General features: G+C 64.5%; 69 protein-coding genes (1 of these 69 running past the window's edge). 51 read left to right on the top strand and 18 right to left on the bottom strand.

The window, feature by feature from the left end; genetic code table 11:
* The 3 genes in view from ACG04R_RS16545 to ACG04R_RS16535 are tightly spaced (at most 21 nt apart) and all read right to left on the bottom strand, a layout consistent with a single transcriptional unit that may run on beyond the window.
* Window positions 1-303: the 5' end (the start) of a hypothetical protein gene (locus tag ACG04R_RS16545; protein WP_394412922.1), read on the bottom strand. Its footprint begins 657 nt before the window's first position; only the first 303 of its 960 coding nucleotides appear in the window; it begins with the start codon at window positions 301-303; its stop codon lies beyond the left edge, outside the window.
* Window positions 304-324: 21 nt separating this feature from the next.
* The gene (locus ACG04R_RS16540) at window positions 325-1,884 is read right to left on the bottom strand and encodes a replicative DNA helicase (protein ID WP_394412919.1); all 1,560 of its coding nucleotides are present in this window, start codon (window positions 1,882-1,884) and stop codon (window positions 325-327) included.
* A gap of 8 nt (window positions 1,885-1,892) precedes the next feature.
* Entirely contained in the window at window positions 1,893-2,096 is a 204-nt protein-coding gene (locus ACG04R_RS16535) for a hypothetical protein (RefSeq protein ID WP_394412916.1), read from the bottom strand.
* 793 nt (window positions 2,097-2,889) lie between these two features.
* Between ACG04R_RS16535 and ACG04R_RS16530 the strand changes: the two genes are divergently transcribed.
* From ACG04R_RS16530 to ACG04R_RS16505, 6 genes are read left to right on the top strand one after another with little or no spacing between them, the layout of a single operon-like run.
* Window positions 2,890-3,591, top strand: a complete 702-nt coding sequence (locus ACG04R_RS16530) for a hypothetical protein (RefSeq protein ID WP_394412913.1) — start codon at window positions 2,890-2,892, stop codon at window positions 3,589-3,591.
* Window positions 3,591-3,803 carry a hypothetical protein gene (locus ACG04R_RS16525; protein ID WP_394412910.1) on the top strand — a complete coding sequence of 71 codons (213 nt, stop codon included), beginning with the start codon at window positions 3,591-3,593 and terminating at the stop codon, window positions 3,801-3,803. The genes ACG04R_RS16530 and ACG04R_RS16525 overlap by 1 nt, the downstream gene beginning before the upstream one ends.
* Before the next feature lie 53 nt (window positions 3,804-3,856).
* On the top strand, window positions 3,857-4,180 hold the full coding sequence (locus tag ACG04R_RS16520) for a hypothetical protein (RefSeq protein ID WP_394412907.1): 324 nt from the start codon (window positions 3,857-3,859) through the stop codon (window positions 4,178-4,180).
* A complete protein-coding gene (locus ACG04R_RS16515) occupies window positions 4,180-4,560 on the top strand; it encodes a hypothetical protein (RefSeq protein ID WP_394412904.1) in 381 nt (126 codons plus the stop codon). Before ACG04R_RS16520 ends, ACG04R_RS16515 begins: the two co-directional genes overlap by 1 nt.
* A gap of 21 nt (window positions 4,561-4,581) precedes the next feature.
* Window positions 4,582-5,541 (top strand): hypothetical protein, encoded by a 960-nt coding sequence (locus ACG04R_RS16510; RefSeq protein ID WP_394412901.1) that lies wholly within the window; start codon window positions 4,582-4,584, stop codon window positions 5,539-5,541.
* A gap of 10 nt (window positions 5,542-5,551) precedes the next feature.
* Window positions 5,552-6,232, top strand: a complete 681-nt coding sequence (locus ACG04R_RS16505; RefSeq protein ID WP_394412897.1) for a hypothetical protein — start codon at window positions 5,552-5,554, stop codon at window positions 6,230-6,232.
* A 133-nt stretch (window positions 6,233-6,365) separates the two neighbouring features.
* Here the strand turns inward: ACG04R_RS16505 and ACG04R_RS16500 are convergent, their stop codons facing one another.
* Window positions 6,366-6,842: a hypothetical protein gene (locus tag ACG04R_RS16500; protein WP_394412894.1), complete on the bottom strand. Its 477-nt coding sequence runs from the start codon at window positions 6,840-6,842 to the stop codon at window positions 6,366-6,368.
* Window positions 6,839-7,474, bottom strand: a complete 636-nt coding sequence (locus tag ACG04R_RS16495) for a hypothetical protein (protein ID WP_394412891.1) — start codon at window positions 7,472-7,474, stop codon at window positions 6,839-6,841. The genes ACG04R_RS16500 and ACG04R_RS16495 overlap by 4 nt, the downstream gene beginning before the upstream one ends.
* A gap of 568 nt (window positions 7,475-8,042) precedes the next feature.
* Here ACG04R_RS16495 and ACG04R_RS16490 point away from each other — a divergent pair.
* The 42 genes from ACG04R_RS16490 (at window position 8,043) to ACG04R_RS16285 (ending at window position 41,144) form a co-directional block, all read left to right on the top strand.
* Window positions 8,043-8,180: a hypothetical protein gene (locus ACG04R_RS16490; RefSeq protein ID WP_394412888.1), complete on the top strand. Its 138-nt coding sequence runs from the start codon at window positions 8,043-8,045 to the stop codon at window positions 8,178-8,180.
* Between the two features lie 19 nt (window positions 8,181-8,199).
* The gene (locus ACG04R_RS16485) at window positions 8,200-8,835 is read left to right on the top strand and encodes a ribbon-helix-helix domain-containing protein (protein WP_394412885.1); all 636 of its coding nucleotides are present in this window, start codon (window positions 8,200-8,202) and stop codon (window positions 8,833-8,835) included.
* Window positions 8,832-9,338 (top strand): hypothetical protein, encoded by a 507-nt coding sequence (locus tag ACG04R_RS16480; RefSeq protein ID WP_394412882.1) that lies wholly within the window; start codon window positions 8,832-8,834, stop codon window positions 9,336-9,338. Before ACG04R_RS16485 ends, ACG04R_RS16480 begins: the two co-directional genes overlap by 4 nt.
* Window positions 9,335-10,084, top strand: coding sequence for a hypothetical protein (locus tag ACG04R_RS16475; RefSeq protein WP_394412879.1), 750 nt, complete (start codon window positions 9,335-9,337; stop codon window positions 10,082-10,084). Before ACG04R_RS16480 ends, ACG04R_RS16475 begins: the two co-directional genes overlap by 4 nt.
* Before the next feature lie 13 nt (window positions 10,085-10,097).
* Window positions 10,098-10,940 (top strand): hypothetical protein, encoded by an 843-nt coding sequence (locus ACG04R_RS16470; protein ID WP_394412876.1) that lies wholly within the window; start codon window positions 10,098-10,100, stop codon window positions 10,938-10,940.
* Between the two features lie 521 nt (window positions 10,941-11,461).
* A complete protein-coding gene (locus tag ACG04R_RS16465) occupies window positions 11,462-11,977 on the top strand; it encodes a hypothetical protein (RefSeq protein ID WP_394412873.1) in 516 nt (171 codons plus the stop codon).
* Between the two features lie 26 nt (window positions 11,978-12,003).
* Window positions 12,004-13,008, top strand: a complete 1,005-nt coding sequence (locus ACG04R_RS16460) for a hypothetical protein (RefSeq protein WP_394412870.1) — start codon at window positions 12,004-12,006, stop codon at window positions 13,006-13,008.
* A 190-nt stretch (window positions 13,009-13,198) separates the two neighbouring features.
* Window positions 13,199-14,140 carry a hypothetical protein gene (locus ACG04R_RS16455; protein WP_394412866.1) on the top strand — a complete coding sequence of 314 codons (942 nt, stop codon included), beginning with the start codon at window positions 13,199-13,201 and terminating at the stop codon, window positions 14,138-14,140.
* A gap of 812 nt (window positions 14,141-14,952) precedes the next feature.
* On the top strand, window positions 14,953-15,288 hold the full coding sequence (locus tag ACG04R_RS16450) for a hypothetical protein (protein ID WP_394412863.1): 336 nt from the start codon (window positions 14,953-14,955) through the stop codon (window positions 15,286-15,288).
* Between the two features lie 233 nt (window positions 15,289-15,521).
* Window positions 15,522-15,797: a hypothetical protein gene (locus ACG04R_RS16445; protein WP_394412859.1), complete on the top strand. Its 276-nt coding sequence runs from the start codon at window positions 15,522-15,524 to the stop codon at window positions 15,795-15,797.
* Window positions 15,798-15,811: 14 nt separating this feature from the next.
* Window positions 15,812-16,321, top strand: a complete 510-nt coding sequence (locus tag ACG04R_RS16440; RefSeq protein ID WP_394412856.1) for a hypothetical protein — start codon at window positions 15,812-15,814, stop codon at window positions 16,319-16,321.
* A 39-nt stretch (window positions 16,322-16,360) separates the two neighbouring features.
* The gene (locus tag ACG04R_RS16435; protein ID WP_394412853.1) at window positions 16,361-17,404 is read left to right on the top strand and encodes a hypothetical protein; all 1,044 of its coding nucleotides are present in this window, start codon (window positions 16,361-16,363) and stop codon (window positions 17,402-17,404) included.
* A gap of 36 nt (window positions 17,405-17,440) precedes the next feature.
* The gene (locus tag ACG04R_RS16430; RefSeq protein ID WP_394412850.1) at window positions 17,441-17,788 is read left to right on the top strand and encodes a hypothetical protein; all 348 of its coding nucleotides are present in this window, start codon (window positions 17,441-17,443) and stop codon (window positions 17,786-17,788) included.
* Window positions 17,789-17,861: 73 nt separating this feature from the next.
* Window positions 17,862-18,101 (top strand): hypothetical protein, encoded by a 240-nt coding sequence (locus ACG04R_RS16425; RefSeq protein ID WP_394412847.1) that lies wholly within the window; start codon window positions 17,862-17,864, stop codon window positions 18,099-18,101.
* A 25-nt stretch (window positions 18,102-18,126) separates the two neighbouring features.
* Window positions 18,127-18,411 carry a hypothetical protein gene (locus ACG04R_RS16420; RefSeq protein WP_394412843.1) on the top strand — a complete coding sequence of 95 codons (285 nt, stop codon included), beginning with the start codon at window positions 18,127-18,129 and terminating at the stop codon, window positions 18,409-18,411.
* A gap of 64 nt (window positions 18,412-18,475) precedes the next feature.
* Window positions 18,476-18,976: a helix-turn-helix domain-containing protein gene (locus ACG04R_RS16415; RefSeq protein ID WP_394412840.1), complete on the top strand. Its 501-nt coding sequence runs from the start codon at window positions 18,476-18,478 to the stop codon at window positions 18,974-18,976.
* Window positions 18,977-18,982: 6 nt separating this feature from the next.
* Window positions 18,983-19,843 (top strand): hypothetical protein, encoded by an 861-nt coding sequence (locus tag ACG04R_RS16410; RefSeq protein ID WP_394412837.1) that lies wholly within the window; start codon window positions 18,983-18,985, stop codon window positions 19,841-19,843.
* A gap of 26 nt (window positions 19,844-19,869) precedes the next feature.
* On the top strand, window positions 19,870-20,400 hold the full coding sequence (locus tag ACG04R_RS16405) for a hypothetical protein (protein ID WP_394412834.1): 531 nt from the start codon (window positions 19,870-19,872) through the stop codon (window positions 20,398-20,400).
* A gap of 277 nt (window positions 20,401-20,677) precedes the next feature.
* Window positions 20,678-21,277, top strand: a complete 600-nt coding sequence (locus tag ACG04R_RS16400; RefSeq protein WP_394412831.1) for a hypothetical protein — start codon at window positions 20,678-20,680, stop codon at window positions 21,275-21,277.
* 25 nt (window positions 21,278-21,302) lie between these two features.
* Window positions 21,303-21,761: a hypothetical protein gene (locus tag ACG04R_RS16395; RefSeq protein ID WP_394412828.1), complete on the top strand. Its 459-nt coding sequence runs from the start codon at window positions 21,303-21,305 to the stop codon at window positions 21,759-21,761.
* Window positions 21,762-21,851: 90 nt separating this feature from the next.
* Window positions 21,852-22,175 (top strand): hypothetical protein, encoded by a 324-nt coding sequence (locus tag ACG04R_RS16390; RefSeq protein ID WP_394412825.1) that lies wholly within the window; start codon window positions 21,852-21,854, stop codon window positions 22,173-22,175.
* An 8-nt stretch (window positions 22,176-22,183) separates the two neighbouring features.
* Window positions 22,184-22,669 (top strand): hypothetical protein, encoded by a 486-nt coding sequence (locus ACG04R_RS16385; protein WP_394412822.1) that lies wholly within the window; start codon window positions 22,184-22,186, stop codon window positions 22,667-22,669.
* 7 nt (window positions 22,670-22,676) lie between these two features.
* The gene (locus ACG04R_RS16380; protein ID WP_394412819.1) at window positions 22,677-23,363 is read left to right on the top strand and encodes a relaxase domain-containing protein; all 687 of its coding nucleotides are present in this window, start codon (window positions 22,677-22,679) and stop codon (window positions 23,361-23,363) included.
* Entirely contained in the window at window positions 23,363-23,668 is a 306-nt protein-coding gene (locus ACG04R_RS16375) for a hypothetical protein (RefSeq protein WP_394412816.1), read from the top strand. Before ACG04R_RS16380 ends, ACG04R_RS16375 begins: the two co-directional genes overlap by 1 nt.
* A 13-nt stretch (window positions 23,669-23,681) precedes the next feature.
* Window positions 23,682-23,954 (top strand): hypothetical protein, encoded by a 273-nt coding sequence (locus ACG04R_RS16370; protein WP_394412813.1) that lies wholly within the window; start codon window positions 23,682-23,684, stop codon window positions 23,952-23,954.
* Between the two features lie 176 nt (window positions 23,955-24,130).
* A complete protein-coding gene (locus ACG04R_RS16365; RefSeq protein ID WP_394412810.1) occupies window positions 24,131-24,283 on the top strand; it encodes a hypothetical protein in 153 nt (50 codons plus the stop codon).
* Window positions 24,284-24,309: 26 nt separating this feature from the next.
* Entirely contained in the window at window positions 24,310-25,434 is a 1,125-nt protein-coding gene (locus ACG04R_RS16360) for a hypothetical protein (protein WP_394412806.1), read from the top strand.
* Window positions 25,435-25,554: 120 nt separating this feature from the next.
* Window positions 25,555-26,313, top strand: coding sequence for a hypothetical protein (locus tag ACG04R_RS16355; RefSeq protein ID WP_394412803.1), 759 nt, complete (start codon window positions 25,555-25,557; stop codon window positions 26,311-26,313).
* Window positions 26,314-26,343: 30 nt separating this feature from the next.
* A complete protein-coding gene (locus ACG04R_RS16350; protein ID WP_394412800.1) occupies window positions 26,344-26,781 on the top strand; it encodes a hypothetical protein in 438 nt (145 codons plus the stop codon).
* Window positions 26,782-26,789: 8 nt separating this feature from the next.
* Window positions 26,790-29,330: a relaxase domain-containing protein gene (locus tag ACG04R_RS16345; protein ID WP_394412797.1), complete on the top strand. Its 2,541-nt coding sequence runs from the start codon at window positions 26,790-26,792 to the stop codon at window positions 29,328-29,330.
* 102 nt (window positions 29,331-29,432) lie between these two features.
* Window positions 29,433-30,296 carry a hypothetical protein gene (locus tag ACG04R_RS16340; protein ID WP_394412794.1) on the top strand — a complete coding sequence of 288 codons (864 nt, stop codon included), beginning with the start codon at window positions 29,433-29,435 and terminating at the stop codon, window positions 30,294-30,296.
* A gap of 11 nt (window positions 30,297-30,307) precedes the next feature.
* On the top strand, window positions 30,308-33,226 hold the full coding sequence (locus ACG04R_RS16335; RefSeq protein WP_394412791.1) for a TraM recognition domain-containing protein: 2,919 nt from the start codon (window positions 30,308-30,310) through the stop codon (window positions 33,224-33,226).
* A gap of 71 nt (window positions 33,227-33,297) precedes the next feature.
* Entirely contained in the window at window positions 33,298-33,570 is a 273-nt protein-coding gene (locus ACG04R_RS16330; RefSeq protein WP_394412787.1) for a hypothetical protein, read from the top strand.
* Window positions 33,571-33,734: 164 nt separating this feature from the next.
* A complete protein-coding gene (locus ACG04R_RS16325) occupies window positions 33,735-34,328 on the top strand; it encodes a hypothetical protein (protein WP_394412784.1) in 594 nt (197 codons plus the stop codon).
* The gene (locus tag ACG04R_RS16320) at window positions 34,318-37,260 is read left to right on the top strand and encodes an LPD7 domain-containing protein (RefSeq protein WP_394412781.1); all 2,943 of its coding nucleotides are present in this window, start codon (window positions 34,318-34,320) and stop codon (window positions 37,258-37,260) included. Before ACG04R_RS16325 ends, ACG04R_RS16320 begins: the two co-directional genes overlap by 11 nt.
* Window positions 37,257-37,463 (top strand): hypothetical protein, encoded by a 207-nt coding sequence (locus ACG04R_RS16315; RefSeq protein ID WP_394412778.1) that lies wholly within the window; start codon window positions 37,257-37,259, stop codon window positions 37,461-37,463. The genes ACG04R_RS16320 and ACG04R_RS16315 overlap by 4 nt, the downstream gene beginning before the upstream one ends.
* Before the next feature lie 69 nt (window positions 37,464-37,532).
* Window positions 37,533-37,871 (top strand): hypothetical protein, encoded by a 339-nt coding sequence (locus ACG04R_RS16310; RefSeq protein ID WP_394412776.1) that lies wholly within the window; start codon window positions 37,533-37,535, stop codon window positions 37,869-37,871.
* On the top strand, window positions 37,871-38,440 hold the full coding sequence (locus ACG04R_RS16305; protein WP_394412773.1) for a hypothetical protein: 570 nt from the start codon (window positions 37,871-37,873) through the stop codon (window positions 38,438-38,440). Before ACG04R_RS16310 ends, ACG04R_RS16305 begins: the two co-directional genes overlap by 1 nt.
* Before the next feature lie 293 nt (window positions 38,441-38,733).
* Entirely contained in the window at window positions 38,734-39,183 is a 450-nt protein-coding gene (locus ACG04R_RS16300) for a hypothetical protein (protein ID WP_394412770.1), read from the top strand.
* A 28-nt stretch (window positions 39,184-39,211) separates the two neighbouring features.
* Entirely contained in the window at window positions 39,212-39,748 is a 537-nt protein-coding gene (locus tag ACG04R_RS16295) for a hypothetical protein (protein ID WP_394412767.1), read from the top strand.
* A 101-nt stretch (window positions 39,749-39,849) separates the two neighbouring features.
* Window positions 39,850-40,488, top strand: coding sequence for a hypothetical protein (locus tag ACG04R_RS16290; protein WP_394412764.1), 639 nt, complete (start codon window positions 39,850-39,852; stop codon window positions 40,486-40,488).
* A gap of 149 nt (window positions 40,489-40,637) precedes the next feature.
* The gene (locus ACG04R_RS16285) at window positions 40,638-41,144 is read left to right on the top strand and encodes a hypothetical protein (protein ID WP_394412761.1); all 507 of its coding nucleotides are present in this window, start codon (window positions 40,638-40,640) and stop codon (window positions 41,142-41,144) included.
* Between the two features lie 7 nt (window positions 41,145-41,151).
* On the opposite strand, the gene ACG04R_RS16280 is transcribed toward ACG04R_RS16285, so the two are convergent.
* The 12 genes from ACG04R_RS16280 to ACG04R_RS16225 all read right to left on the bottom strand — a co-directional run bounded on the left by ACG04R_RS16280 (window position 41,152) and on the right by ACG04R_RS16225 (window position 49,417).
* Entirely contained in the window at window positions 41,152-41,607 is a 456-nt protein-coding gene (locus ACG04R_RS16280) for a hypothetical protein (RefSeq protein ID WP_394412758.1), read from the bottom strand.
* Window positions 41,608-41,831: 224 nt separating this feature from the next.
* Complete coding sequence (locus ACG04R_RS16275; protein WP_394412755.1) at window positions 41,832-41,981, bottom strand: hypothetical protein; 150 nt, start codon at window positions 41,979-41,981, stop codon at window positions 41,832-41,834.
* 21 nt (window positions 41,982-42,002) lie between these two features.
* A complete protein-coding gene (locus ACG04R_RS16270) occupies window positions 42,003-42,665 on the bottom strand; it encodes an HAD domain-containing protein (protein WP_394412752.1) in 663 nt (220 codons plus the stop codon).
* Entirely contained in the window at window positions 42,662-43,219 is a 558-nt protein-coding gene (locus ACG04R_RS16265; RefSeq protein ID WP_394412749.1) for an HAD domain-containing protein, read from the bottom strand. The genes ACG04R_RS16270 and ACG04R_RS16265 overlap by 4 nt, the downstream gene beginning before the upstream one ends.
* On the bottom strand, window positions 43,216-43,512 hold the full coding sequence (locus ACG04R_RS16260; RefSeq protein WP_394412746.1) for a hypothetical protein: 297 nt from the start codon (window positions 43,510-43,512) through the stop codon (window positions 43,216-43,218). Before ACG04R_RS16260 ends, ACG04R_RS16265 begins: the two co-directional genes overlap by 4 nt.
* On the bottom strand, window positions 43,509-45,089 hold the full coding sequence (locus ACG04R_RS16255) for a type IV toxin-antitoxin system AbiEi family antitoxin (protein ID WP_394412743.1): 1,581 nt from the start codon (window positions 45,087-45,089) through the stop codon (window positions 43,509-43,511). Before ACG04R_RS16255 ends, ACG04R_RS16260 begins: the two co-directional genes overlap by 4 nt.
* Window positions 45,086-45,460, bottom strand: coding sequence for a hypothetical protein (locus tag ACG04R_RS16250; RefSeq protein WP_394412740.1), 375 nt, complete (start codon window positions 45,458-45,460; stop codon window positions 45,086-45,088). The genes ACG04R_RS16255 and ACG04R_RS16250 overlap by 4 nt, the downstream gene beginning before the upstream one ends.
* On the bottom strand, window positions 45,457-45,915 hold the full coding sequence (locus tag ACG04R_RS16245) for a hypothetical protein (RefSeq protein WP_394412737.1): 459 nt from the start codon (window positions 45,913-45,915) through the stop codon (window positions 45,457-45,459). Before ACG04R_RS16245 ends, ACG04R_RS16250 begins: the two co-directional genes overlap by 4 nt.
* Window positions 45,915-46,688 (bottom strand): metallophosphoesterase family protein, encoded by a 774-nt coding sequence (locus ACG04R_RS16240; protein WP_394412734.1) that lies wholly within the window; start codon window positions 46,686-46,688, stop codon window positions 45,915-45,917. The genes ACG04R_RS16245 and ACG04R_RS16240 overlap by 1 nt, the downstream gene beginning before the upstream one ends.
* Window positions 46,685-47,257 (bottom strand): HAD domain-containing protein, encoded by a 573-nt coding sequence (locus tag ACG04R_RS16235; RefSeq protein WP_394412731.1) that lies wholly within the window; start codon window positions 47,255-47,257, stop codon window positions 46,685-46,687. The genes ACG04R_RS16240 and ACG04R_RS16235 overlap by 4 nt, the downstream gene beginning before the upstream one ends.
* A gap of 154 nt (window positions 47,258-47,411) precedes the next feature.
* Window positions 47,412-48,665, bottom strand: a complete 1,254-nt coding sequence (locus ACG04R_RS16230; protein ID WP_394412728.1) for an AAA family ATPase — start codon at window positions 48,663-48,665, stop codon at window positions 47,412-47,414.
* Entirely contained in the window at window positions 48,662-49,417 is a 756-nt protein-coding gene (locus ACG04R_RS16225) for an antitoxin Xre/MbcA/ParS toxin-binding domain-containing protein (protein ID WP_394412725.1), read from the bottom strand. The genes ACG04R_RS16230 and ACG04R_RS16225 overlap by 4 nt, the downstream gene beginning before the upstream one ends.
* Before the next feature lie 576 nt (window positions 49,418-49,993).
* Here ACG04R_RS16225 and ACG04R_RS16220 point away from each other — a divergent pair.
* The 3 genes from ACG04R_RS16220 to tcmP all read left to right on the top strand — a co-directional run bounded on the left by ACG04R_RS16220 (window position 49,994) and on the right by tcmP (window position 51,559).
* On the top strand, window positions 49,994-50,305 hold the full coding sequence (locus ACG04R_RS16220) for a hypothetical protein (protein ID WP_394412722.1): 312 nt from the start codon (window positions 49,994-49,996) through the stop codon (window positions 50,303-50,305).
* 4 nt (window positions 50,306-50,309) lie between these two features.
* Window positions 50,310-50,555, top strand: coding sequence for a hypothetical protein (locus ACG04R_RS16215; RefSeq protein ID WP_394412719.1), 246 nt, complete (start codon window positions 50,310-50,312; stop codon window positions 50,553-50,555).
* Between the two features lie 146 nt (window positions 50,556-50,701).
* Entirely contained in the window at window positions 50,702-51,559 is an 858-nt protein-coding gene (gene tcmP / locus ACG04R_RS16210) for a three-Cys-motif partner protein TcmP (RefSeq protein ID WP_394412716.1), read from the top strand.
* Here the strand turns inward: tcmP and ACG04R_RS16205 are convergent.
* Complete coding sequence (locus ACG04R_RS16205; RefSeq protein WP_394412713.1) at window positions 51,556-52,299, bottom strand: DUF5131 family protein; 744 nt, start codon at window positions 52,297-52,299, stop codon at window positions 51,556-51,558. The genes tcmP and ACG04R_RS16205 overlap by 4 nt on opposite strands.
* Window positions 52,300-52,862 lie beyond the last annotated feature (563 nt).

The raw sequence follows: 52,862 nt of genomic DNA, 5'->3' as shown, positions 1-52,862 counted from the left end.
CTGATTCCCGCCGGCGATGGCGACCGGCTTGGCGATGAACAGGATGTAGTCGAGGAAGCGGCGATGGCGCTCCCGACGCGGACCCCACATGCGCACCAGGCCGCCGTCGTCGTCGCGAAACTCATAGGGTGCCTGGGCCGCGGTGGGGACGCCGCGCTTGCCGGGCACCACGACGTTGTTCGAGGCCGGGAAGGCGGACGAGCGAACCTCGGAGGCGGTGGCCAGCGGCATCCGCTTCATCAACGGGCTGTCGGCGGGGTACGCGTACTCGGTCACCGGGAGCAGGGATAGTTGCTGTTGCATGGATGCTTACCCCGGGGCCGGTTAGAACTGAGCGAACGGGCTTTCGGCCGCGGCGGCGACGGAGGCCGAGCGGATGGCATCGACCTCGGCCAGGACCTCGGGCGGAATGCCATCGGTCTCACCGTGGTTCGCTGCCGCGATTTGGCGGACACGACGCAGGTTGGCAGGCGCCGCCGGCGCGGGCTTGCTCGGCGCGACAGGCGCCTGCTGCACCGACGATGGCAGGCGTCCCTGTGCCAGGTTCGCGAAGCGGCACTCGGCGCCAATCCACAGGACTTGGACGTCGCCTTTGCGGCCGGCTCGCTGCTTCTCGACGATGATGGTCTTCACGAGCGTCGCGGCGCCGGCGCGCATCTCTTCGGGCGTGTCGTCGTGGATAAAGAGGATGACGTCTGCGTCCTGCTCAATCGAGCCCGATTCACGAAGGTCCGACATGCGCGGGCGGCGGCGCACTGCGCCCTTCTCGCCCTCGCGGTTGAGCTGCGACAGCAGCAGGATGGGCACCTGAAGGAGCAGCGCGAGCTTCTTGATGCGACGGCACACCTTGGCAACCTGCTGCTCGCGGTTCTCGGAGGCGTTGCCCGTGCCGGACTCGATGAGCTGCAGGTAGTCCATCACCACCAGGCCGATGTCGCCCTTCTTGGCGCGCCCTTTGACCGTGGCGACGATGCCGTCGATGTCCTCGCTGTACGACGCCAGGAATTCCATGCGGCTGGCGCCCAGCTGCGGAAGTAGCTCGTCAACCAGAGCCAGTTGCTCGTCGCTGAGCTTGCCTGCGCGCAGCGCTTCAAGGGGCACGGCGCCATGGCTGGCGGCTGCCACGCGGCGCTCGGTGATTTCGTGTGCCAGCATCTCCAGCGAAATGAACAGCGCCGTCTTGCCGTTGCCATCCCTGGAGACGTGCTCAGCGATGCCCTGGGCGAGGGCACTCTTGCCTTCGCCGGGTCGCGCTGCCAGCACCACGACCTGGCCGCCACGAAGGCCGCCAGCGAGGATGTCGTCCAGGTCAGCAAGGCCGGTGGACACGGCCGGGTCATCGCCATCGAGGCGCTTCTGCAGGCGGTTACGAAAGTCGTCGACGGCTTCCTCGGACGTCATCACGGCCTTGGCGCCAGAGGACAGCTCGCGCACGCGGTCAAGCTCGGCGGCCAGCACTTGGTTATCTGGGTCCTGGGCGAGAGCCGCGGATGCGGCCGCAATCTGGCGGCGACGAGAGGCCTTGAGCAACAGGTCGGCCTGGGCGGCTGCCTGGCTCGGGTCGGTGGCAACGGCTTCGAGCTCGCGCGCAGTCTTTGACGGCAGGCCGAGGGCCTCCATCGTGGCTGCAAGCGTCAAAAACGAGATGGCTCCTTCGGCCTCAGAGACGACAGAAGCAAGTGTCCGGTACACGTCGTGGTGGCTCGCACCTTGGAAGTCGGCTTCGGCGAACGCCGGCAGGGCATCGACCAGGTCGTGGTCGCGAATAATGCAAGCAAGCAGGTGACGCTCCACCTCGACGAGCGCGGAATCGACGACCACGGAGGGCGAGGCAGGCGCGGCTTGAGGGCGACGAGCGCCGATAAGTTGGACGCGGGTGTTCATGCTGCGGCTCAGGCCTGGGCCTGCTCCTCGTGAAGGTCGGCACCCGACTGCATCAGGTGCAGCGCGGCTTGTTGAAAAGTCACGCGCGCGCCGCCCATCGACGTCGACATGCGTGCCTGGTGCTGCTGCACACGTTCGTGCATCGAAAGCGGAAAGCGCACCAAGACCGGCTTGATGTCTTGCGAGGTCGCGTCTGTGGTCAGGTTGGGCATGTCGTACATCTCAGGCTGCAAGGTGCACACAGTGTATCACTTGGATATTCGGAATGCAAGCGCCGATATCCCGGAGATATCTCGCCGATAGCTCCTCGAGAACTTTGGCGCGCTAGCGCTAGATTCTTGGGGGTGGCGCCGCCCGGACGAGACCATGGGTACCCCCAAGAATTCACTGGGCGTGCCGGCGGTAGCCCCCAAGAGTTCACTACGAAAGGCGTTGAGCCTAAAGAGGAGCTCTAAAGCGGCCGGAGGCGTGTAGCGCCGACCGGCCTTCCCGCGCCTGGTGCGCGGCCAGGCCTCGAGCAGTTGCTGGGTTAGGAAGAAATGCAGTGCGCTTCGCGCATAAGCCCTGCGGGCTTGGGCGAGCTGGCAAGGAGGGTTGGGCGAGAGAGCTGCGCCTGACACCATGCGGCTGGACCAAAGGAGCGGCTTGCCCGCAAAACACTCTTCTGCCAGCCTGCAACACCACCCGGGAGGGTGGTGCGCAATTGAGCGTGACGCTGCATTTTAGAAGGCGCGATGTAGCCCTTGTGAAGTCCGTTGCGCGCTGATGCTCGAAGAGTTTTACTTCCCACAAGACTTGACCTGACACAGCGCAAGTGATACACTGTACTCATTCAAACATGGGCCGCACTGATGCGGCCATCTAAAAATGCTTGGTGATACAACAGTCTCACTCATCGGCGAAGCGCGACTCCAGAATGCGAGGAGTCTAGTTGTGCTCGTCCTTTGTGCATTGGCGTGTGCTGGAGCGCAAGCTGACCAAGGATATACCGAGGAGTGGAGGGTCATGGGCCCGGCCTTCGCGCACCACTTCTCGTCGGACGGCGAGGTCGTAAAGCCGGCGAGCTCCACCCGGCAGTGCGGCACCGTCGACGACGGCGTGGGCAACACCTTCAACTCGCCGACCCCCATCCCTGGCGCCATCAACGCGCCAGGCAGCAAGCCTGGCGCGTACATCTATTACCGCCTGAGCACTTACAGCTGCAAGGACGTGGTCGTGCCGGCAGAGCGTCGCGGCTGGGAGGGGAACAACCCCGCGCTCGGGCTGCGCTACACCCGCCGGTTGGACGACCACTCCAACACCTTCCTCTTCAGCTGGGTCCGCGACAGCTACGGCACGTCGAGCGTCATGCTTGCCGCCGGTCGCATGTGGCCTGTGCTCGACGTCGACTCCGTGAAGGTCGACGCCGGCGTCGTGGGAGGCCTCTGGTATCGCAGCGTTCTCAATCGCTCAGAGGACGGCCTGGTGCGCCGCGTCGTGCCATTCGCGCTGCCGTCTATGGCTATCACCGAGACCCATACGGGTCTCGGCGTGGACCTCGGCTTCGCCCCGCGGCTGGCGATGAACGGATACACGGTGAACCGAACGCCGACGCTGATGGTGCAGCTGAACTACCTGGTCAAGAAGACCCAGGAGGGCGACACGTCTGTGAGCCTGCAGCGAACGACCGATGGCGGCCTGCAGGGTTCCGTGGCCAGGACCTTCTGATGTCCATGCGCCCCATCTACACCATCGGCGACGTCAAAGGTGTCCTCGCCGCTGCAGGTGTCACCGACAAAAGCTGGTCCCACCCGGGCAGCCCCACATCGTTCGCTGTCTGGCTCTGGACTCGTCATCAATGCCTATCGCCTGAGCAGGTACCTGACGAGCTCGGACGCTATCTAAGCGAAACCCACCACGCGGCCAGCGCGGCCGTCTGAGAAATCACATCACAGCTTCCCAACTGCTCCCAACCACCTCGAAAGGAGAACTCATGAGCAAGACCCTGAAGACCATCATCGCCGCCACGCTGACTGCTGCAGCCGGCATCGCGAGCGCGGAGCCCGCGATGACCGAGGCGCAGTTCGATGCCTACGCCCACCGTGACGGCGGCCCTACGCTGGTGCTGACGCCGGGCAAAGTGACCGCCGTCATCAAGGATGGCGAGCACACCCTGGTGCGCACGGACGCGGCCAAGGCGGCTGCGAGTTTCGACGGCGACAAGGCGACCTACTTCCATGTCGGCGACAAGGTCGGCGTCGCGCTTGTGAACGTGACGAACGGTGTCCGCCTCTACGTCGAAAAGGCGCATCAGTGATGCTCGGCCGTCTCGCAATCATCAGTGCGCTGGCGGCCACCGCCAGCGTCGTGCATGCGTCGGACGTCGGTGAATTCACTCGCCCGGTCTGTGGCGAAGCGGCGCGCATCGTCGTCGCAGTGCCCGCGAACAAGCGCCAGGCCGTCAATGAGGTGCTGGAGCGGCTACAGGCAGCCGGCAAGGGTGGCTGCGTGCAGCGCGGGCCCATCGCTGGCACCTGGGTGCTCGAGGGCAATCGCAACGCGATGCTCGTCGGCATCTTGCCGGTCGGAGTCGACGAACAGCCCTACCTGCAGGTGTTCACACCCTACCAGCTGCTGGGACCGCTCAAGGTCGACGTCGTCAAGGCCGACGGCGTCGTCTCCAACAACACCAACTGAATCAACTTGGAGGGAACCCCAATGAAACTGAATCGCATCTCAATCGCGGCCGCCCTGGCTATCGCAGCGGGCGCAGCAGGCGCACAGACCGTTGCTCCCATCTTGACGGTGGGGCCGTCTGGTGACCCGGCATCTACCGCCACGTCGGTCACCCTCACATCGAGCGGCACCCAAGTCCAGAGCAACGTCGCCGGCGTGGGCCAGGGGTCGTTGCTTCTCGGCCTCTACACGTCATCGCCGGGTGCGGGCAATCTGGTCGCTGGCACCGGCGCGATGAGCCTCCCGGGGGTCAACTACGGCGCCGCCATCGGCAACGGCAGCATCGTTGACCGGTCGAATACTGTTTCGTTCGGCATCGGTAACGGCCTCGGCTACCTGCCGAACTACCGCATCCTCGCCAACGTCGGCGCCGGCCAACTGGCCACCGATGCCGTCAACCTCGGCCAGGCGCAGCAGCTCAGTGCTCAGGCGGTGACAACTGCCAACGCCTACACGGACAGCTCGCTCAGCGGCGTGAACGCCACCCTCGCGAACCATGACGCCCGCATCACCTCCGCTCAGGCGACGGCGGACACGGCCACGGCGACGGCGCAAGGCGCCGACAACAAGGCCACCACAGCCCTGAGCCAGTCCGGCCAGGCGCTGGCCATCGCGCAGCAGACGCAGCAAGAGGTCGTGCAGCTGACCGGTCGCGTCAACACCATCGACTCGCGCCTCAACACACTCGAAGACCGAATGAATGGCTACGACCGCCGCATCGACAGCGGCGTGGCAATGGCCAGCGCGATGAACGCGGCCATCGCGCCGAGCCTCGCACCAGGGGAGTCTGCGGTGGTCGGTGGCCTTGGCGGGTTCAAGGGGCAAGGCGCATTGGCTCTCGGCATCGTGCACACCAACTTTGCTGGCCAGACTTTCACGGCCAAGTTCTCCACCAGCAGCGCAGGCACTGCGGTGGCTGTTGGCGGCGCCGTCAAGTTCTGAGCGCGCGCCGATGTCCACGGTGTTCCTCAGCGCATTCGCGAATATTCGGAAGCGCGGTCGTGGCCTTGAACTACTTGGCGGGGCGTCGTCCTGGCGACGCATGGAGGACGGCCGCTTTGAGTTGACCCTTGCTTCTGTACCTCTCTCGAAGCCAGGGCGTGTTGGACGCGCCCCGGCGCCTGGGGAGGGGATGCTGCTTTTGTACGGGCGCGACCGGATGGAGGAGATGCGGCAGCAGCATGAGCAGGCACGGGCGGTGGGAGCAGAGCTCGCTGTTGCAGACTTTGAGTTCGAGGTCGGAGAAATCGAACGCGACCTCGTGGACCGGTCGACCCTGCAAGGGTTACGTTTTGCCAACGTCCGCCGCATGAAAGCTGACTTGCAGACGGCGATTCTTCATCAATTTGCGGGGTACGTAGATATGGAGGGAGGCAACAGCAACCGGTCAATGGGGGAGGCTTTCCAGATTGCTACCCGTCCGGACCTCTTCCCTCGCCTCATTCAGGACTCCAAGAACTTCGGTGGCCTCGATGTGCTGGTCATTCCCGTCGCAGATGGTGAGGACTACCGAATTCGCCAGCTTGCCTACGTGCGCCCGAGAGCTCGCCTGGTCTCGGTGCGGCAATGCAGTGACGTTGTTCTAAGGCTGCCGGAATGGATGAACGTTCCGGCTGTTGAGGCGATGCACTGACCCACAGCCACGACCGAGCCTCCTGCTACATGGAGCAAGTGCGAGAAGGGCCCGAGAACGTCGGGCCCTTCTCGCTTTTGCCGTCGGGGCTGGAGCGCCTTTGTTGCTGCCGAAGCAGCCCTTTCGATGAGTCTCAGCTGACAAGCTGGGCAGGCCGCCTGCGCGTCCGAACGCCGGCAATCATCGGCTCGAGCATGGAGATGTCGAGCGTCCACTCGACCTTGGAGAGGCGTGACCACTCCCGCCACGAGCGCCTGATGTGGTCCTCAAGTTCGGCTTCACTCCAACCATTGACCTTCAGGATGTGCCGCCTCGCTTGCGGCAGGTAGCCCATCCCCTCGGTGTGTCCCCAGTGCTTGGCGCGGTGGCACCAGGAGCACAGAGCGATGGTTCGGACGAGACGCTGCACTCCATGGATGGCACTCTCCTCGCGCCACTCCCAGACTTCGTGCGACTCCAGGTCACCGCGCGCATAGCAAATCTGGCAGGCGCCGGCGGCGGCGTTGCATGTCAGGAGCTTCACGCGGTCCCACTGAGTGCGCGTCAGCACGCCGCGGGCGTTCTGGAAGTGCGCGCTCTTGGGCACCAGTTCGATAGAAAGACGAGTCATGGTGCGGCGCTCCCGGCGGTGACGGAGCCCGCCGCTAGGCGGTCGAGCAGAGCGTCCTGGATGCCGGTCTCGGCGGCCCGACGCTCCCTCGCCTCGCGGATGCGGCGCTGAGCGTCGTTCTCACCAGGGAGAGCGCGGCTCACAGGAAAAATGGGTGGCGGTGAAGACGCGGTGATGCCGGGCTGAGTCTGCGGCGCCGGCGCGGGCGGCAGGCCCGCAACCATCGACGCGACACCAGTCCCGACCGCCGCACTGGAGGCGGCAATCTTGGTGGCCCGGGTCTCGCGGCGGTGCCACCACCCACGCAAGCGCTGTTCACTGGCATCGAACGCGAAGCCATCCATCAACAGCCGCGAAATAGTTGCCCAGGTCCTTCGCTCCTCGCGCCACAGACGAATGGCTTCGGCGTAGTCGTCGATGTCGCACCGGATGTCGGCCGGGGTGCGGTCGGACAGGTCAACAGCGACCCGGCGCACGTGCCAGGCGCGCAGGTTGTCGGGCGTCACCTTGACGGCAAAACGCTCGTAGAGGGCCGGCGCCGCGGCCGCGTAGTTGCGCGGCGGGCGCGTCGCGGCCAGCACGGCCATCACGTCGGCGGCCAGGCGGTCGAGTTCACTGGAGATGGTGGGCATGACGGCGAAGCAAACGGGTTTGTGCGCGAAGAAATAACAGTGTATCACTTCAAGCGGAATTGTGCGAGTACCGTTGAGAGGGCGTTCGCTGCCAAGCGGCTTCGTGATGCTGGCGTTGCAGGCGCGTTACGCGCGCCAACAAACAGAGTCGCGCTAGTCCATAGAAGGCCGCCTCCTCACCTCTGGAGAAGCCCCTCGGAGGGCCGGAAGCAGCCCACGTGCAGGTCGCAAAAGGATTGAGGTGGAAAACAAAGGTCTAAGAGAGGTCGGTATAGAGGGAAAGCAAGGCGTATGGGGCGGTCAGAAGGGAGCAGTAGTTCAGGTTTACCAAAGGTGTGGTGGTCGAGGCGGTCTAAGAAGGGTTGAGGCGGAGTCGAGAAGGTTGGTTGTTCTGGGCTGCTAGTGGAGCGCTTTTCATAGGGCGGATGTCTGGAGGTACCAGGAGGAAAGGAGGCTGGTGTCGAGGTGAGTTGGTGCGGCATCGAGAGGTAGTGCTTGCAAGTAAACCATTAAAGTGCTACACTGTCACCACTTAAGCCCAGGCGGCACCCTCAACCCCACCGAAACCATGACCACACACAACGGCGCCAACAAGACCAACCGGTTCCCAAGGACTGGAATGGGTGCCGTGCTGTACGTCACCGGCGCCAATGTGAACCACACCGAAACCGGAGCTACCGCTCAACTGAGCCCGGTGAATGGATGAGGACGCCATGGACCCTCTGATGAATTCATCCCTCGCTCCGCAAGACCAGGCCGAGCTCGACCGGCTCAATACCGAGTCCGTTGAACACCTCCCCGGCTCCGGTGAGGGAAAGACTGATGCCGGCGCAGAACACATCGGCGCCGAATCGTCCACTCTCGGGTCCGGTGAACCTACCGGTTCCGAGAAACGCCAAGGGACCCGGAAAAAGGGTGCTGGCACCGTGAAGGTCAAGGGAGTCCGGAAACCCAGGTCTGCGAAGTCGAGGGTGGCCAACACCGGTGCCGGCAAGTCCCATGCGGTGACGACCAAACTCGACGCGGAGCTGCTGCGGAAGCTGACCATGGCCAGGGCCCGTTCCGGCATGTCCGAATCCGGGATGGTGCGCCTGGCACTCGTCAGCTACCTCGACAACCTCGAGCAGCGCTCCATCGCGGCGGAGATTTCGAAGGCGGCGGCTGCCATCACGGCTGCAAGCCATGCCTCAACCGCGCCGGTGGTTGAGAAACTGAATACGTTGGAGCATCGGTTCCAGGAGCAGCTCGGCGCCGTGGTGAATGCCATCAAGGGCATCGGGAAATTGCTTGGGGAGCCTGTGGACTTGGCCGGTCTCGATGGATTGACCGATGCCGGTGAATCGAAGGGAGGGAAGTCGTGAACATTGCCTACGCAACCCGCTACCTGGCCGCGGCTTCGGTCATGGCTTGTGCTGGATTCGGGGCCCTGGGGGCTGTTCAGGCTCTGCGCTACGCGCCGCAGCTCTACAGAGTCGGGGTTCCGTTGGGGCTCACGGTTCCGGTGGCTCGTGGTGCCTACGTTGTCGGTGAGCCTGTGCAGCGGTGGTCGGTCGATGCTCACGTTGCTGTGCTGAAGGCTCTGCCGGTGTCGTTGCGCTTGGCGGCCATCGAGACCTACAACCCGCAGATGCTGGCGCCGAAGACCCAGGGTCCGAGTTCGGTGGGGGCGAAGGATTGGACCGCACCTGCGGTGCTGCTCCAGGCGGGGCCTGTCGCTCCAGTCGCCCCTGCTCGCGTTGCTCGCCCCTCATCCACTGCCAGCTTGCTCAACCAACCGGCTGTTCAAGCTGTTCCCCAGCCGCAGCAACAACCGGCGCATATCCCGCTGCCTGGCCGCTTCGACGTCGACGAGGCCCAACAATGAAATCCTTGAAGCAACGCCAGACGTTCGCCCCGCACATCACTCGATACCGTTCCAGTCTGGTGCTGTCTGCGCTGGGCATTGGCGTGGGTGTCACGGCGTGGGTGCTTCAGGCGCCGGCGCTGGGCGGTCTCTTCGGTCTCTGGGCTGCTCGTCGGGCCTGGACTCAGTTCAAGGACGGGGCTCGCCGCCATCAAGGCTTCATCGTCGAAGCCGAGCACCTCGAGCACCTCAAGACTGCGTGCCAGGCGCGCGGCTGGCGTGTCGACACCGACGTGTGGATTGACGGCATCGGCAACCTCGATGCCGTCGTGTCGGCCGAGTACGGCCGGGTCATCATCGAAATCAAGAGCTATGGTGGGCTCCGGGAGCTGGAGGACGGTTCCATCGTTCGCTGCAACAAGCTGCGTAGCTCCGCCGCGCGCGAGGTTCAGCAGGTGCACAACCAGGCCTTCGGCTACTGCGGCCTGTTAAACGTTCCCGCGAAGCTGGTGACCAAGGTGCTCTGGTGCCCGAGCGCGCCCTTCGAGTCGGTGAAGGAGACCAGGGAAGGGGTGGTGCTGGCCAACGGCCCAGTCAACGGCGCCGGCGCCAAGCTCATGGGCTTCATCGAGCGGGTGAGCCGAGTCCAGACCGATGCTTTTGCGGCTGCTCCTCTCTTCCCTGAGGAAGCCGGCATGTATGGGCAACGGCGCCCTGAGGTTCGGCTGGGTGCCTTGGACACTGTCCGGGCTCGGGTGCTCGCTTGAGGGCTCGGTAGTGATGGAGTTCGATTTCGATGTTGCTATGGACTCGGGTGGGGCCGGTGCTCGCAGTCGTGCAGCTGGCGCCGCCCGACTGCTGCGCTTCTCCCGTGGGTCGCTTCGCTCCCGCTGGATGTTGGATTGGGCCTGGACGCCGGCGCTGAGCCTGGTGGCTGCGTCGCTAGTCGTCGCGGTGGCCGCGCCGTCGCTGGCGCCGGTGCCGGATGCCCCTACCGGTGCAGCTGCTCGGGTCGCGGGCCTGGACCCGCTGCCCTTCTTCCATTCGTTCGTCGATGCTCTGCGCCACTCGAAGGAAGGGGCCGGCAAAAGCTGTTCGCTATACGCCCTGTACGGCTACGTCGTTCAGCGCACCGGCCGGCCCTTCGATGCCGACGAGTTCACCCGTTTCCGTCGATGGGCCATCGAGCAGCGGATGTTCTTTCCGGACTCGGCCGACCAGGTGGTGGACTTCGATGGGTTGGCTCGGCGGCTGCCGGAGTTCTTCGGGCCCGAGGTGCAGTCGCTTCGCTTCGAGCTCCGCGCTTCCGTGTCCTCGTGGGCCCAGGACGCTGCTGGCGCCCTTGACGCTGGTCACGTGGTTGTGGCCCTGACATCCCTTCATGGCGCCGCAGGGAAGGCCAACACGGAGGCTGACCATGTCGTACGCCTGGTCGAGGCAGTACGTGGGCCGGGCGGCCAGGTCAACTCTTTCCGCGTCCGTGACCCGGACTCGTACGCCTTCTGGGAGTCGTTGAGGACCGTCTCCGTGGCGGAGCTTGGCGCTTCGCTGGCCAGGCCGAAGGCACTGGTCGATGCTCGGCTTGCTGCCATCGGCGTCAGCACTGAGGTCGCCTTCCGGTAGGGCTTAGCTGTTCGGGCCGCGGGCCATCACCTCCTCTTAACCAGCTTGCCCTATTCGAGCATGCCGCCAACGAGCGGCATGCGATGCCTTTCCGCTCCACATCTCGCGCTGCGCTGATGCTCACCAGGGCGGGGCAGAGTGAGCGGATTCACTGGGGCCTCGACCCGTTCCTCTGAAGGACTTCACCGATACCCGAAGGTCATGTCGATGGTTCCGTGACCGAGGAGCTCGAGCTCCAGGCCCAGGACCGGCACCACAGAACGTCTGACGAATCCATTCTCCTCGACCAGGCGCCATTGCAGTTTCAACGGTGCCGGTGATGCTGACACTGGGTTCGGACGTCTCCTGGGTGCCGTGCGTCATTCCTCGGTTCCGTTGCTCCCTCGCTGCCGCCGGAGGTGCTGGTCGACGCCGTTGCTTGGTGTCGAGTCCGGACTGCATCTTCATTGACTCGAGCGTGGCGCAGTGATACACTGTATGCACATAAAATGATATCGGCACTACGCTATCACGGAGGACTCATGGACACGTTCGTTTTCTGGCTCGGGCTCGAGTCCACTCTGGTCACGGTGGTGGTGCCGATGATTCTCGGCGTCGTCGGCTTTGCAGAGATGTCGCTCCATGGTCAATGGCGTCGTGAAATTTTCCCAGGTGCCGTCCGCCTGGTGCTCATCGCCTCGCTGTGCATCCCGCTGATGCATGCGACATCGTTCTGGGATGGCAATGGGCTCCACATCGCTCCCTTGGAGCTCGTTCCTTTCCTATACATGGTTTCGACCCGGGGCCTGGACATGCGGCGCCAATGGTTCGCTGTTGGCTTCGCTTCCTGGTTCAGCGCAGTCGTTGTCGATGTCTTCGGCGCCTACTTGGCCAACTACCCGGGCTCGACTTGGTACTGGAGCGTTGGTGGATACGGCTACGACGACGGCCTGTTCGTCGGTCCGCTGGCCACGGTCGTCTCTCTGTTCGCCGCCCAGGCCATTCGTGAGCGCTGGTACTTCGCGCCGATGAGCGTCTTCAACTTGGGGCGAGCCTGAACCAGGTCACCTTGAGGAGCATTTTCGTGAACAACACATCACCTTCCTACGCCGAGCTGCTGCGGCGGTTCGGCGACTATCCGATGATGGTCCACGGCCTGAGCCGTGGCTGTCACGCCTTGGCGGCGCTCATGTGGCAGGAGGAGAACCTCGAGGTGCTGCGCTCCGTCGAGATGCCGGCCATGATGCTCCTGGCCGCCGAGGTCGACATCGGGCTCGAATGGTTGGAGGGCAAGACCGCTGCAGCATCCGCTGTGCCTGACGACACGGGCTACAGCGAGCGCGACATCCTGACGGAGGCGCTGGTGGGTGTTCGCGCGCTCAAGCGCGACGTCGAGCAGCTGCTTACGCACATGGCGACCGGCGCCGGTGAGCATCTCGCGGACACCTGGATGCGCCAGCGCGACGAGCGCCTGGCCGCCGAGGCGGGCGAGACTGCCCTATGGGCCGGGTTCGAGCAGCTGCGCGAGTTCGCCCGGGAGGCGGCTCGCTTCGAGGATGGCGCGCAGATTTGGCACGTGCTCAATGCCCTCGTCGAGGTCGGTGTGCCGATGCATCTGCTCGGCCCGTCCGTCGCGCCGACCATCTACTGCCACATCGTCGAGCCGAACTCATCCCTCGGCACGGATACCGACGCCGACCTGGTCGACGTGCTCAACTTCATCGGCCTGCCATACCGCTACAACGAGAAGGGTGACGAGCTCATCCTCGAGTCCGATGGTGATGGGTGGGACTTCAAGAAGGGCCAGCCCGAGGGTGCCTTCGGCCATCCGGGCCTGGACGGGTGGCGACAGGTGCCGACCTCCTCTGTCGATGAGGTGCATCTGGCGCTGCTCGCCTGCACCGACCGCTACTGGGAGCGTCTGCCAGTGCGGCTGAGGACGCCGCGCTTCATCCTCGAGGCGTTACCCCGGCTGTTCCACGTCGCGACAGTGGCCGACATTCCCCGGCCCTCTATCCGCGAGGCCGCCCTGTCTCTCTTGGCGGACCAGGCTTGCCCCAGTTCCTCGGTGCCAGCTCGCATGCATTGAGCAGGCCGCTCCGCGGCCTGCCAATCAAGTTGCAGCTGTACAGGCCCCTCGTCGAGGCAACTCGCGATGTGAGCGGCTCCACACTTGTTTCGACAGCACATTCCTTCGTAGAGTTGTGCCGCGGGAGGAAGAAGAAGCATTCAGGAAGCTGAATGCAAGAACCTCCTGCGCACAAACAGAGGAGGTTCCAATGAAACACTGGTTCGCTGTCTCTCGTCTTGCCGCGGTCGCGGCAGTTGTGCTCGGCGCAGGCGGCACGCTGGCCCAGTCAACGGCTCCAGCAGCCCCGTCGCCGGCGGCCCCCGCATCCGCCTCGAGGTTCGCACACCTCACCTGCCTGCCTGGCGGCAAGCTCGTCCTGAACGACGTCGCGATGGCAGTGCAGGAGCTCGAGATGTTCGACGGCTGCGTGCTGTCGTACGACCCGTCCGTCCGCACCCGCGGCAACAAGGTCTCGCTCACCATCCAGAACGTCATCCTGCACGGCAAGTCGAAGATTGACCTGACCGACCCAAACCCACGCGCGGCTGACGGAGTCGGCCATCCAGACCCGCACGACACCCCGACGCAGGCGGTGCCGACCACCAACAAGGGGCAGCGCGGGTACGCGGGTGGCGCTGGCACAGCCGGCGAAACCGCACTTGCGCTCGACATGGACATTCAGCAATGGGACCCGGCGTCCGACGGCTCGCTGTGGATTGACACCGACGGCCAGGCTGGTGGCAACGGGGGGCTGGGTGGCAAGGGCGCCAAGGGGAGCGCCGGCCCGTGGACGCGCGTGCACTGCTACGACGGCGGTGACGGGGGAGACGGCGGCCCGGGTGGGGCAGGCGGCGCCGGCGGCGACACATCGCGCGTGCGCCTCATCCTCAGGGGCGCGCCGGTGGCGTCTCAGCTGGCCGCCTCGAAGGTCGCGCCCAGCGACTGGCCGCCCGATGTGGCGACGAACCAGCACGTCATCATCGTTTCTGGCGGGTACGGCAAGGGCGGCGCCGGCGGTGCCGGAGGCCCGAGCGGAGATGTCGGCGAAGGGCACCAGTGCAAGTTCCCAGCTACTGATGCACATGAAGGGCACCCCGGCTCGGCTGGCCCGCGCGGGGCTGATGGGAGCGCTGGCCACTTCATCCCTTGAGCTCGATGCGAGGCGTTGAGGCCATCAGCGTCGGCATAGCGGTCGCTGTGGACACGGCGCCAGCCAAGTGAGAACGGCAGTCAGCATCGCCGCGGTGAAGCAGACAACGAGAGCGGTGCCGCAACGCTCCTGGCGCCGTGTTCTGACCGCTCACAGTCCTCGAAGGAACGTGGCTGCGCGCCACCTGCCCCATTCCCGTCCCAAAGCATCCTCCGTCGAAGCGGGAGGATGCTTCGGGAGCCCTCGCGAATGGGACAGCTGTCGCTTGCTGGAGGTCGAGAAGCTGCCGGTGCCGGCGCTGGCACGCTGGTGCCTGTGGACCTAGTTCTTGGAGCCGCTTTGCTACTGAGCTCATGCGACTTGCGCGCAGGCCTGCGTGCCTTGACGCGGTTGTCGTTGGGCTTTCCGCTGAGCTTGGCGGCCGTGCTTGGCTAGCTCGAGCCGTAGTGGCTCATCCGTCAGGTTATGAAGGCGGGCTGGCGGATGAGTGTGTGGAGCGCGGTTCGTGGGTTTCTGGCAGGATGGCGCGAAGGCACGTTCCTTGTCTGAGCCTGCCTGGCCACCCCACCTTTCGCCAGCCTGCTTACTCATTCAACCCCTCCTTGCCCTGGGCCGGCGTGGCGGGCATGCATCAACGGCTCACCAACCGAGCGAACACAGGCTCACCGAGCTGGCGGTGCGGGCTGGCAAAAGGGGGTTTGACGCGCAGACGCGCAAGGGCCGGCAAGCGAATTGAGCTTGCAGGCGCAGGCCCACAGTGATACACTGTATGCCATCAACAGGTCCAAAGGACCGCCTGCAAAGGAACGCTGATGAGCAATCTTCCCGTCTCCCTCGACGACCTCGACTTTGCGTTCGAGACGCCCGCTGACTCCGACATCGGCGAGCCTGTCGACGGCTATGAATACGACTTGGTTCTATCCGAGGACGTCATGTGCTTTGACGCCAGCGACATGGCTCGCTCAGCACCGCATGAAGGCGTCCTCGTGATGCTGCACAGCAAGCTCGACGAAAATGAACTGCTGGAACTGTGGATGCGGCTCGAGGTGACCAAGATTGAGGCGGCGACCCCCAGCTGTGGTCAGGCGGCGAGGCCGAACCGTCGCAGTCGTCGAGTCATCGACCAGCGGCAGCTCGCACTCTTTTGACGTAAAGAGTGACCGTCAGTGCTTGCAAAAGCAGGTCAACAGTGATACACTGTATTCAGTTGCCGAATTCATGGCGATACCCAGGTCCAGAGGACCGCCGCAAGGAGCAAAGCATGGAAGTCATCGAGCTGTTCGCACACGAAATCGAATCCCACATCGAAGGTGTCGATGTCATCGAGTACGTACCTGCCGCCGAGTGAAGTCCGGCGCACAGCATACAAGGAGAACCCCTCATGACGCAGATTCGTACCATCGGTGCCGCCGTGGAGGCAGTCAAATCGGCCCTCGATTCGGATGGTGGCGCCATCGGCGACCAGGCTGACGAGCTCAAGGACATTGCGCACCAAGTCCTCGAGCGCGTGCCCCAGGAAGTCTATGAGCGCGTGCTGGACCCGCAAATGGCTCACGACATCCAGGTCTTCATGGACGCAGCCAAGCGTCGTCCCGCTGGGGCCGCCCAAACCCTCGTGAAGGTCGCGTCCATCCTCGAAGGCGCCGCGAGGGCGTAATGAATGAGGCCGGCATGAAGAAGACCACCCAAATCGCGCGCTACATGGCTCGCGCACGAGACCTGAAGGACCTGGCCATCGAGCTCGAGGTCCGCGAGAGCCTCTGGCTCCAGCGCGGCTGCTCACCAGAGCGCATCACGGTCCTGGCGGCCATCCCCGCAGTGCGTCGTGACCTCTGCATGCTCGTCATGGCGTCGGTGACCATCGACGAGCTGCCTGTCGAAACCTTTTTCCTGGCGACCCTCTATTTGACCAAGAAGTCGATGGGATGGACTCGTCAGCACCGCCAGGCTTGCCCGCTCGGCTGGGAGTGCGAGCTCAGCGGTCCTGACGGGCGCACGTATGGCGTCCAGGCTTCCAAGGCTGACGCCTGCCTTGACCGGCAGCAGCTCATCGCAAGGCTCGAGGCCATGGGACTGGCCAGTTGGGCCATTGAGGAGCTCGGCATCGAAGTGCCGCGGGCTCATGTCGTTCGGTTGAACGATTTCCGGTCAGCAGTCGTGCGGTCGGCCTCGGCGCGGTGAAGCCCGCCAATCAAGTTTCCTCGCAAGGAGAAAGCAATCATGAAAGAACGCACCCGGAACCTGCTCAGCCTCTTCAAGAGCAAGATTTTTCTGCGTCCAAAAGAAGCGGTGGAGGTGGCCGAATCCGGTAGGCCGACATACTCCGCTGAAGACCTCGAATGTCTCATGGCTCCAGGCCGCGCCATCGTTATCAGCTCCTTCAGCTTGCTGGCGAGCCTGGATGCTCTCCTCGCGACTGACGAGTCCGTGATTGGCCGCAAGGTGAAGGGAGACGATGTCGAGCTCATCTGGTGTCGTGAGCTCAACACGCTGGTGCGCGACGCGGCCGTCCAAGCCAGCGTCACCTGGGGCGTCCCATCAACGCCGAAATCCGTCGAAACCTGCCCAGTTCTTCACCTAGTCCTCCAATGCATCAACCAGACCGGCATCGTCGACTCAAACGGCAGCCTGCCGAGCGCAACGACTTGTGACGGCAAGTACGAGGCTGCCGTGAGTGTGCTGGTAGATGCGCTCAAGGCTGTCGAACCGGATAGGATTTTTGTCGTCGACCTCATGGGTGGATGGGACCCCGAGCTTCTCGCAAGCATTAAGGCTCAGGCTCAGTCTCAGAAGGATATTGGCTCCGGCGCTTCTGATGAAGACTTCCGCATTGACCTATCCGACATCCAGTGTGGTCAACGCTTCATGTTCGGTGGTATCCACGACGACCTCCTCGTCCACAGTCTGCATGCCAGTCTGGATGCTCTGTTCTCGTTCGATGAGACCGTCATTGGTCGTGAGATTCGGGGTGCTGATGTCGAGCTCGGCTGGTGCTGCCAACTTAACAGCCTGGTGCGCGATGCGGCCGTCCAGGCCGAGGTCAACTGGGCCTTCTCATCGACGCCGCAATCCATCGAAACCTGCCCCGTTGTAAACCGAGTTCGCCAGTGCATCAACGAGGCCGGCATCGTCGACTCAAACGGCAGCCTGCCGAGCGCGACGGCTGGTGACGGCAAGTACGAGGCTGCCGTGAGCGCGCTGGCTGATGCCTTCAGGGCTGTTCGGCACCAAGGCACTGGTAAGAGCTATTCGGTTCTGTTCTGACGCCCGCGATGTTGCAGTCCTTCACGAAGGCTGACGATGACAAACACCGGTGACCTTCTGTCGATGGGTCTTGCACCCAACATCTATATGCTATGTTGCGCCCTGCTCGGAAGCTACCATGCCCACCTGGACACGACGCGTGAAGCGAAAGAGCCGACTCGCCGCATGCGTTGGCTCTATCTGTTCTGCGGCGTCGTCAACGGAAACTTACTCGGCTGGCTGTGGTTGATGCCGTGTTCCATCGCCTCCATCTTCAGTCACGGCTGGGATGTTGTGACCACGGGACTTCTCTTCCTGCCGGTCGCCGTGGTCGTTGTTGTTCATGCAGTCGTCTACTGGTTGGAGGCACCGATGCGTCGAAAAGGGGTTGACACGCTAGTCTAACGTGATACACTGTATGCATTCGCTCAACGTTGAGCGTCAACCAGGTCCAAAGGACCGCCGCAAGGAGCCAGTCATGTTCACCTCTCTCACCCAGCGCTTCGACTTCAATGACCTCCCGTACTCGGTCCAGGAGGCGCTGCAAGCCATCGTTGGCGTCTTCGTTGTCGCCGGTCTCATCCTGAAGTTCATCACCCGCACGGAAACCTACCTGGGCGTCGTGGCGGTGACGGTCGCCTGCGCGCTGCCGGTGTGGGCCTTCTTCGGCGTGCTGGGTGTGGTCGGCCGAGCGGCCGGCTGCGGCTACTGCGGTTGAAGTCCTTCCATCTCAAAAGGTTCTCATGACCAAGGTCTACGCGTATCGTTCCGTTGTCGCAGGGAAGAACGGTCACGGCGACGAAATTGCCCAAGAACAGGTGCTGGAGATTTCGACTGAGGCTGACAGAAAAGCTGCCATTGAGCACCCCTCATCCCAATTCGGTAGAGATGTTGTTCTGCCTCTCTACCCTATTGCTTCCAAGGATGAATTACGGGACTGGGCGAGAGAGTTTGCCTTGGGCGTGCCGCGAGACTTGGAACTCCATGGGGTCAATTGCCGCATGCTTGTGGTGTTCGACCATGGATGACTCAACTTAGGCCTACCGGATTGTCAAGGCCTACTGTGAGTGGCTCAAGCGCACTTTGAACAAGATGAAGGAGAACGTCATCGACCCCGTCGACAAACTCATCGCCATCCGTAAGGCCACCGGCGCCAGCGTGGAGCAGTTCGCTCACCTGGTGGGCTTTTCCGGGCCCAACGCGGCGGACAACTACCGACAGCTCGAACGCGGCAAGCGCCCGCTGGTGGGCCCGCTGGTGCCTCTCCTCGACTGCCTGGAGCCTGGCGTGGACATCGACACGTTGCGCGCGTCGGTCGCGCATCAGATGCCCGCATTCGTCGACCTGGCCCCGCTCGGCGCCGAGGTGGACTACGAGGGCGTCCTGCACACCCGCTACCCTCGCTTCATCGGCGCCTTCACCGGCCTGATGCCGGATGCGCTGCGAGCTCGTGTCGAGAGAGCCGGCTACGCATCAGTCCCGGCGCCGGCCGACACCGAGCTCGGCCAGATGGTTGCGATTCCCCTTGACCCCTACGACGGCGACCTCACTCCGCTGCTGCGGGAGGCCGCGCGGCTGAAGTTCGGTGCCTAAAGCCCGATGAAGCGCACCAAGGGTCTGGAGCGGGTACTGGGCGCCTACACAGCTGCCCTGGTCACGCACGCCGCCTTTCCGGCCTTGCGGGCCCACCAGGTCGGCTGCCTCCTGGGATGGGCGCGACTGGCGCTGGAAACCGGCCAGGCCGCGGTGCCACGCGATGACCTGGCTGCCCACGTGACCTACTTCGCGGGCCTGGATGTGGCCGGCTTCGAGCAGTTGCTTGCCGAGCTCAGGGCGATGCGCCTGGTTGCCGTGAAGGACGATGGCGCCGTGGAGATGGTGCAGCTGGCGGCCGCGATGAACAACAAGGGTGCAGAGACGGAGCGCAGGAAGGCGGGATGGGAGAAACGGCGCCAGGCTACCTCGGTTGTCGCGCCGGCGCCGGCCAGGCCTGTCGCGGTGCCGGCCCAGCCAGTGGCGCCTCAGCCTGGCGTGCAGGGGTCGTTGTTGGAGCACGAGCCGGTCTCAGTGCCTGCCCCGGCGCCGAAGAAGGTGGCCGCGGCGCCAAAGGCCCCCTCCGGTGCCAGCACGCTTCGCATTGGCGCCGGAGATGGGGACGACTCCGCTGTCATGGTCAGGATGCCGGTCAAGGGCGGTGAGGTTCAGTTCACCGCGGCGTACCTGAAGACCCTGGAGCCCCTCTTCCCTGGCATCGTCACGAACTGGCTGTCCCGGGCACAGCGGGACCGAGAGGTCACAATGGCCGTGGTCGCGGCCGGCAACCGGCGCAACGGGTTCGGGCAGGGCGGCGGCTACAGCGACTCTGCACGGACGCCGGCGGAAGCTGGTGACGGCCTCGAGGACCTCATGGAGCTGATACAGCCTGAGTCGAGGGCGCCGGTGAGGTTGAGTGCGGCGTAGACGAACCGGTATCGAGGGAGTGGAAGATGTCGACGAACGCGAAGATTGACCACAAGTCCAGGCGGTACCGTGCCTACCACGAGGCCGGGCACTGCATGACCGCCTATGCAGTCGGCGCACGAATCGACTTCATGGAAGTCTTCTCCGAAGCCGGCGGGGTTTGTAGGGTGGTCCGGCAGGCCGACCCCAACATCGGGATGCTCATCGCGACCGGGGGATTCGCCATCGAGTACCTGCTCTGGTCGGCTTCACGAACGGTGGGTCCAGACGGTGTCGCGCTGACAGAGAAGCAGTTCATCGACGTCACGATGAACAATGCCTCGGACGACAAACAGAACTATTTCTCTGGCAACCATGCCGACGCCGATGGGGTGTGGCCCAAGGAGATGGACGAGGAGTTCATCCGCCGAGGCAAGAACGTCGTCGCCAATCAGCTGCGCCAATACATGGACGTCATCGAGACACTCGCACTGAGACTCGACCAAGCGAACAAGCTGAGCGGAACCGAGGTAGAGCAAATCCTTGCCGACCACGGCATCACGCTCAACGCTCAGTAGCCCTCAGGCAACACCTCTCTGCCAGCCCGCAATTTTCACTTCCTGCCTTGACAGGTCGCCCAATAGTGATACACTGTGTGCACTTGCGAAGCACCACAGGTCCTGAGGACCGCCGAAAGGATGAATCACATGCGATACGACAGCTCCCAGGCGAAGGAAGCAGACGACCAATCTGCGGCTCGCTCCTACACGGATGACGAGCTCGGAGCGTGGGAGTTGACCGAAGTCGACCTTTTGCTGCCGGCCGACTGTTTCCCCGAGTGATGGTGGCCAGCACATGAACGAGACCTCCTGCACCATGCAGCTCGGCTACATGCTCGACACCAACATCCCTCGATACCGCGACCTGATGGCTTCACCGGCCGCCTTGCGTGCCCGCCTTGTCGACGCCGGTATTGAGCGCGCGCGCCGTGTCTCCGGCCTCAGTGTCCCCCGTGGCATCGGCACCGGCGCAAACTGGAAACCGGTTCTCTCCCGCGACTGCTGCAGCCAGGCCGGTGCGGGCAAGCTCTTCGAGCACTGCAAAGGTGCCGAACACGTGGCAACCGAGTACAGCCTATCCGATGCCGCCATCCCGTCGGTCGAGTCCCTGGCGCAGCTTCTTGTCAGCGCGCGCCTGGCTGGCGCCATGCCCAATGAGCTAAACGAGAACGGACTTCGGGGCGCCATTCTGGCCGCCCTGAACGACAGCTGGCGCCGGCTGTATCGAGTGCCTGGACGGCAGGCGTCTGACTGCGAGGAGGTCCGCTTGGCCTCAGGGATGAGGTCGTCGGATGACGTCTTCGCCGAGCGACTGGCTCGTCGTGCAGGTCGTCGGGCCGAAGGGGCTAACTCGCGTTCGGCCTACCTGGCGCCGCGGATGGCGCCAGGTGCTTGAATTCACAGGAAGGGGACAGCGAGACATGTCGAATCTCATCGTCAATCCCGGTCAATCCGCGATGGTCGACTGGGAAGCCGTGTGCGGCGTCGTCGCCAAGAAGGTTGGCGACTGCAGCAGCATCCACGACGTCCTCATCCTTGCTCCAGTTGATGACCTTGATGACGAGGACCGAGTCCGACAGGCACGAGACGTGGAGCGTGAGACGCGAGAGGCTGAGAACATCGCACGCAACCATCCCGAGCTCGCACGTCATCTCTCGGTCTGGCAGCTGTATGCGCTCTGGGACGACTACAGCTCGGACGACGCCTACGTAAGTTGGGCTGACACCGACGAGCGCGACACGAGCTTCCTGGCGTACCTCCTCGGCCTCGCGCTGTGCGGCAACCAGCAGGCCGAGACGTTCTCCGGCCTGAGCAAGCGCCACATTGAACACTCGAGCCTCGGGTTCGCCGCTCTGAAGGCCGCGGGGGTCACCTTGTGACCGCCCGTGCTCATTGACACCAAATAGATGCTACTCCGTACCCACTTTTCTGCCATGACAAACGTCCGTGACCTGACCCTCAGTCTTCCTATGTCGCTCTCCCTCGGCGGCATCATCAGCACCGCGCCGATGGGCTCAGGGATGAGCTGCTTTTCTTTGGACCCGATGCAAGCCCTGTACTCGGATGCGTTGCGTGCAACTGCGGAGTACCGAGCTGCGAAAGAGCGGAAGAGCCACCTCCTCGCCAAAACGGTGCAGCACGAGGTGGGCAAGACCAGCCTGGCCCATCACCTCGTGGTTCGTTCGGTCGCCGAAGACGCAGTTTCCGCCCGCAAGTCTGCCGCGCTGCAGAGAGCTGCAGCGCTCGGCCGGCTCCGCAGCGTTCGCCGTTCCATTGCCTCGCAAGCGAAGTGAGTCTCGCTATGGCCTGGTTGAACAAGGACTGGCTGAAGATGTCGCGTCTTCCTGAAAAGTGGGTGTACTTTGACCAGGAGCAGCGCTTCAGGTACGTGCATACCCGCACCTTCATCCTTCGAGGTGCGGTCGACCAGGCAGCGGTACTGGCTTCTGCAGAAGCTCCGACTTTTGAAGATGCACTCTTTTGCGCGAAGTCGCTTAGCTTTGGCGATTTCGATGTTCTCCTTGAACTGCTGGAGATGGCGTCCTTTGGACATTCGCCGGTTGCTTTCCACAGCGGCGACGCTGTGCGCCGCATCGTGCGTGGGGAAGATAGCCATGGCATTGGCGCGGGTGAGGAGTCAGCTCACGCATGGCTTGCCTTTTTGGCGCAGCAATTGCGGCCGGCGCTTGTGCAAGACCTTATGCAATCGGTGATTGCCGGGCACGCGCCGGCAGCAACCTCCACTCAAGCCCCGCCTGCGCGTCAACACCTGCGCGCAGCCATCTGAACGCAACATGGTCAGCTATCCCAGGCCGGTCACAAGGGCGAAAGCGCTCGGCTACTTCATCAAGGAGTCGCAGGGCTACAACGCGTTCACCGAGCACCCTGAATTCCGCCCGGAGTTCGGTGGCTCGCTGCTGCCGCGGCTTGGCCTGAAGCCTGGCCCCTTTACCGAGGACGAGTACACCGACTTCATCTTGGGCGAGTTCCCGGCCGTGCAGTCCGGCGACCTCGCCATTGCCTACGCGTCCGACTCCGAGCGTGCCGCATACGACGTCACGGTCACCTTGCCGAAGGACTTCAGCCTGCAGCTGCTGGTGTCGGAGGACCGGCGCCTCTTCGAAGTGGCTCGCGAGCTCAACAGGGAGGTGATGAAGCTCTTCGAGCAGTACGCCATCGTCCGCGTCACCGACCGGAATGGGCGGGTGCAGAAGCTGCGCGTCGAAGGCATCGCGTATGCCACCTGGTGGCATATCAGCACTCGCGAGCGCAAGCCCGACGCCGAGCGCGACATCAACACCGGTGGCGACCCACACTTCCACCCGCACAACATCGTCAGCAAGTTCGTCCTGCCGCGCGGCTCGAGCGAGCTGCTCGGCATGGTGGGTAAGGACATCCAGATTGCGCGTCGCGCCCTGAATGCCGTCGACGACGGCGCGATGGCCCGGAAGCTGCGCAACCTCACCAGGAAGCGTGCGTGATGGCTGGGCCGCAGCAACCGTTCTCTAGCTCGAAAGCCGTCCTTCACCTGGCCGAGCTCTCCACGCTAGTGGCTGTTCTGCGCCCGGTCTACGCCATCGGCTACATCGCGACGCTGCAGAAGGAGTTGGGCCTGGACAAGGCGTTCCCGGTGCCGAAGTTTCCGCCAGGCGGTGGGAAGGTCGCCTACAAGGAGCAGCGCGCAGAGGTCGAGCGCGGGATGCGCGATGCACGCGCCGGCGCCAAGCCTTCGCTGCTGGTGCTGGACGAGACGAAAGGACAAGAGCATGAAACTTCGAGGGCTTAACCTCCGCTGCGCGATGGCGCTGTACCGCGTGTTGGCGCCATTGAAGACGGTCGAGGAGCTCGACGAGATGCTCCAGGACGTCGACCACAACGCGCAGGCGCTCGGCATGTCCGATTTCGCGGACGGCCACGTCGACCCTCCTGGCATGTTCGCCGACGAAGTCCTCCTGCTGGAGGCCTGGAGCGCAGGCCAGCGCCTTCAGGCCGAGCTCGAGGAGATGCAAGCCTGTCCTGGCTGCCAAATCCCCGCATATGACTGGAACGGGGTCTGTGCGGTGCATGGCTGAGGGAAGCCTTCTCCAGCCAGCCCGCCCAACCTCGAGCGGGCCGCAAGCGAGCAAGCCAGTTGTCGCGAGAAGGTGATTCGAGCGTCAATTGACCGTGCACCACCGGCAATGGCTTGACCTACAGCATCAAGAGTGATACACTGTATTCATTTACTCACACCGAGCAAGGAACCGAGATGCGTACGCAGACGAATTCTCTCAGGTCCCACAGGACCGCCAAGCCGAACCCGCGCGAACTCCGTCGTGCGCTGAAGGGGCTGGACGACCGCGCTGTGAACGTGCTGCTCGCCAACGTCAAGACGCGCGTTCAGCTCTCGCTGGTGCGTTGAGCGCCGGCATCGAACGAAGGACCTCCATGAGCGGCCTTGCCTCCATCGACATCGACCTGGTGCCGTGGGAGTCCGACTGGATGTCTGTGCTGGGCGACGACAGCGAATCGCAGCTGTGCGTCGGCCAGACCGAGGCTGGCTTTCACTCTGGGCTTCGTCTTCGCCGCGAGAGCGGTGAGTTCGAGGTCTGGTGGTCGGAGCACGCCAAGCCCAGCATCGAAGAAGCCCAGGGAAATGCTTACCAGCGTCTCCTGAGGCAAGTTTCCCAACCCGCAAGGGAGGCCTCGCCGGAATCGGTGGCCCCTACCTGTCATCAATCCACTGTGAGGACCCGTGAAATGAACATGAGCCACATCGCTCGTACCGTCGCCGTCTTGAGCGGCGAGGACACCAACGTCGGCAAGAGCACCATCGCTCGCCACATGCTGCGCCCCGGCCTGACCGCCGTGCACGGCAGCTGCGAGTACCTGCTGGTGGAGAAAGTCGACCGCGACATCGCTGAGGGCGAAGACAAGCGCTACCGCCCCGAAGAACTGAAGGCCATCAGCCTGAAGCTGGCCATGTGCCGCGCGAAGAAGAAGGGCGCCGTCGTCGTCGACGTCGGTGGCGGCCAGGCGTCCGCGTTCCTCGCCGAGATGAAGCAGGCGCAGGGCTCGGAGGCCCGCATCGACGCGTACATCGTGCCAGTCGTGGCCACGATGAAAATCGACAAAATCATCGAGACCATCGAGGAGCTGATTCTCATCGGCGTGCCGGCGGACAAGCTGTCGGTGGTCATCAACCGCGCGCCGGTAGGCAAGACCGTCGCCGACCTGGTAGGCGACGGCACGTTCAAGCCGCTGGCCGACCACGCGGCTGAGTACGGCTACCGCCTCATCAGCATCGCGCTGCCGAACAACCCGGCAGTCGAGCGGGTGCGACACAAGGTCTCGCTGACCTTGGGTGCGCTTGCGGACGGCACTGCCGACCTCAATGCTGAGTTCGAGCGCCTGGTCGCTGAGGGCAAGGATGACGAAGCGGCGGACGTGTTCGACCTTGAGTACGACGGTGGCTACGCCAAGTCGATGCGCGTTCACATGGATTCCTGCTTCTCGGAAATCTTCGGCATCCCGATGGTGTCGGGCCTCGAGGTGAGCGAGCTCGATGCCTAAGGCCACGAGGTCGTTGGCGCGGGCACCAAAGTTGGTGTCCAGCGCGCAGTTCCACCCCCTGGCCAGGCGCCCGGGGGCGGCGAGCCCCTCGAAGACGACATCCCTCCGCAGGAACCCCTCATGAGCGGAATCCCCACCGATGACGAAGCCCTGGCGGCGGCACACGATGGGCAGTTGGACCTGCTCGGCGCCGACATTTTGTCGCTCGACAGCGGCGACACTCCTATCGAGCCCGATGCCGGCGCGCCGACCTTCGACGTCGCGGAGGTGCCGGTTCCGGACTTCCATTCGAAGACGGTGCTGGACTATGCGATGGGCTCGACCGACTTCGACCAGCGCCCGGCCTACGCGCTCGTGAAGGCGATGCGCGGCCAGGCTGCCGTGTCCAAGCAGATGGCGGATACGGCTCAAGTCGTCAGCAAGGCGACCGCGGACGTCCGAGAAGTCCAGGGATTCGCCGAGCGCGGCCGCGACACCCTCGCTGTCTGGGTCTTCGGTGAAGGAGGCCTGGTCGAGCAACTGAAGGGCATCTTCTCCACCGAGCGCGAGCTGAATCGCGAGGCTGCCAAGGGTGGCTTGCTGGACGCCGCCGAGGAGGTCGAGAACCTGGTCGAGCGGTACGGCAACGCCAAGCGCGAGGAGTTCGACGCTCACGCCATCCAGAAGGCTGCTGAGCTCGAACGCGAGATGCACCGCATCACCGTGACGTCTCTGCAGACGGCGCTGCAGGCCATCGTCGAAGAGAAGACCGCTCTGGTCACCATGACGGCCGAGTACGAGGCCAAGAACCGCTACTCGGTGCGCATGGGCGTCGCCTACGGCATCGCTGGCCTGTGCGCCGGCATCGCCATGACCTTGGCCACCGTTCTGATGCGCTGAGCGCGCAAGGAAGAAGACATGGAGAGCACCTTGACCGACGAAACCGAAGTGCCCGTCCTCGAGCGGAAGCGCCCGGCGCTCGACCAGGCGCTGGTGGCGTCGTTTCGTGCGGAGATGGAGGCCCGGAAGCTCAAGCGTGCGCTGATGAAGGCTCAGGCCTCGGAGGATGACATCGTTGACGGTGACGTCGTCGTCGAGGAGCCTGTGGAGCTCAAGCCCATCGAGGCCCAGAACGTCGAGGCGCCCGTCGGCACCGGCTACGACTTCGACGAACCGAAGGTTGAGGCCGGCGGCTTCATTCCGACGAAGGAAGAGAGCTACGCCTACCAGAAGGTGCTGGCGATTCGCTTGCGTGTCATGGGCATCCCCACCATCGAGCCCACCGACTACACCCTGGAGGAGTTCGACCGCATCGAGAAGTACAACCTCGAGCTCGTCGAGCGCAAGGCCGGCCAGGCGCAGAAGTGACGTAGCCCGTGGCCGGCAACGAACAAGCCCAAGCGGCCGCCGCAGAGGCGGAACGGCGTCGAGAGCAAAAGGAGCTCGATGCGGAGCAGAAGCGCGGCAAGGAGCGGCTGCTCGCGACTGCCCGACGTCCGCTGAGCTCCGACCGCCCGAAGTCGAAAGCAAAGACGCCCAAGGCGTCCAAGGCGCAGAAGGCGGACCGGCAGCCCTCATGGCTTACAGCGGACTCACGCAAGCCGTCCGACGCCGCGGAGCGGCTGATGTCGCTTGAGACCGAGCACTGGGTCGCCATGCGCAAGGCGGCCGATGCCGTCGGTCACCAGGTGCTGGCGAAGGCCTACCGGCGTCTTGGCATCGCGTACACCGCCGGCGAGCACGGCGTGCGGATGAACGCGTATTCCCGCGAGCACATCCTCGCCAACTCGGACGGTGCCAAGAGCGTTGCCGCAAATCTGGAGCGCCGCGGCGTCAAGCGTGGCCGCGCGACGCCGCAGGACCAGCAGCGCGCCAACTTCGAGGAACGCAACAACAAGCGGATGTTTCCGCTGGCGGAGTTTCGGGGGATGTGGCGAGCTCGCAATGAGGCGCGCGGCTTTCTCGTGTTCGAGCAAGCCGACAAGCGCCTCGAGGCCGGCTACGTCCACACCCAGGCGATGACCCCGGCGCAAGCCGTCGATGCCGGCCTAGCGCTTGCAGCCTCGCGCGGTGAGCGCGTGTTCGATGAGCGCAAGCTGCTCGAGTTCGCCATCAAGGGCTCGGGCTTTGCGACACCGCATGCCGACATCCGCGACGAGATTGGGCGCCAACTGCTGATGCAGGAGCTGGTGCTGCACCGCGGCGCCGTCGTGCGGCCGGCGCCTGGCCAAGAGCTGGATGCCGGCCAGGCCGTGACGCCGGAGCGGCGAGTGGCGCCTCTTGTGTCGCTCGATGCCGCCATCGACCTGCTGAAGTCCGAATCCGCGCTGTCGCAGGCCGAGCGCGATGCGGTGCTGAGCATGGCCGCTGGCGAGTCCACCCGAACCATCGTTCCGACCACCCCCTCTGGCCAGCCTGCCGTGTTGGCGGTCGTGGAAGCGGCCGCCGCCACCTCGGGCCGTGCGTATCTCGAGCTTGCGCCCCTGTCGCACGTCGGAGGTGCGGGCGAAGGCATGTCCGTCGAGGCGGCCCTGGAGGGGCGCGCGCCTCTTTCTGCTTCGCCGGCGGTGCTGGTGTTGAAGCACGCCAACGAGATGTCTGGTCGCACACTGGAGGCGGTGCGGGCCCGCGCTGTCGCTTGCGACGCCCGCCTGGTCGAGCTGCATGCCGCCGACCGGCTCCGTCATCCGTTTTCCCCGCACCAGGTCAACGAGCGTGCTTTGCTGGCGCGCGCGCAGCCCTTCGAGCAACTGCACCGGGAAGTCAGTGACGGGCGAACACAGGCGACTGCCAGTCGCGAGGACACGGTCTCGCCGGCCGTCCGACAGGCGGCCGAGAAGTTCTCTTCGGGGGAGCGTGTCCTGGTGCTGACGGATTCGCAGGCTTCCGCCTCGGCGCTGAACGAGCGCATTGCCGCCTCGCTGAGCGAAGTGACGGGCGAGGCCGTGAAGAAGGTCCGAGTCCGGAAGGCCAGGCCCGTGGATGTCGGCGGCGCCAAGCTGGCAGCGTCCTACTCCGTCGGGGACACCGTGCTGGTCAAGCGCACGACTGGCGCGCTGCGGCGCCGCGAGATTGCCACCGTCGATGCCATCAATGTCCGCGCCGGGTTCCTGACGCTTCGCGTCGGGGACGGTGAGCACGCCCGCAGCGTCAAGATGTCCCTGGACACCCAGGCGCACCACATCGAGCGCGTCGAGGTGCAGGAGGTCTCCGTGACCCCGGGTGCGGTGCTCCGAGTCAACGAGAGCCTCCCTTCGCTCGGACTCGAGTCCGGCCAGGCCGTGCAGGTCGAGCATGTCGACGTCGAGTCCAAGCGCCTGCGCGCGCGTGGCGCCAGCGGTTCGGAGCACGAGGTGTCCTTCAGTTCGCCGGCGCCTTTGTCGCCTGCCATGGCGATGACGCCCTCCGAGCTGACCGACGCCGACCTGGCGCACCTGCGCGCGGCGACTCCGGACGTTGTGGTCGCCCTCTCGCCCGACGCCGAGCCGGCTGATGTGGCTGCGGTGCTTCATGCGGCAACCCGCCTGGACGCCCAGGCGCAGGTCTACGCTCCCCAAGAGCTTCTTGACCGCCATCCCCCTGCAGTCGAGCTGGCGCCGGAGCTGGCCCTGGTGCCGGCTGTTGCTGGCGCCCGCCTGGTCATCCACGAGCACGACTTCGAGGGCGTGGCCTCGCTGCGCAAACGACTCATGGATGCCGATGCCATGCGTGCGTTGGAATCGACTCGCATCACGCTGGTCATGCGGGACGGCGCGCGGCGCCTCTTCCTGATGCGCAATCGTGCCGCGATGGAGGCGTTGGAGCTCGAGCTCGGCAAGGTTATCGGCCCGGCGCCGGTGGCAGAGAAGACGCTGGGCAAAGCTGCGGCGCTTGAGCAACTGCCGACCAGGCCTGCCAATCAAGAGCGGACGCGCTAAGCCGGCTGGTGCCGCTCGACCGGCGCCGGCTTGACTCATTGAATACACAGTGATACACTGTCCTCACCTTTCTTCCTTTTGTTCACCAATGGAGGGCCACTGATGCCTGCTGAAAACGTACTGGTCGAAACGCCGGCGGCGAAAGCTGCTCGAGCGACGACGACGCCTCTCAAGGCGATTACCGTGGGTGGCTTCAGCCCGCCCATCGGTGAGACCAAGATTCTCTCGAAGGGTCACACCCGCTCGAGTCAGCTGAACCACGTCGACGCCGAGGACCTGCACTTCCTGCCGTCGGAGACGAAGCTGCGCAATCGCCTTGTCGCTGCCGCGTTCTTCGCCAGCGCTGTGCTGGTGCCGTACTTCGGCGTCAAGAGCGCTTCGATGTACAACAACTGGCAGGCCGAGCGCCGCTCCGAGGAGATGCGCGTCAAGGCCGAGGCCGACGCCAAGCGCGCCCAGGAAGCTGCCGCAGCCCAGGCCGCCGCCGCGCAACTCATCGAGTCGCAGCGTCGTGAGATGGCCGAGAAGGCGCCGCGCATCCTCGCCGGTTTCGTCGACAAGGGCGTGGCCGACACCAACCTACCTGCCACGCCGGCCCCGCAGCTGCTCACTCCGGAGTCGCTCAAGATGTGGGGCGATGCCTTCTGGGCCATCGACCGCGGCACGACGCCCGACTTCGCTCAGGCCCTCAAGGCCGACGTCGCATGGACGAAGCCGGTGCAGTTCACGACGGTGATGCCGCACACCATCCTGCTCACGGCCGTCGTCGACGACAACGGCACCCGCAAGGTGTGGCTGGCCATCATGCAAGACCAGTCCAGCCGCGGCAATGGCGCGCCGAACGTCATCAACTCGGTGACCAACATCCCCGGCGTTGAGCCCGACAAGGTGTACGTGGCGCCCAACTACGCACGCATCAATTTCGACCAGATTCGCGGCGCCTTCACGACGTCGCTCACCAAGTAAGGAGGCCCAGCATGAGAAAGTCCAACAATGCTGCTCCCATGGCTGACATGCCGTGGTGGATGCACGCCTTCATGCTGCTGCTGATGCTCGGCGGCTTCATGGCGATGGCCATCGGCAAGAGTGGCGGCGGTGGCGTGCCTGCCGTCGCGGTCATGCTGCCGCTGGGTATCGGCATCCTCATCGTCGGCGGCATCCTGCTGCGTGGCCTGATGACGTTCCGCCACGGCCTGCTCGACGCGCGCAACAAGGTGCGCGTCGACGTGCTGGGTGACGTGGCCACCCGCGAGAAGGACCCTTCGCTCCTCGAGCGCTTCATCTCGATGATGTCGGTCCAGGCGGTCGGCCAGCGCTTCTATGCCTACGTGCTGAAGCAGCTGGGCGTCGACAGCGAAGCCGAGTTCGGCAAGGAGATGCTGTTCCGGCTGGGCGAGGCGTTCAAGAACGACCCCAGCCCGCTGACGCGCGGCGACCTCAAGGAGGCTGCGCGCAAGCGGTGGCCGATGTGGAAGGACGAGCTGGGCGCCTTGCAGGGGCAGTTCGAGCTGCACGAGAGCCTGCCGTCGCACATGGAGCCGTCGGTCTTCATGCACGACAAGCTCATCAGCGGCGACCCGCTGAGCTTCTACTGCTTCCGTTACCTGACCGATGCGGACCTGAAGCGTGCCTACGGTGCCTCGCTGCGCCGCGTCCAGGAGACCGCCTCGTACGTGCCGTCGGTTGCGGCGCTGCTCGGCGTCGGCATCATGCTGTGCCTGCTCCACTGTATGGCTGGCCAGACGCAATCCCAGTTCCTCGGCTTCGTCCTGGCGCTGGTTGCTGGCGCTGCTTCGGCTGTTGGCTTCGCCGTCTGGTCGCTGACCACGCTGGCCGAGAAGGCTCTGCACGTGAAGAGCGTGGCGGCTTTCGCGCACCACCGCGTCAACAGCGACGAGACCCTGCGCACGGTGCAATCCCTGGCCACGGCTCGTGCGAAGGAAGAGCAGAAGAACCCGGCCGGCGGCCTGACGGCGCTGCGCGACTCGCTGCGCCTGGCGCTGCGCGACAAGAACCCGGTGATTCAGATTGGCATCGGTACCGGCCACGCCCTGCTGCACGGCGTCCACCCCTGCCATTCGTACATGGAGGGCCAGCCCGTCTGCATGACCACGGACGACCTCTCGCGTGGCGGCGTCATCATCCTTGGCGCCACCGGCTCGGGCAAGTCGTACTCCATCCTCATCCCGTTGATGGCCCAGGTGATGCGGGCTCCGTTCGACCAGTCGGAAATCGACCTCGCCGTCGCTGGCAAGCGCCCGCTCACGGCGTCGATGGTTACCTTCGACCCCAAGGCGGCGCTCCACCACGATGCGAACCGCCTGGCCAAGGACGCCGGCTGGGTGTCGCGCAACATCGGTACCGGCAAGAACGAGTTTGGCCTGGACCTGTACGACGGCCTCACCCCGGTCATCGTGTGCGCGGTCAAGTCCGAAGCGATGGCGCAGAAGGCCAGCGGCGCGAGCAAGGGCGACCCGTTCTGGGACAGCATGGGCGCGAAGGTTCGCTACGCGGCCACCGTCATCGCCCGCGTGTACGAGCTGACCGAAGAAGGCCTGGCGGAAGTTGCCAACTCCGGCGACCGCATCTACTCCGATGACGGCGTCTACAAGCTCGCCATGTCGGCTCGCGTACCTGACGGCCGCCTGTTCAAGGTCATCGAGGCCATCATCAAGAACGTCCGCGACAAGGAGAAGCGCAAGTACATCGCCGCCTACTGTGGCCCCGAGCTGACCGCGGCCATCGACTTCCTGCGTCGTGACCTGATGACGCAGTTCAGCGAGAACACCGTCGGCGGCTTCCTGGCCAACGTGGCGGACTCGATGGGCGACTTCATCTCGGAGAACGACATCCGCGAGCGCTTCGGCTCGGCCCGCGGCAACATCCTCGACATCGACCGCCTGTGGGACAACCGCACCGTCACCAACTTCACGCTGTCGAAGTTCCGCTACGGTGACGTGGCTCGAATCGTGACCATCATGGCCAAGATTCGCCTGTACCACCGTGGTGCCCTGCGGCAGGAGATGGACCCGGACATCGGCAAGTACAGCAAGCTCATCGCCGTCGGCGACGAGTGCCAAGAGTTCGTCACCTCCGGTGGCACGTTCTCGGAAGCGCAGTACATCAACACCTCGCGCGCGTTCGGCTTCAGCTTCATCTTCGCCACGCAGACCATCTCGGCGCTCATCATGGCTCTGGGCAGCGAGAAGGCCGCCTACAACATGATGGCTCAGCTGCGCTCGAAGGTGTTCCTGGCGTCGGAAGACCCAGACACCCTGCGCTACCTTCAGAGCATCACGCCGGACACGCTGCAGGCCTACATCCAGGACAACAACGCCTACGAAGGTGTCCTGGCCTGGCGCAAGGAAGTCCTGGGCGGCATCAGCGAGAACATCGTTCCTGCCGACATCTCGGACGATGACCTGCTCAAGCAATCGCACCCGCTGGTGCACGGTCGCGTCGAGCCGCTGATTCGCTCGATGGCTGACCCGCTGGGCAAGGCGCACGCTGCGAGCGGTCAGGAGGCCTACGAGGCGATGTACGTCCACGGCGAGGACTGGGTGAACGCGTACGCGCCGCAAGGCCGGTTCGCCTCGTTCGTCGGCAACGCGCTGAAGGGCGTGGTGCCGGAAGGCCTGGGTGGCCGCGATGCGGGTGTCTCGGAGCCGACGATGCGTCCGACCTACAACAAGGCGGACATGGGCATGTCGGTGGGCAAGGCCATCGTGGTGACCAACAACCAGGGCCTGTTCCAGACCGACAAGGTCATCCTGACGCACCAACTGGGCTTCCTGCAGAACAAGGACACCATCGACGTCGAGGTCGCCGAAGTCGCCCCGCAGGTGACGGCAGCCCAGAAGGTCGCCACCCAACGCGTCGCGATGGCCGCTCAGTAATCCAGCCTGTATTCGTGAATACATGGTGAAACCATGTATGCACATTGCAGGGAATCGAAAGGAGTTTCCCCATGAATGTTCAAACCGCCAATTACGCTCTCGACCGAGTCAAGGCCTTGCGCGCCGCAAATGCTGTGATGTACGAGCATGGCCTATGCACCCAGGTCGAGCGGCAGACGCTGCAGGAGGTCGACCGCCTGCAGGAGATGAACCAGAGCCTGGTCAACGCACGTCGTCCGGAGAAGGACCTCGTGAAGGACATCCCGGGCTACCAGGTCCCGCCCGTCACGGACCCGGTCATCAAAGGCATCATCGCCAGCCACGTCGCCGAGAAGGACCGCTGAGCAGCAGCGGCCTCTTCGTCCCCAGCAAAGCCACGGTTCGCCGTGGCTTTTTCTCTTCTGGGCGTCTCAAGCTTGCAAAAAAGGGCAGCACGTGATACACTGTATTCACTCAGCTTGAGGAGTCACCTTTGTACCCTAATCCCAAGACTACTTTGATTCGAGCGGTGTCGAACTACGCTGCTCCCGACCAGGATATCAAGTTCGCCGGCCGCTACGCGCTGAGTGCTGCGATGCGCCTTGGTTGCCGGAAGGCGACTCACAGCTTGATGGCACCCGGCGAGGGCTCGTTTGACCTCGGTTTCAGCATGCCTGTTCGCATCTCCGTCGACAACCGCATTCATGGCCGAGTGGCTCGCGCTGTGGGTCTCATCGCCTACCGCGACGAGGAGTACGACAACCTGTTCTTCCTGTATGAGGCCAACAACGGTGAGCTCGCCGCGGTGATGGGCGACACCTACGACATGTCGCGTGCCATCGACGGCTGGCTCGACTATGGACGCTACTTCGACTTCAGCTGGGACCCGGTGGCTCGCGTGCGCACCGATGTTTTCGCTGTCGATGGCTTCGACACCCTGTGGTCCGACCAGGATGGCGTCATCGCTGGCGCCGACATCGAGGGCTCCGTGGTGACTGTCACCAAGCAGCAGCTGCACGACAGCTATTCGCGTCTCCCGGAGGCCACGCTGCTGCGCATCGGTGTCCAGGCTTCGATGTTCCGCGCCTCGCAGGGCGCCGGCGGGGGTCTGAATGCTCGCTAACCGGCAGCTGACCGACGAGGAGATTCGAGCCCTGCGGCGCGCTGAAGAGACGCGCCGAATCGCAAATCAGGAATTCGAGGACCGTAGCGCGCTTGTGCGCCGCGGCAACGATGGCCAGCTTATCTCCACGGCGCCTGAGGACGCTCGTGGCCGCGAACGCCACATCCAGCGCCTCGAGAAGGAGCGCGACACGCAGCGCGCCCTGCACGAGCACGCCATCGAGCGCTCCCGAGTCCAGCACGCGCAAGCTGTTGCGCGTGACCGCGAGCGCCACGTGGAGCGCAATCGCCAGGTGCTCGAGCGAGACCTCGGCCGCGTTGCCGGCCTCAGCCGCCTGGAGCATTCGGCGGACTTCCACCGTGAGGTCGAGCGCTTCGAGCGCGACACCGGGCGCGAGCTCGACCGCTACAGCCGAGAGTGCGGCGACTCGTACTCCCATGACTATCTCGAGAGCCGCGAGCGCTACCTACGCGCCGTCGACGACGAGAAGAACCGTCTCCTGGCGCGCGACTACGCAGCCAACGAGGAGGACAAGGTGCGCCTGGCTGACCGGACCATCGACGATTCGGAGCGCAAGCGCATTTTCCAGGCCAAGCAGTCTCGCGAGACTGCCATCGACCGCCTGAAGAACGAGGCTGAGCGTGCGCGAGAGGCCGACAAGCTGGCTGCCGACCGCCTGGCCGCCATTTCCGTCAAGGAGCGTTCGGAGCCCGTTGTCGACCGAAAGTTTCTGGACCAGGCGACGCGCCTGGACATTCAGCTCCGTTTCGAGCAGGCCGACCGAACGTACCATCTGCAAGAGAAGCAGGCCTGGCTGGCGTCGCGCACATCGCAATACCGCGAGCAGCACGAAGCGCGGGCATATCAGGCTTTCAACGACCGCCTTGCCGAGCAGCAACGCTTGGTCGAGTTCGACCGGGACTTGAACAGCCAGTGGCGAGACACTGCGCTGGAGCGCGAGCAGCAGTATGGCGACGAGCTCAAACGCCGGAGGTCGGAAGAAAATCGCCTCGTCTCGGAGAGAAGCGTGCAGTTGCAGCGCGAGGCCGAGCGACACCGTGAAGCCGAGCGCAACCGCCCATCGGCTCTGGACCTGTGGGGCCAGGAACTTGAAGCCAAGGAGCGGGCCCGGAGCAGGAATGTGGCTGACCGGCAGACCGGCCAACAGCCTGAGAAGGACAAGCGGGCTGGCCGAGAGGATCGGCGCGTAGCGCGTGAGCCTGAGCGTGGCGATGTACGTCATCCTGAGCGCTTGGCCAAGCCTCCGGAGCCGAAGCCCATCCAGGATTACGTCCACAAGCTCGAACGCGACCGTGTCGTTTACAGCAAGGCGTCTGAGCCCGAGAAGCAGGCCTTTGCAGACTACGGTCGTCGCATTGCCGTGCTCGACCGTCATGATGAACTGAATCGGCGCGCTGCGCTGACGCTCGCGAGCGAGCGCTTCACCGGGACCATTTCAATTCGAGGCAGCGAGGACTACAAGCGCTCGATGGCTGAGACGGCGCATCAGATGGGGATGCAGGACCGCATCCCGGGGCTCAGGGACTACTTCAAGCAGCTCGACACCCAGAAACAAGAGCGTGAGCGAGCAGCTGCCCAGGCGCGCGACAAGTCGGCCGGACAGGCGAAGCAGCCCGAGAAGGCCCAGGGCAGGGAGCCGAGCCGTGATGAGGCTCGCGCGCCGGAGCAAAGGCCGTCCGAGCCTGACCGCAAGGCACCTGAAAAGACTGCAGCGCCCGAGAAGGCGCCCGCTCGCGCGGACCAAGCTCCGGAGCGTGCAGTTGCCGCGGAGCCCGTGCGCCAAAATGGCACTCAAGAGCCCGCCCGCGCGAAGCCGGCGAAGGACTGGCGCGCGTTGTCGCACAGCGACCATCTGCAGCAACACGTCCAGAACGAGGCCCAGCTCCAGCGTGACGTCGCCAATGCGCAGCAGTTGGCGCATGAGCCGCGACCGGTTCGCGAGGACGAGCCCAAGGTCGCGCCGGTTGCCGCCCGTGAGCCCGAGCGCGCCAGCGAGGAACTGCAGGCCTCTCTGGCGGCGGCTTCCACCGTGCCGGCGCCGGAGCAGACCCAGTCGCGTGACGGTGACCAGCAGCGTGACGCGGCCCAAGTTGTTCAGCCCGCGGTCTCTCTGCCTGAGCAATCTCGGGAAGAGGCGCCAGTTCAGCCCGTGGCGGCTACGCCGGCTAGGATTACCGAGCAGGAACCCTCGTGGGGATATAGCGACGGCGACAAGGCACGCCAGGCGGAGCCTGAAGCTGCTCAGGCTGCAGAGCCGCCCGCAGGGCTCATCAAGCAGGCTGACGGGCAGGAACGCACAACTGAGCCCGTCGCAGCCGTGGTGCCGAGCAGAGAGGCCGAGAAGCCGTACGACTGGGGTCCAGGTGCTCGCGATTCGTCCGACGCCGAACTGGACAAGCTCGCCCGCGAGCCCGCGCACCAGGCTGACCTTGGGCGCGTACAGGCCTCGAACGAACCGGCGCTCAGCGCCAGCCAGGAACCGAGCCAGGTTTCGGAACCGGGATTGACCCAGGTACCGCAGCCCGACGCAGACCCCGAGCTAGGCCATGGCGGACCCGAGCCCGAGCCGATGCAAGCGCAGGCGCATGCGCCTGAGCCCATGCAGGCCGCGCCGGCACCTGAGGTTGACCTCGACCAGGCTGAGCCTGGTGTCCCTGCTGCGTCCATTGCGTCCAGCCAGGGGCAAGAGCGGGATGCGGATGCTGAAGCTACGCCTGGCTCTGCGCAAGCCGAACCCGAGCGTGACGTTGAGCCCGAAGCGCAGGCCTCGGTGTCGGCGCCTACTCCGGCCCACGACCCAGAGGAAGACTACTGGGCCGGCCTCGCCGGCAGCATGGAATCCTCGAACAACGCCGGTCGCGACCACGAGCGCGACCATGACCTCGACCAAGAGCAAGGACTACAACGATGACCACCAAGAAGCAACCGAAAGAGCGGACCAGCGTCTTCCTGGATGCCGGCTCCCTCGGGACCGCCGCGCAAGTCGCCGCGCTGCAGAGCGCCGCCAACCCGCACCGCGATGCGGTTACGGTGTCGGCCGTGATGCGGGAAGCCATCACCCTCGGCCTGCAACAGCTGCTCCAGCGGTACTCGACGCCTGCGTCGAGCCAGTAAGAAGGGCGACTCCGGCATTGACTTGCTGCAGCCACAGTGATACACTGTATGCACTTTTGAAGGAATCGAATGAACTCGACCCGCCTGACCCTGAATGCGCTCCTGGTTGCGACCGCGATGCTGAGCGCCGGAGCCGCCAACGCACAGCTGTTTGGTGGCTCGAAGCCTGCGCCGACCTCGGCGTCCACTCTGACATCCCAACCCGCCTCGGCCGCGGCGCCGAAAGCTGCTACGCCCGCTCCGGCGCCGACGCCTGCCGGGAAGTCGGCCGCTGCGTCGAGGCCGGTGGCTACGAAGGTCCCCGCCCATGCGCCGGCGCCGGTCGTGGCGGCCAAGCCCAAGGTCGCCTCCGCCGAGAGCATCGCTCTCGTGCAGGCGCTCACCACCGTCTACCAAGGAGCCAACTGATGCGCGCCATTTCCGCCCTCGCCGTCGTCGCGGCAACGATGCTCTCCGGCTGCGCGGCCACCATGGGCGACTTGCAGAAGAACGCGCAAGGCGCGTTCGACCAGGTCAAGCGTGCGGTGACGCCTCAGCAAGTCGTCGACTACACCGACGCCTCGAAGCGCATCTTCGACCTCGCCGGCGAGACCATCGAGACCACGAAGAAGGCTGGTTACCAAGTTCCGTTCGTCGACGTCGCGAAGGTGTCATTCCGTGCGCAAGGCGGCCAGCCCTATGTCGTCGACACCATCCGGTTGGTCCGCTTCCCGGTGCCGCAGGACGTGATGGACGCGCAGCCCGCCGAGCTGAAGACGATGCTCGATGCGCTGTCGGCGCGACTCATCGCCTGGCATAAGTTCGAGCCCATCGAGGTCATCGTCGTGTCCAACGGCGAATCCGATACGACGGTCGCCGCGCTGCGTTCGCGTCTGCCCGGCATCAAGGTGTCGGAGACCACGGTCACCAACGCCAAGGGCTATCCCGGCATCGAGGCTCGCATGGTCAGCACCCAGCTGACGCGAGTCCTGCAGTAGTCGCACATCCGCGCGAGGTAGAACTCTTGAGGTCTCATTGTTCCGCTGTCACCGGTGCCAGCATCGTTGCCGCTGTTCTGGCGCCTCTCGCGGCTTTCGGCCAGGTAGGGACGCCTCTGACTGCCGCTCCGAGCGTCGTTGCAGCCCCCACTGCTCCGACCGTTGCGCAATTCGACACGACCCAGGCCCGCGCCGCTACTCCAGCAAAGCCGCGTGCACGCGCTCGCGCGTCCACCCCTCTTCGCCAGCCTGCCTCAACGGCCGCTTCGGCGGCCATGCCTTCCGCTCCTGGCATGCAACCGCTGACTGCGGCGATGTGGGCCGGCATCAAGTCCGGCCTCACACCCCGGGCCGCAGAGCTCTTCGCCAACACGTACGAGCGATGGGCCGCGATGGCCTTCGAGGTACTGGACGGAGGCACCCCGGACGGCACCGAGCGGCTGACCGCGAAGCCCTGGTCCCAGACCGTGACCTTCCTGCGTGTCAACGACAGGACTGTCTTCTTTGCCGCACTCGTCGAGTTCCAGGGCCCTCATGACGCGACGAAGACTCGCCGCGTGATGCCCATCGTGGCGCAGCTGAACAGCGGCCGGATGCTGGTCGCTTCCGTGGATGGCATCCCTGGCCTCAGCCGCCCCGACCGCTATCTCCAGTCATGGCCTACGGCCTACCAACCCATCAACCTGGCCAGCGACGAATTCAGCCGCTTGCGCGGACAAATCGCCGACGCACTGGCTCAGTAATCCACCCGACACGAAAGGAGTTCACACCTTGAAGCGCACCCTCTCTTTCGCCGCTGCCGCGGCACTCGTGCTGCTGGCCACCACCGGCTGCGCCACGCAACCGTCGCCGTTCGCGAACGCACCCATCTACAACGGCCAGGCCGCATACCAGGCCTCGAACGCGCGCGTCGTCAACGTGGAGTCCGTGCAGCTGGTCCAGCTGAAGCGCGGGACCAACGGCACCTGGCAAGCCATTGCGGCGCCGGCTATTGGCGGCGCCATCGGCGGCGTCGCCGGCAGCGCCATCGGCAAGGGCAAGGGCAACCAACTCGCGACGGTCACCCTTGCCGCCATTGGCGCCGGCGTCGGCACCGCGGTGCAGGACGCCAGCAACCTGGTTCCCGGCTACGTCTACACGTTCAGCTACTACTCGGCCGAAGGCAAGGTCACCAAGACCGTTCCGCAGGAGGCCGACGACACGCTGGCGCACATCGCTCCCGGCTGGCGGCCCGGCATGCCGTTCCCGTCCAACGTCAAGGCGCGATTCACGCAAGGCGCCGGCGGCGAGCGAATCCTGCCGCTCTGATGGCCTCCGTTGCCATGACCGCTTCTTGCGGTGGTGGCGGTGATGACCCGGCTCCGTCGGCGCCGCTCTCGAGGCACGAGTCTCGACACAGCGCCCGTGCCATGGCTGCCAGTCCTTTACTGGCGCAATCGAAGAAGGAGGACTTCATGAATCGTCTGAACAAGTTCCTGGTTGCCACTGCACTCGGTGCCATGGCGTCCGCAACCATGGCTGCCACACCTGGCGCCATCGCGGTCGACGCACCTGTCGGCATTGCTCTGGCCTGCGACAACGTGCGGAACGTCGCTTTCCTGACGCTTGCGCCTCGCGAAGTCCTCGAGCGCTACGCGGGCGTCGTGCGCGCCATGACTGGTCGCACGCCGACCTACGGCGGCGCCGCCTCCTTCGAGACGGCCAAGCGCTTCGTTGCCGAAGTGCAGCAGAAGTCGAAGTGCGCTTCGACAACCATGGCCATGTCCAGCCAACAGGGCCAGCCGATGCCGGTGTACTGGAGCGGCGACGCTTCGATGCGCTACGTCGTGCGCGCAGACTCGATGTCGGACTACGACTTCACGAGCCCGGCGGCGAAGGTCTTCGGTCTCGACGGTGCCAGCAAGGACGTCAAGGGCCTGTACTGGCTCGAAGCTTATGTGGCAGGCCAGGCGCCAGTCATGTACGGCCCCTACACGCTGACGCCGGAGTACCTCCGCTCTGGCAAGGGCTTCGTGCTGCCTGTCGACGACGTTGTGGCCAGCAAGTAAGTCTGCACCAGGGTCGCGTCGAGGCCCCGGCCGTCAGTGCGTCACGGGCCCGTCGGTTACTCCGTTCCGATGATGGAATCGAGGACGCAGTGACAGCCTGGCGGCTGGACATTTGACCGTGAACGTGTTGTCGGTGATACTACGTCACCATGACATCGAACACGAAAGCCAAGAAGGCCCAGGTTGCCCAGGTTCCTGGACCGCAGAAGATGCGGCACATGTACACCGGCGAAGAGCGGGCCGAGTTGGTCTCCAAGCTGACGACCCGTGTGCCGTACCAGCTGCGCGCCCACCTGAAGACTGTGACTGCGTGGCCTATTTTCGGGTTCCGCACCCAGACCCAGATGTTCTCGCAGTGTCTGGTCGACTTCATTCGTTTGCGACCCTGGGAAGCTGGTCTCAAGTGGCGGCAGTCGTACAAGGCCAGCCCCGAGTACCCCCTGTACCACATGCACCTCGAGCCTACCGAGGTCACCGGGAAGCTGGTCACGGGGGTGGAGCTCAAGGACCGCGCGATGGAAATCGCTGATGAAGAGGGCGTGAACCAAGCGACCTTTGCGCTCACCTGGCTGTGGTGGATTGCGCTGCATCACAAGCGCATCGACAACGACGACATCATGGCGCCGCTGATGGCGGCCAAGGGCGCGGTCGTCTAGTCTCCGACTAGATGCCGGCGCGCGCGCTACGGGGACTGACCGGGGCCAACGGTGGCTCCGAGTCACTCGGCGCTTTGGCGACCGCTTCGATGCGCCGCCGCATTCTCTCCTTGGTCAGGAGCGCAGATGCTTCCATTTCCTTTCTCAGGCGGTAGCGCAGAGAAGTGAAGGGCTCTACTCGATTCGCGGGGCGCTCGAAAGTCGTGGACTTTCGCATCAAGTCGTCCAACGAATCCAGGTCAGCGTCGACAAGGTCACTGAGCAGGGCCTCAGGGGCATCGACTGGCTGGCAGTGGTCAAAAGTGGACGCCGACAGTGCTTCGAACGCTTTGACGAGGGTCTTAGAGCGGCCGATGGCCTCGAGTGCCTGAACGTAGGAAAGCCACCCGGCGTCGTTCTCCTTTTTCGAGAGCGGCCGACGATGCGAACCAGTGGGTTCGAAGAGTGCGCTGGTGCTTAACATACTTTGTACGCGAGTACGTCAGTTTAGTTGAGGCGTTGGCAATCACTTCGAACGAACGAAAGGGCGCACATCTGGGGTGAGAAATCTGTGGCAGATGTCTCACCTTCTTGAGTTCGCAGGCCAGGCGAAAGAACCCAAAAATCCCGACGACCCCCATGGGCCTCATCGGGATTTTTAGGGTTGGCGCCTCCCCTTGGAGCTCCGAGAAGACATCCTCGTCAACCTCATGCGGGTATCAAGTCAGCAGCGATGTTGATGAAGTCATCGACAATGTCGATGAACTCAGCGTCATCGTCGATGAATTCATCGACGCGGCAAAGGCGCGCCTTGGTGCAGCTGCCCGAGCAACACAACGCCCGCACGCCGCCCAACATGGGCCAGCCAGCCTCGCCCCTTCAGCGAGTCGCCAGCGCAGCAACGATGCGCGGAACATGTCGGAGCTGCAGACCGACCCACTCTTCGCATAGGACCAGTCGAGTCCGAGGCACTTCGACCCCCGGCGCCACGTGAGCACTCGGCCCCCAGCTGTAGACGTCGTCGAGGATGACCCAAGGTTCTCCCCGGTGATGTTCACGCAGCCAGGCCAGCACTTCGTGGCATCGCGTCTGGCCTGGGAAGTGTGGCGTCCTCCATCGCTCTTTTGGCTCCATGCCATCTGCGACGCATCCCAAGCCAGACCGACGCATAACCTCCTGAAGCTGCGCACGCGTGAAATGAAGTCGCCAGGTAGATGAGATTACCCAGCGCAAGCGACCTCTGTGCCTGCCGGACAGGTCGACCAGAATTTCTCGCGCCATGGGTGACCAGAGCCGCTCGAACACAAGGTCAGCGTCGATGCGCTTGCCTCGCAGCGCATCCAGTGCATCGAGCCCACCAAAGAGCTCGTTGGTCGCCACGACGTCGTCCAGGTCCATGAAGACAACCGGCCAATGCCGCGGTGCCGGCTCCTGCACCTCGGGCTCAGTGTCTGCCGCCAGGCGGTCGATGTGCTCACACTTGGCCACGAGCCAGGCCTCCTCGGCAGGCGTGATGGGCAAGATTGGCGGTTCGTAGGTCATCGCGGAAGCGTGATGCGCCCTGGCAATGAAGCGTCGGGCGCGAGCTCATCCAGGAAAGCCGGGGCCTCGAATCTCTCCAGAGCGCTCCGAACCTTTGCGAGAACGGTAGGCTCAGCGATGCCATGTACCTCGTCGGTGATGACGACATGGTCGCGCGCGTCGCCCCAGCCCTCGTCGACATCGTCCAGGGCCAGCCAGGTCGTCGGTCGGCGCCGCGCTACGTCGTCCAGTACCTGCTGGCCGCGCGGAATCAATCGAAACGCCGTTGAGTCCATGCTGGAGTGGTACGTCGCGCCGATGACGCGGCTCCTCAGCCCTGGCGGCAGCCGCTTTGCGGCACGGGAGCAGCCGTGCTGCACCGCCCACGTCGTCGACAGCACGATGGCCACGCTCGGGTATGGCTCGAGGAGTTCTTCGAGCAAGCCCGCGTGTTCGAACAGGCGGTGGCCCGCCGCCACAAGCCTGGCATCCAAGTACGCGCCGCGGTGGGGTCGCCAGTACACCGGTTCCGGGTGCAAGCACCCATCGAAATCCAAGTAGAGCACCGGTCTCATTGCCCATCCACCGTAAGCTCGAGGTGCTGTGGCTCGACGTCATACCGCTCGCAGCTCAGCTGCTCGACGAGCATCTGTAGGCTAACCACGACCGCGGCCATCTGCACCTGGTCGTCGGGAGCGCGCGCCCAGCGCTCGAGGATGTGGAGGGTGCGCGGGTCGGCGAACACGTCCTGCGCGACCGCCCTTGACAGGCCTGACCGCAGGGGGAATGTCGTTCGGCAGCCCCGAGCGATGGCCCGCAGCTCGTGTTGGCCGTCCGGCCGTGCGTGGAGGCGCAGCAGCAAACTCATGGCTGATTCCCCATTCCCAGTTCCCGGCGTCGAAACTCGGCCGCGAGCTCTTTGTTTCTGCCGACGCCGTCCAACAGGTCCAGGTACATCACCCAGCGGCTCGCCACGCGGGAGCTCGGCCGGTGTGGATGCGTGTCACCGAACATCAGCGATGCTCCAGCCCGCTCAATGAAGGTCACGTTTGCCCCTTTGTCAACGGGCTCGAGCTGCAAGTCGGCGGCCCACTCCTCGCTGACGCCCGGCGGCACGATGATGGACACGCGGTCCACCGAGGTCAGATGCGGAACGAGCGCATTTGCCGCACCGGCGCCGGTCATCGCCCAGCCGTCGTGTCCAGAGAGTCGCTGGAGCATGTGGTCAACGATGCCGCCGGGGCCGCTGGCGTAGGCGTACCACCGAGTGCGCTTCTCTTTGGGTAGCCGTTCCTTCCAGGCCTGGGCCCAGGCATCGAGTAGGAGCTCTGGGCGGCGGATTCTGCAGGCGAGGGTGGGCGCGGAACCAGTGACATCAACCCACGCTTGCCGTTCGAGTTCCTCCAGGGTTGTCGACACGGTAGATGGCGACGTGCCTGCCATCCCCGCAAGGGCTGCGCCCGACACCTGCGCATCGCTACCCTCTCGTCGCCAGTGCTCGAGCAGCGCGTGGACTACCTGCTCCCGCTCCGCATCGAAGACGCTCTCGTGGCGCGTGGAACCAGTGACGTCCACGACTAGGCCGGGGTCGAACTGAGAGTTCTCCCACGACGAGTCCCGCATGCGATAGCCGCGCGGGTTGCTCACGACACGGCAGCCGGCCACCTGGTAGTCAAACCCGGTGTGCGTGTGGCCGTGGACCCACAGCACGGGCCCGCCGTACTGCTTGCGACCACCGACCCACATCGACTCGCCTTCAAAGAGCGCCCCGGGGAGGTCTGAGACGAATGCCGGAGTCACCCAGTCCGAGCGGTACCGCTTGGCCACCGACCCTCGATGCGGCGCGTGGTGGGTCACCACGACGGTCGGGCCCGCGTGACCAACCTCGAGCTCGCGTCGCAGCCAGTCTCGGTCGACCCAGTGCATCGCCAGGGTGTCCTCAGCCCGGAGCAGACGGTGCTTGATGTCTTCGCCGCGATGCCGCGGAATGGATTGGTCGGCGAGCCGGACGGCGCGGAAGTCCATCACATAGAGGTTTGCGGCCTCCAGCGCGCGGGCGACGTCGGTCTCCTCGTGGTAGTCCGACGGCTCGCTCTCGTTGCCGACCGGCAAGGCGAAGTCTGTCCACAGCGTCGCGCCGAGGAAGCGGACTCCCTGAACGACGACGGAGTCTCTGCTCAGCACGTGCACTGGAGTGCCCTGGGCGGCCTGGCGCATGGCCTCGAGCTCCGCGCCCACCTCGGTGACGTAGAACTCGTGGTTGCCGGGTACGTAGACCACCGGCCGGCCTCCGAAGGTCGATTCGCGTGCGGCCCAGCGCACGGCGCGCGTGCCCGGCGAGTGGATGTCGCCGGCGAGGATGACGACGTCGTAGTCGACACCCGGCGGCACCGTCAGCGAGGCACCATGTTCGAGGTGGAGGTCGGATAGGACGAGCAATCTCATTGAGCCCGCTTCTGTTGTTCGCTCGGTGCCTGTGAAGGTGTGAGCGTGACGGCCACCATGCCTCCGGCACCAGCCTGTCTAAAAAGCTTGACGACATCGGCGCGATACACGAGGCCGGCGAGGTCGATGGAAAGCGCGTAGGTCGCCGGCTTCGTGAGCCAGACCTCGGTGCCGTGCTTTTCGTTGTCGTCGCGGTAGGCCACCAGACCGTGGTCGGTTGGCAAGATGTCAGTGACCAGGCGCGCCACGAGCGAGGAGTCGAAGGCGGCCATAGCCAGACGCACCTCGCGGCGCGTCTCGTCGATGTCAACCTCGATAGCCTGGTCGTGTAGGCAGGACATCGTATGCTTGAGAAAGAGCTTCGCCTTCATTGCCCAGCCCGTTCCCTGGACTCTGTTGCGTGATGCTCGTCGCACAATGCGGCCAGCCTTCCACCTATGACGCGCTGCGAGCCGAATGAGCCGCAAATCTGGCACGTGGCGCGCGAGCCTTCACACGAGAGTTCGACGATTTGACGAATGGTGTCCATCTTCACTGGTGCGGGCGTCGCGCGCTTGATGATGGTCTCCGAGCCACCTTCGGAGTGGAGGTCAATGAAGATGTCTTCGGCGCCGGATAGAGAGAAGTAGAAGCGCAAGCCACCGAGCTTCTCTTTGATTTGCTTCACGTCGAATTCCGCGCAATCCTCTCCGAGGATGTCTTCGATACTGAGGCATAGCACGTGGACGAGGTCGTACCACCCCACAGGCAGGTCGCTAGGGACAACAGGAAGCTGTCCACGAAACAGCTTCGGATGCGCAAAGATGAGCTCGTCGAGCGGGTTCACTATCCCTCTCCAAAAATGTCCGGGTCCCGTTGCCCGTAGCCGCGCGCTTCGTCGAGCTCGCCAGGCACGATGACCTTGGTATTGCCATTGGCGTCGACTGCTGTGACCCCGCGGAGGCCCACTCCGATGCACTTCACGCCTTTCACATCGGTTCGCCTTGCGTCGTGCTGGTGCCCGTGGATGATGATTCGCGCGCCCATTACTTGCGCCAGCGTTACCAAGATGTCGAAGCCATAGGGGTGGTGGCCCTCGCCAGGCGCCTCGTGAGTCGCGAGGATGTCGGCTTGCATGTCGGCAAGCCGTTCGAACTCGTCGTGGTAAATGGTGCCCATGTGTCGAAAGTGCGGGCCGCCTTCGAAGCGGTCTTGGCGCGGTGTGGCTTTGGCATGTTCGGCGCGCGACCGGAACTTGGGCGCATCACCACCTGGGGCGGCTGGGTCCGGCATCCACACGGCCGACCTGAACACACATCCCAAGCCTGCGAGACGTGTGTAGTCCGGCAGAGTCACGACTCTGCCGTGGATGTTGCGGTCCGAGAGCTTGCTGCCCCACACGCGCCCGATGACCGTGACGGAGTCACCATCATGGTTGCCCGGAATCCAATAGATTGGCACCTCGCGCTCGATGAGGGGCGCGAGCTCAATGTGCAGAGGCCGCTGAGGCTCAAGGTCGCCGAGCAGGATGACGGCGGAGGCCTGGGTGCGGTCAGCGGCTTCGATGATGTGTCCGAAGGCGCCGTGCGGGTCCCCGCAGTAGAGCACGGGCCCGGTCACGACGCACCTCCGACGAGCGCCCTGCGTACCTGAGGGAGGTGTCCAACGTGCAGGCCGACACCGACCTCGCAAAACACCACTCTGCCCAGCTTGTCCAGCTTTGAACCGCGCAGCCCCGTGCCGCTCACGTCGTCGTCCAAGACGACCAACTGCTCACCGGTGTAGTTCGCCCACAGCCATTTCAGAATCGCGTCGTGGCGGGTCATGCCCATGTTCGCGGGCGCTTCCCATTTCGAGTGGAGCGACGCCGCCACCAGTTCCAGGCCAGTGCGCCGAAAGAGAGATTCGAAGCCGTCGCGCTCCATGAGCCGAAGCCAAGAGGTCGTCATGACGACGCGCGGGCCGAATTCATCGAGGATGTCCAGCAACGCCTTCTTGGACGGTGGATGCCACAGCCTATCGAACAGGTCGGCCGGCCGGTCATCGTCAAAGAGGTCGTAGCCGCCATAGGGCTTGCCAATGCAGATGATGTCGTCGACGTCCAAGAACAGGAGTCCGGGGCCGGCGCTGACATGGCCCATACAGAGCCTGTCGAACGCGGCCTTTCCGAAGGGCTTCGACTCGTTCACGCATCACCCTTCGCCAGTGACACCGCAATCGCGCGAGACGGCAAGACGGCCCAGCGCAGGGCGACGCCGGGTTTGAGACAGGCTGCTCTCCGAATCCCGACCGGAATCGTGATGCGGCCGCGGGCATCCATGCGGGTGGTTGACTGAGTGTTCATCAGTGCATCCTCCTCGCGTGCTGTTGTGCTGGGGTCATGCCGAGCGCTGCCTCGATGTCTTCGACACTGAGTCGCTCGCGACCAGCAACCACGACTGCACCAACGGCCCTCTCCACGACGCGGCGGATTGCGCGCGGCGTGTAGTCCGCCAGCAGAACCGAGACTCCCGGACTCACACGCACCACGCCTCGGACTCCCAGCCGCTTCATCGTGCTCTCCACCACTCGCATCGCGGACTCACGTCGCTCGTCCGGACTCGGGAGTCCTACCGGGATGACTTCGAACCGACTCAGGAGTGCGGCATCAAGAGTCCGGAGTCCGTTGGCGGTCCCGACATAGACGACCTGGCTCGCATCGAGTTCGATGTCGAGCGAGACATCCGTGAGGCGTTGCGCTGTTTCCGGTTCGAGGGCCGAGTACAACTGGCTCAGCATGTCGATGTCCTGGCTACCGTGCCGCCGCGACGCCTTGTCGACCTCGTCTAGCACGACAACCGGATTCGCGGTTTCGCCGAGGGCGAGCAACTCGAACAGGAGTCCGTGCCTGGCCGTGGACCAATGGCTGTCGGTGCCACGAAGGCTACAACCGGCGGTCGGTTGGTCGAAGGCAAGCCAGCCACGGCCGCATGCCAAGACCTCCGTCAGTCTGCGGCAGAAGTACGACTTCCCGACACCTGGCAGCCCGACCAGCAACAGGGGTGGAATCGCTGGCAGCGATAGCGTGGCCGCTGATAAAGCGAGCGCGTTCGTCACGACCTCGACTGCCCCACGAAAGGCCGGCAGCTCGACGGCCAGGTCGTCGAGCTCTTCCTGCCACCCTGGCTGAAGGACGACGGACCGCTCGGGGCCTCGCTCGAGGGCTGCGGTGAGCGCTTTGAGCTCCCGGTTCGTGTGGTCCTTGTCGCCATACAGGCCGTCTCGAACCTTTTGAATGCGCTCCACGATGCGGTCGACATCGCACAGTACCCGATGCCGCTCCACCTCGAAGAAGTGAGCGAGGTGTGCCCCGACAGTTGGCGGCTTTGGCTGAGCGGTCTCATTGGCGCGAGCCTTCTCGGTGGCCGCTTCCTCTTCACGAACCCGGCGACCTTCTACGAGCTCGGCCTCTTCCGTGGCCCGGCGCTCGCTTTCGCGCTGCTGATGTTCGGCTTCGAGATGCGGCACGAGGGCGGGCGGGACGTACAAGGGCTCACGACCGTAGCCATTGGGTCGCCAGAGCACCCAGTCGCCGTGCGTGTCAGCTGGGCGGCTCATGAGTAGGTCCCGGTTGCGATTCGCGTTACGAGGTCCTTGAGAGCATCGAGGCCGCCGGGCTCGTCGAGCATGTCCATCGGCTTCCGGCCGCCGAGGCCAAACGCGGGCGCTCGTAGCCAAGTGCGCAGCCAGGCCTCGTCGAGGCCTTGATACAGAGCATGTTGGGCGAGCTGGCGGAAGCTGTCGGAGTGGGTCGCGTTGGACATCCGCGCTGCCACGGCCTTGACGGCGATGTACGCCTCCTTCAGAGCAATGGCGTCTGCGAGCGCGTGATGGCGTCGCAGCCCGCGGCGCGCGAGCTCACCGAAGCACTGCTCGGCCGCAATCTCGCCTTCTTGCGCACCAGTCAGCGGTCCGACGTCCACGGGAGTTACGACCTCTCGGACTCGTTCCCAGAGTCCCGAGTTGCGGACTACCTGCTCCAAGAGCTCGTAGTCGTTCTGGTAGTCGAAGGCGACCTCGACACGACTTCCCTGACTCCCGGACTCCTGGGAGAGTTTCAGCAGCCACTCGCCAGTCCGACGCCCCATCTCCCACTCAGTGCAGGCTGCATCGGGGATGAGACCCCACATGTCGAGGACGCCGTCGTAGCGGACGAAATCGCTGGAGACCCGCTTGCGGGCTTGGCCGGCCTCGGTGGCCAGGTCGAGCTCGACGTAGTGCTCGGCGCCGGCGAGGCTCACGAGGCCGAGGCTCAAGAGCCGAGGCTGAACGAGGTCGGTGAACTCGGTGTCGAGGAAGCAGATAGGCATCCACGATGGATATCACATCGAACGTGGGTCGCCAAGGCGCAGGGACCTGCGATGGTGTATGAGATATACGCTGCACTTGCGCATGTTGCGCGCGCGCGAATTCGTGAAGCGAAGGCTCCCCTTTTTGCTCACAAAGGACGTTTGGCCGAGGTGGGACACGTGATGACTTTTGTGAGTCGGCCGGCACGGATGACGGAGTTCACCGGGTGCCCGTCGCCCGCAAGTTGTTGATTTGCCGTCGATACGTGATGCGTCCGCAGAGGGTCGTTCTCACCGTGGAGCATCGGGCTCACAAAACTCATCACGTATGCCAGGCTCCCCTTTTCACTCACAAAGCTCCTCCCGCCGATGTCGTCGGCAGGCGGTAGACTTCGGTCCGGCCTCCCGGCCCCTGCTTTTCCTCCCTGAGCAGGCGCGGCGCGTGATGACAGCGCGACGCTTCCTGCCCCGGCTCGATGCCGGGGCATCTTTTTCGGAGTGGTCATGAGGAGTGCCGAGTACGTAAGCGTCAGGGCGACACGGTCCCTTCTCCGTGACGGCCTGGATGCGCGTTCGTCGCGCCTGGCCGCCGATGACATGCTCTCGCCCGACGAGGCCGCCGCGCTCACCGGCACCAGCGAGGCCGCCATCGAATCCTGGATTGCCGAAGGGCGCTGCATCGGCCTGTCGCAACCTGGTGGACCTTACCGGCTTCCGCGGTGGCAATTCGAGCCCAGCTTCTTGCCGGTGGTGCCCAAGGTGGCCGAGGCGCTCGGCACGAGGGAGGGCTGGGCGCTGCTCGCCTTCCTGGAGTCGCCTCATAGCGCCTTGGACGGCGCGACTCCGCGGGCGGCAATCGAGCGCGGCGAGGCTGAGCGCGTTCTCGCCATCGCTGGCTGGGAGGCGTGAGCGAATGGCCATCTCCAGCAGCCCATTTGGTCCCGTGACCCTGACAGGCGATGAGGCAAAGGCCTTCAGCAGGGCGATGCTGCTCGGGCGCGGCACAAAGGCCGCAGCTGAAGCGGCGGCCAACGGGCGGCGGATGGTCGCCGATTTCGCGCGCAATGGCACCGTGGCCATCGAGCTGAAGCCCAAGGCCACGATTCCTGCTTCGACAAGTCGCGCATCATCGCGCTCGACACGCCGAGGTATGCGATAGACTGTCTGTGTAGGCGCTTGGAACTCGGCTCGGCAGCTCTCTCGTAAGACGGACGCCCGGCCCCATGACGCAAAGAGGAGGCGGCCGCACAAGCGGCCGTTTTCCTTTGTTTGATTGCCTGGCGTTACGCTCACTCAGGGAGCAAGGTGACCAAGACGTCATTCAAGTTGCCGCTCGAACCGGACCCATGCCCTGGTCTGGTCGTTGAGCGCGGACCGAAAAACGAAGGAGTCGGGAGCTGGGTCCCCGAGCAGAAGCACACGCTGCTTGCCAAGCTGCTCGGTGGGACACGAGGGGCGCGCGCCAAGTGGTCGCAGCGCGTCCTCATCGACCCCTTCTGTGGTCCAGGCAGGATTCAGGTCAAGGGCGAGACCATGACCCGCGATGGCGGAGCGGTGGTGGCTTGGCGCCAGTCCGTCAACCATAAGACGCCGTTCACGCAGGTACTCGTCGGCGACCTCGACCCCGACCGCGCTGAGGCATGCCGTCGCAGACTCGCTGCTCTCGGCGCGCCCGTGAGCGCGTTCGTCGGCCCCGCGTCGGACACAGCAAAGGACATGGCGAAAGCAGTCTCGGCGAATGCCCTCGCGCTCGCCTACGTCGACCCCTATAACCTCGAGTACCTGTCGTTCGACATCATCAGGGCGCTTGGCGCGCTGAAGCGCATCGACTTCGTCGTTCACTTCTCGACGATGGACCTCCAGCGAAACGTCGACATGGAGCTCGACGACGCGCGCGCACGGTTCGATGACGCCGCACCTGGTTGGCGCGAGAAGCTCAACGTGAAGGGCCTGTCAAAGACGGAGCTGCGCCAAGCATTCTTCGACTACTGGACGTCGCTGGTTGGTGGCCTGGGCTTCACGTTCAGCGAGCAAGCGCCCCTCGTGCGCGGCGACCGCAACGAGCCACTCTATCGCCTAGTCTCATTCAGCAGGCACGCCTTCCCGAACGGCATTTGGGACGACGTCGCCAAGGGCGATAACCGCGACTTGTTCGACACCTAGGCCGCCACAACGCGAACCGGGAACTCGTCCCAACGGCGGCCAGCCAGCTCGCGCCCATTGCGCTTCTTGTCGCGGCGGACACCGTCAGGCCCCCAGGCGCCCCACTGCTTGAAGAAGAAGGCGACATCCTGTGCAAGCGCCTGCACGCGCACGCGCTCGGCCCACTCCGGCGTCATTGGCCTGGCCTTGGGCCCGCTCTCCCCGCCGACGATGACCCAGTGGATGCCCTGAAGGTTCAGGCGGCCCACATCTTCCAGCAGGGGCTCGATGGAGAGGAAACGCACCGCGGCCCCCACCTTTCGCAGGTGCGCGATGCGCGGCACGCCGTATTTCCTGTCTTCGACAGACACTCCGAGCCAGACGTTCGTCGGGCACTGGCGACTCCGAAAGAACTCCGGGAGTCGCGCCGCGCGCTTGGTGAGCACCTGGTAGGTGTGTTGGGGAGTCCGCCGGCACACGTCCAGCACGCGCTCGATGAAGTCGTCCGGAACGTCCTCATGAAAGAGGTCGGACATCGAGTTCACGAAGTAGGTGGTCGGCGCCTTGCGCCGCAATGGCTGCTCGAGGCGGTCAGGGTGCAGCGTGAGCTGGAAACCGTTCTCGTAGCCGGCGGCCCCCATGGCGGTCAGGCGCCTGGTCATGGTTTCGGCGTAGCAATGCTTGCACCCAGGCGACAGCTTCGTGCAGCCGGTCACCGGGTTCCAGGTGTGCTCGGTCCATTCGATAGAGGATTCAGCCATAGCATCGCTCGCAGAAGGCAGCGGCCGTCCATGAAAAAACCGCCCGAAGGCGGCTTTTCCGTCCCAGACCGAAGCCAATCAAATGACCCAGCTAGGGATGAGTTGTGTCGAAGATTATGACCGTCCTCCTAGAGGATGCCAAGGTCATTCCAGTCGCCGCTGCGTGGCGCTCACGATGATAGCTCGATGCCGGCACCCGCGTACCGGTGACCGAGAGATTGTCTTCGACTGCGCTTTCCGTTGATGCCGGCGCGGGGCGGGTTGGCAAGAGGGTCGCGTACGGCTGGCGACAACGGCGCCGGCGCTCCGGCCTCGATTTCGTGGGGCGACCCTCTGAAAATCGGCACTTCCCAGAGGAAAAGCTCTGCGGCACATTGTCGATACCGCAACGCAAGCTGGAAGAGGAAATGACCAAGAGTTCTATCAGCTTCAACGTTGTTGGCGCCGATCTAAATTTGACCCACCCTGCCGATTGAACTTTGACCCAGGGCTTGGGGCCGGCATCGGCTGACGCCGGCTGTGGACAACTGTAGCGCTGAGCTCGGTCAGCCCGCCTCGTCGCG

Origin of the sequence: Pelomonas candidula (genome assembly GCF_043555985.1) — a bacterium.
In the GTDB taxonomy this organism is placed as follows: Bacteria; Pseudomonadota; Gammaproteobacteria; order Burkholderiales; family Burkholderiaceae_C; genus Pelomonas; species Pelomonas candidula.
The sequence above is the reverse complement of the archived record's forward strand: the minus strand, read 5'-3'. Positions and strand labels throughout refer to the sequence as shown.

Excerpts from the sequence above, each read along its gene's own strand:
- ACG04R_RS16380 (WP_394412819.1), top strand. The coding sequence starts at position 22,677 with ATGGTCAGCTATCCCAGGCCGGTCACAAGGGCGAAAGCGCTCGGCTAC.
- ACG04R_RS16465 (WP_394412873.1), top strand. The coding sequence starts at position 11,462 with ATGGACACGTTCGTTTTCTGGCTCGGGCTCGAGTCCACTCTGGTCACG.
- ACG04R_RS16490 (WP_394412888.1), top strand. The coding sequence starts at position 8,043 with ATGACCACACACAACGGCGCCAACAAGACCAACCGGTTCCCAAGGACT.
- ACG04R_RS16305 (WP_394412773.1), top strand. The coding sequence starts at position 37,871 with ATGCGCGCCATTTCCGCCCTCGCCGTCGTCGCGGCAACGATGCTCTCC.
- ACG04R_RS16420 (WP_394412843.1), top strand. The coding sequence starts at position 18,127 with ATGACCAAGGTCTACGCGTATCGTTCCGTTGTCGCAGGGAAGAACGGT.
- ACG04R_RS16540 (WP_394412919.1), bottom strand. The coding sequence starts at position 1,884 with ATGAACACCCGCGTCCAACTTATCGGCGCTCGTCGCCCTCAAGCCGCG.
- ACG04R_RS16430 (WP_394412850.1), top strand. The coding sequence starts at position 17,441 with ATGACAAACACCGGTGACCTTCTGTCGATGGGTCTTGCACCCAACATC.
- ACG04R_RS16315 (WP_394412778.1), top strand. The coding sequence starts at position 37,257 with ATGACCACCAAGAAGCAACCGAAAGAGCGGACCAGCGTCTTCCTGGAT.
- ACG04R_RS16250 (WP_394412740.1), bottom strand. The coding sequence starts at position 45,460 with ATGAAGGCGAAGCTCTTTCTCAAGCATACGATGTCCTGCCTACACGAC.
- ACG04R_RS16260 (WP_394412746.1), bottom strand. The coding sequence starts at position 43,512 with ATGAGTTTGCTGCTGCGCCTCCACGCACGGCCGGACGGCCAACACGAG.
- ACG04R_RS16500 (WP_394412894.1), bottom strand. The coding sequence starts at position 6,842 with ATGACTCGTCTTTCTATCGAACTGGTGCCCAAGAGCGCGCACTTCCAG.
- ACG04R_RS16225 (WP_394412725.1), bottom strand. The coding sequence starts at position 49,417 with ATGCCTATCTGCTTCCTCGACACCGAGTTCACCGACCTCGTTCAGCCT.
- ACG04R_RS16290 (WP_394412764.1), top strand. The coding sequence starts at position 39,850 with ATGGCTGCCAGTCCTTTACTGGCGCAATCGAAGAAGGAGGACTTCATG.
- ACG04R_RS16495 (WP_394412891.1), bottom strand. The coding sequence starts at position 7,474 with ATGCCCACCATCTCCAGTGAACTCGACCGCCTGGCCGCCGACGTGATG.
- ACG04R_RS16505 (WP_394412897.1), top strand. The coding sequence starts at position 5,552 with ATGTCCACGGTGTTCCTCAGCGCATTCGCGAATATTCGGAAGCGCGGT.
- ACG04R_RS16285 (WP_394412761.1), top strand. The coding sequence starts at position 40,638 with ATGACATCGAACACGAAAGCCAAGAAGGCCCAGGTTGCCCAGGTTCCT.
- ACG04R_RS16320 (WP_394412781.1), top strand. The coding sequence starts at position 34,318 with ATGCTCGCTAACCGGCAGCTGACCGACGAGGAGATTCGAGCCCTGCGG.
- ACG04R_RS16365 (WP_394412810.1), top strand. The coding sequence starts at position 24,131 with ATGCGTACGCAGACGAATTCTCTCAGGTCCCACAGGACCGCCAAGCCG.
- ACG04R_RS16470 (WP_394412876.1), top strand. The coding sequence starts at position 10,098 with ATGGAGTTCGATTTCGATGTTGCTATGGACTCGGGTGGGGCCGGTGCT.
- ACG04R_RS16330 (WP_394412787.1), top strand. The coding sequence starts at position 33,298 with ATGAATGTTCAAACCGCCAATTACGCTCTCGACCGAGTCAAGGCCTTG.
- ACG04R_RS16515 (WP_394412904.1), top strand. The coding sequence starts at position 4,180 with ATGCTCGGCCGTCTCGCAATCATCAGTGCGCTGGCGGCCACCGCCAGC.
- ACG04R_RS16530 (WP_394412913.1), top strand. The coding sequence starts at position 2,890 with ATGGGCCCGGCCTTCGCGCACCACTTCTCGTCGGACGGCGAGGTCGTA.
- ACG04R_RS16520 (WP_394412907.1), top strand. The coding sequence starts at position 3,857 with ATGAGCAAGACCCTGAAGACCATCATCGCCGCCACGCTGACTGCTGCA.
- ACG04R_RS16275 (WP_394412755.1), bottom strand. The coding sequence starts at position 41,981 with ATGTTGGGCGGCGTGCGGGCGTTGTGTTGCTCGGGCAGCTGCACCAAG.
- ACG04R_RS16215 (WP_394412719.1), top strand. The coding sequence starts at position 50,310 with ATGGCCATCTCCAGCAGCCCATTTGGTCCCGTGACCCTGACAGGCGAT.
- ACG04R_RS16525 (WP_394412910.1), top strand. The coding sequence starts at position 3,591 with ATGTCCATGCGCCCCATCTACACCATCGGCGACGTCAAAGGTGTCCTC.
- ACG04R_RS16355 (WP_394412803.1), top strand. The coding sequence starts at position 25,555 with ATGAGCGGAATCCCCACCGATGACGAAGCCCTGGCGGCGGCACACGAT.
- ACG04R_RS16310 (WP_394412776.1), top strand. The coding sequence starts at position 37,533 with ATGAACTCGACCCGCCTGACCCTGAATGCGCTCCTGGTTGCGACCGCG.
- ACG04R_RS16485 (WP_394412885.1), top strand. The coding sequence starts at position 8,200 with ATGAATTCATCCCTCGCTCCGCAAGACCAGGCCGAGCTCGACCGGCTC.
- ACG04R_RS16265 (WP_394412749.1), bottom strand. The coding sequence starts at position 43,219 with ATGAGACCGGTGCTCTACTTGGATTTCGATGGGTGCTTGCACCCGGAA.
- ACG04R_RS16440 (WP_394412856.1), top strand. The coding sequence starts at position 15,812 with ATGAAGAAGACCACCCAAATCGCGCGCTACATGGCTCGCGCACGAGAC.
- ACG04R_RS16255 (WP_394412743.1), bottom strand. The coding sequence starts at position 45,089 with ATGAGATTGCTCGTCCTATCCGACCTCCACCTCGAACATGGTGCCTCG.
- ACG04R_RS16205 (WP_394412713.1), bottom strand. The coding sequence starts at position 52,299 with ATGGCTGAATCCTCTATCGAATGGACCGAGCACACCTGGAACCCGGTG.
- ACG04R_RS16375 (WP_394412816.1), top strand. The coding sequence starts at position 23,363 with ATGGCTGGGCCGCAGCAACCGTTCTCTAGCTCGAAAGCCGTCCTTCAC.
- ACG04R_RS16385 (WP_394412822.1), top strand. The coding sequence starts at position 22,184 with ATGGCCTGGTTGAACAAGGACTGGCTGAAGATGTCGCGTCTTCCTGAA.
- ACG04R_RS16415 (WP_394412840.1), top strand. The coding sequence starts at position 18,476 with ATGAAGGAGAACGTCATCGACCCCGTCGACAAACTCATCGCCATCCGT.
- ACG04R_RS16370 (WP_394412813.1), top strand. The coding sequence starts at position 23,682 with ATGGCGCTGTACCGCGTGTTGGCGCCATTGAAGACGGTCGAGGAGCTC.
- ACG04R_RS16300 (WP_394412770.1), top strand. The coding sequence starts at position 38,734 with ATGCAACCGCTGACTGCGGCGATGTGGGCCGGCATCAAGTCCGGCCTC.
- ACG04R_RS16450 (WP_394412863.1), top strand. The coding sequence starts at position 14,953 with ATGAGCAATCTTCCCGTCTCCCTCGACGACCTCGACTTTGCGTTCGAG.
- ACG04R_RS16280 (WP_394412758.1), bottom strand. The coding sequence starts at position 41,607 with ATGTTAAGCACCAGCGCACTCTTCGAACCCACTGGTTCGCATCGTCGG.
- ACG04R_RS16400 (WP_394412831.1), top strand. The coding sequence starts at position 20,678 with ATGAACGAGACCTCCTGCACCATGCAGCTCGGCTACATGCTCGACACC.
- ACG04R_RS16340 (WP_394412794.1), top strand. The coding sequence starts at position 29,433 with ATGCCTGCTGAAAACGTACTGGTCGAAACGCCGGCGGCGAAAGCTGCT.
- ACG04R_RS16455 (WP_394412866.1), top strand. The coding sequence starts at position 13,199 with ATGAAACACTGGTTCGCTGTCTCTCGTCTTGCCGCGGTCGCGGCAGTT.
- ACG04R_RS16405 (WP_394412834.1), top strand. The coding sequence starts at position 19,870 with ATGTCGACGAACGCGAAGATTGACCACAAGTCCAGGCGGTACCGTGCC.
- ACG04R_RS16230 (WP_394412728.1), bottom strand. The coding sequence starts at position 48,665 with ATGAGCCGCCCAGCTGACACGCACGGCGACTGGGTGCTCTGGCGACCC.
- ACG04R_RS16390 (WP_394412825.1), top strand. The coding sequence starts at position 21,852 with ATGTCGCTCTCCCTCGGCGGCATCATCAGCACCGCGCCGATGGGCTCA.
- ACG04R_RS16510 (WP_394412901.1), top strand. The coding sequence starts at position 4,582 with ATGAAACTGAATCGCATCTCAATCGCGGCCGCCCTGGCTATCGCAGCG.
- ACG04R_RS16535 (WP_394412916.1), bottom strand. The coding sequence starts at position 2,096 with ATGCCCAACCTGACCACAGACGCGACCTCGCAAGACATCAAGCCGGTC.
- ACG04R_RS16445 (WP_394412859.1), top strand. The coding sequence starts at position 15,522 with ATGACGCAGATTCGTACCATCGGTGCCGCCGTGGAGGCAGTCAAATCG.
- ACG04R_RS16435 (WP_394412853.1), top strand. The coding sequence starts at position 16,361 with ATGAAAGAACGCACCCGGAACCTGCTCAGCCTCTTCAAGAGCAAGATT.
- ACG04R_RS16475 (WP_394412879.1), top strand. The coding sequence starts at position 9,335 with ATGAAATCCTTGAAGCAACGCCAGACGTTCGCCCCGCACATCACTCGA.
- ACG04R_RS16270 (WP_394412752.1), bottom strand. The coding sequence starts at position 42,665 with ATGACCTACGAACCGCCAATCTTGCCCATCACGCCTGCCGAGGAGGCC.
- ACG04R_RS16410 (WP_394412837.1), top strand. The coding sequence starts at position 18,983 with ATGAAGCGCACCAAGGGTCTGGAGCGGGTACTGGGCGCCTACACAGCT.
- ACG04R_RS16360 (WP_394412806.1), top strand. The coding sequence starts at position 24,310 with ATGAGCGGCCTTGCCTCCATCGACATCGACCTGGTGCCGTGGGAGTCC.
- ACG04R_RS16425 (WP_394412847.1), top strand. The coding sequence starts at position 17,862 with ATGTTCACCTCTCTCACCCAGCGCTTCGACTTCAATGACCTCCCGTAC.
- ACG04R_RS16220 (WP_394412722.1), top strand. The coding sequence starts at position 49,994 with ATGCTCTCGCCCGACGAGGCCGCCGCGCTCACCGGCACCAGCGAGGCC.
- ACG04R_RS16335 (WP_394412791.1), top strand. The coding sequence starts at position 30,308 with ATGAGAAAGTCCAACAATGCTGCTCCCATGGCTGACATGCCGTGGTGG.
- ACG04R_RS16395 (WP_394412828.1), top strand. The coding sequence starts at position 21,303 with ATGTCGAATCTCATCGTCAATCCCGGTCAATCCGCGATGGTCGACTGG.